This is a genomic window from Alkalimonas sp. (genome assembly GCF_020831925.1).
GTDB lineage: Bacteria > Pseudomonadota > Gammaproteobacteria > Enterobacterales > Alteromonadaceae > Alkalimonas.
Genome location: NZ_JAFIFQ010000022.1, coordinates 1 through 54,551, shown reverse-complemented (window position 1 = coordinate 54,551; position 54,551 = coordinate 1). Strand labels below are relative to the sequence as shown.

The following is a 54,551-nucleotide window of genomic DNA, read 5'->3' as shown; positions in this document are numbered from 1 at the left end:
AGCCAATAGCCAAGCCTTGCTGCTGATGCCAGCTTAGCCGCCAGATCCAGATGTTTGGCTCGCCTATGGGGACAGCTTCTGACCAGTGCAGGCCATCGTCGGAAACCCAGGCATAGCTTTGGTGGCTTTGCTGACTGCGGTCATGCAAAGCGCCGGCACCATAAAGCATTAGCCGGCCATCTGGCAAAATACTAAATTTGGCATCGCGCAAATCGGCATCCGGCAGCTGAATAACCGCTGTGCTAAGCCAGTGCACCCCATCCAGTGAGCGCAGGATACGGAATTGCCCGTCCGGCGAGATATGGGCACTGCCTTCCCGAAACACGCACCAGAAGGTACGGTGAAAGTGGATCAGATCGGTAAAGGCATTGTGCGCTGCCTGCTGCCAAATACACTGATGCTGGATGCCCATACATTTTTCCAGAAAAGATCGAATGTCACAATCTTATCAGGTTTTGTACCGCGATATCAGTTGATCCAGCTCGGTCGCCAGTGCTGCCAACTGCTCACTGATCGTTACCGCCTGACTGGTCCCTTCAGCCGTTTCCTGCGCAATCGCAACAATGGCATGCACATTCTGGTTGATGGTTTCCGAGACGGTGGTTTGCTCTTCGGCGGCACTGGCGATTTGGTTGTTCATATCATTGATGGTACTGACCGCCCCCTGGATTTCGCGCAGGGCTTCATCCACCTTGGATGCTTCAGTCACGGTATGCTGACTGCCTTCTTTGATCTGATCGATGGCCGATACCGCTTCTTTAGCGCCTTGCTGCAGCCGGCCAATCATATCGTTGATTTCCTGCGTGCTGGTCGAGGTTCTGGCTGCAAGAGTCCGTACTTCATCGGCAACCACGGCAAAACCACGACCCTGCTCACCGGCCCGGGCTGCTTCAATGGCCGCATTCAGAGCCAGCAGGTTGGTTTGTTCCGCGATGCCGCGGATGACTTCGACCACACCACCAATGCCTTGAGACTCAGTACCAACCCGGCTGATCACCTCCACACCAGTCTGTACTTGCTTTTCAAGGCCATGAATGACTTCAATGGCATTTTGCAAGGTGACAGCGGCCTTACGCACCTGGCTATCAGCATCGTTGGCTGCATGAGCTGCATTGCTGGCACTGCTGGCAACATCCTGAGCCGTGGTCGCCATTTCATGCATAGCAGTGGCTACCTGGTCACTTTCACTGTGCTGTCGTTGTACCCCTTGCTCGGCCTGATGCATTAGCCCGGATAGTGACTCGCCGGATTCGCTCAGGCTATTGACCGAGCTGCGGATATTGGTGACCAGCTCAGCCACCTGAGCGGCAAACTCATTAAAAGCGTGCGAAAGCTCACCGAGTTCATGCCCTTGGTCATCCAGCCGCTGTGTTAAATCTCCATCACCTTGCGCAATCTCTTTCATTGCCTGGACTGCCTGAGCAAGTGGTCCAAGAATACTACGTGCCAGCGTCAGGCCGAGTGCAATCATGGCCGCCAGCAGCAGGAGTGCAATCAGGCTAAGTTGAAAAGTGCCCGCTTGCACCTGTCGGTTGGTTTGCTGTTGCAGGGTTGCCAGCTGTTCATTGAGATCGTCAATGTAAAAACCTGTAGCCAACACCCAATTGGTACCAGGAACCAGCATAGCTTTCGCCAGCTTAGGGGCTGGGACTGAGCTACCAACTCTGGGCCAGTTGTATTCGACATAATCACCACCACGCTGTGCTGCCTGAATGTATTCTCTGACCAAATGGCGGCCATCCGGTGTGGTGCTGTTGTAGAAGTTTTGCCCTTCCCGTGCAGGGTTGTCGGCACTGACTACCTGAACGCCTTGCGTATCGTAAACGAAAAAGTAGTTTTCCCCTTGCTCGTAACGCAATTGCCGCAGGATCCGTTTGCGGCTTGCTTCATCAGGAGCCGTGGCACTGGCGGTGATGGCCAGCTCTAAAAAGGCATCAAGTTGCGCCCGTCGCTCGGCAAACAGGGACGCTTGCATTTGGGTAATGCTCATGTCGGCAATAGCTCTGGCCTGACGAATGGATTGCCAGGTCAGAATCAGAGCCAACAGCAACACTGGCAGAATAGCCAGTACCATGATCTTTTGTTTGATGGATAAAGCTTGCATAAGAGACCTCAAGTTGGCTAAAAGTGCCACTTCACCAGCAGGTTGACATTGTTTTCATGACTTCTGAAAGCAGGACTGTCGGCAATACCAAATTTATTGCGCCAGAAGACATACTCGATACCAAGCCACAACTGACTTTCCATGCCAAAAGACGGGCTGGCAAGCCATTTTAATTGGGGGGTAAGATTTAAATTGGCACGTTGATCGGCACTGGTACTGGCCCAGTCCATAAAGCCATCCAGTAAGAATTGCTGCTTACCGAAGGTAAAAGGGTAGGCCCAGACCAGTGTTAACTGCCAGTTGTTGGCAACCTTATCATTGTTGCGCCGATAGACATTGGCCTGCACGAAGCGAAAACCGGGCACGGCTAAGTCCACGCCGGCACCATACAGATAATTGGTGGCCAGGCTACTCATTTCAATATGGGCTGCCAGCAGCACATCTTTGACCGGACCAAACTGGTAGTTGCCGCTGGTGTTTTTCCCCAGGCTAAAGCGCGGTTGTAGTTCGGCATAGTTGGTGCGAGTGCCATCCTTAAAGCGCATATGGTCCAGGAAAAAGAAATTATCACCCCAGCTGGTATTAGCGGCGTGTTCAATGGTGAACACATGCCGTGTTGGGTCGCCAATGCGGTAGTTTTCGCCATACAAATACGTTAAGCGAAAGTCCTGCCATAATACCTTAGCTTGGGCCGGCAATAGAAACAAACTCAGACATATCAGAAAGATACGCATAATAATAACCAGCAGAATATCGATAGATTGAGTTAAGACCTGAATCGGCGTTCTGGCAAGTTATTTTGATGGCATGGCGTTAATCCGTTTGCAGCGCGGTGATTGGGTCCAGTTCAGCAGCACGCATGGCTGGATAGACACCAAAACCCAGCCCAATCAGAGCGCAGATGCTAAAAGAGATTAAGATAGCCGGTAGTGACCAGCTGACCGCCCAGCCAGAATAAAACGCAATCAGCTCGGACAAGACAATGCCAAACACAATGCCAAGCACACCGCCCGCCACAGCGATGGCGAAGCTTTCGGCGATAAACTGTACCTTGATGTCTTTACGGGTGGCGCCAATGGCTCTGAGCAAGCCAATTTCTTTGGTGCGTTCCAGTACCGTCGCCAGCATGATGTTCATGATGCCAATGCCGCCAACCAGCAGGGAAATTCCTGCCACGCAGGACATCACAATATTAAAAATCTGCTGGGTTTGTTTTTGCTGTGCCAGCAAAGCGGCTGGTACTATCAGGGTGTAATCATCAATGCCGTTGTGGCGGTATTGCAACAGGTGTTGCAGCGCCCGGGCTGTGGCGGCGGTATCTGCATCATCGGCCAGTTGCAGGCGAAAGGCATCCAGTTCGGCTGCTAAGTGGCCGCTGCTAAAACGACTTTGTGCGGTATTCAGTGGCATAAACAACTGATTTTGCTCACCACCAAGCTCTACCCCCTGAAAGTCCTGACTACCCTGAAAGGGTTCGTCCAGTACGCCAATAACCTGCAGCCAGACATGATTCACTTTGACGTAGTTGCCAAGTGCGTTGCCGGCGGGAAAGAGCTGCCTGGCCATGGCAGAGCCGAGCACGGCGACGGGCGCAGCCAAGCGATCTTGTTGCTCGGTAAAGGGCTTACCCTGGGTAAACGGCAGACTGCTCAGTTCAAAGTGGCTTGGGCTAACCCCGGATGCTTCGCCATCACTCTTACCAAAGTGACTGATAATCGCATAACGTTCAATGGTGCGCTCTGCACTGAAGGCGGTGACATCAGGCAGGGTGGCCATGGCAGCCTGCACATCGCCAAGGGTTAAACCAAGCGAATGCTTGCGGTGTTCCAGCAAGGTGGTTTCATCAAAGTTGCGTCCTTCCACAATCAGGTTGCGCAGTCCCATGGTTTCGATGGTTTTCAGTGCTTCGCGCTCGGCTCCTTCACCGATATTCAACATGGCAATGACGGCGCCGACCCCAAAAATCATGCCCAGCAGTGTTAAAAAGGTGCGCAGTTTGTGCTGGGCCAGCTCGGCCAGGGTATCACGAATTAAAATAGTGCCGTTCATGGTGCAGCCTCCGGCTCTGTTAAGGCGATCCGATCGCCGCTCTGAACCCCGGATACAATTTCTGCATGCGTCAGGCTCTTCTGGCCAATCTCCACCGGCTGTCGTAAAAAGCGTTTGCCTTTACGTTTCCAGACATAGAGCTGATTTTCTTCGCTGAACAACGATTGCAGTGGTACCAACAAGAGTGCATCGGCACTGGCCAGCTGGATCTCACCCAGAATACGGCTGCCGGGCATAAAGAGTGGCGATTGTTCATCTGGTGCTACCTCTACTTCGATATAACGCCGTGGGTCACGCCGCTGTCTGGACTGTGCCACCTGACCGACTCGTACCACTTCGCCAGTAAATTGCGTGGCTGGGTGTGCAGCCAGGGCAAATTGGACTGGTTGGCCAACGGCAAGGCCGGCCGCTTCGTGCTCAATCACATAAAGTTTCAGGTGCTGTAAACTCAAGTCAGGCAAGCTGCCAATGCGCTGGCCAGGAAACACCATGCTGCCGACTTCAGCTTTTTGTCCGCGCCAGTCACTATCCAGCTGCAAAATGCCGGCATGAGGCGCTCGGACTTCCAGGGCATTGAGGCCGCTTTGTGCGGTATCCAGCAAGGTCTGTTGTTGATTAAGCCGTAACTGCAACAGCTCCTGTTCTCCGGCCGACTTGCTGGTAAAGCTGTCTTGCTGCCAGGTTAGAAACTGCTTTTTTTCTTCCAGATAGTCGCGGTTTTGTAAGGAATCCAGAATTTCCAGTCGGGAGCGGATTTGCACATCGTCAATACTGAATCGATCGGCAAAACCAAACTCCTGGCCCACTAAAGCCTGGCTGAGCGCCAGACTGGAGAGCTCTGATGCTTGCTGGCTTTGTTGCTGCATGCGCTCGGAATCAATGGTAGCAATGCCATGCTGGGCGGTGCGTTCATCGCGTTGCAGCTGGCGAGCATCGAAGCGGACAATCAGATCGCCAGGTTGTAACTCGGTAAATTCAGCTTGGATCTCCGCGATTAGCCGTGGTCCCTGTGCTTGCGGCGCATTGATGCTGGTGGAGTTGACCGCAATCAGCTCCCCTTCGGCCTGCACCTGATGAAGGAAAGGCTGGGGTTTGAGTTGCAGTACTGGGGTGGTATCGCTGTCTGTCTGACAAGCGGTCAGGCACAGTAGCAGGGCGAGCACACCTGTGGTTCTTGGTATCATGATGCCTCCCTGCGGCTGAGCTGGATGGTCAGACGCGCCGTCATGCCTGGGCGCATAATGCTGGTATCCAAGTCATCAAAGCGGATGGTGGCGTCCACCACCCGGTTCAGTTGCTGATTGGATTTATTGCGCACTGACGGGGATAGCTCTTCTACCAGGCCAGAAAAGCTGCGATCGGGATAAGCATCCAGCGTGATTTGTACCCGTAGGCCAGGGCGAACAAAGCGGATATCGACCTCATCGAGTTCGGCACGGATTTTAAGGGTATCCAGCTGGCTGACCGCTGCCACCGGGTGACCAAATTGTACGGTGTCACCAACGGCCGATTTCTCACCCTGGAAATTGGGCAGGTAAATGACCATGCCATCAAAAGGAGCTCTAACCTGCATGCTGGCAAGCTCTTGCTGCAACTGATTAATTTCTGATTGCAGCCGGTTGATACGGGACTGCAGCAACTGGGCCTCAACCTGGCGTTGTTGTTGATGAAACTCGAGCCTAGACTGTGCCAGGGTATGCTGATTGGCCGCTATGGTGTAATCAATGCGGGCTTTTTCACGCTCATTGGCAGAGCGCGAGTGATCGACGATTTCAGCCCGGCGCTGGAAACGCTGATAGTCCATCAGGCGTTCGGCCAACTCCAGCTTCAGTTCCTCATGCCGTTCTTCATCTTGCTGCAACTGGTTGCTTTGTTCCTGACGTAAGCTGCTCAGCTCCATTTGTTTGTTGCGCAACTGCTCCGCCAGTGTTTGGCCATCAAAGGCCACCACCATATCGCCAGCCGCTACCAAACTGGACTCCGGAGCCATCCGCTGAATATTGTATTGCCACATCCGACTGACACTGGGGGGCGAAATTTGCTGGCTGCTGGCTGCAAACAACTGACCAGTGGCGCGGATGGTCTGGCGCTGTACCTCAGGTTGAGAGGGCGTATCGGCTTGGCAAGCCAGCAGCGACCAACAGAGCGTTATGCTCAGTAGCAGTCTATGGGGAAGTCTCATGGCTGCACCTTAATTAATAGGCCAAGCCCCAAACGCGCATCTGCAACGGGCAGCTGTTCGGCATGAAACTCTGCACGGAAATACAGCCCCTGACCAAGTTGCCGTCGACGCTCACCTTGTTGAGCGAGTGCCTGCAGCTCTACCTTGAACTCGGTGTCTGGAGCACTATCGAACTGAGCGGTGAATTGACTGGCTTGTTGCAACGCTTGCAAGTCGACCTCATGCACCCAGGCTTCAATCAGCAATTGATCTTTTGCATGCACCTGAGCAATGAGCCAGCCCGGTTGCGCGGTCATGCCGGAAAACACCGGCGTACCATACCAGGGGTGCATGCCATAGCTAATAGCTCCATCCACTTCGGCAGTGACGCTCATAGCCGACAACTGCTGCTCGGCATCTTGCAGCTCCCCCAGTTGCTGTTCAATTTGCAGCCGCTGTTTGGTCAGCTCGGTATCACGGGCAACCTCAACCAGCTGCAGCGCTTTGAGAGCTTGCTCGGTGGCGGTTTTTGCCCGGCGATAATCCAGTTGGTGCAGCTCGTAATCGTACTCGCTTAAATTGGCACGCGGCACCGAGGCATCAATACCCGCTTTTTGTTGCAGCAAACTGCGACGTTGCCATTCATAGCGCGCTTCCATCACGGTGAGATCATGCTGTAATTGCAGTTTATTCAGTTGGTCGCGGGCCGTGTCTACCTGAGTTTTGAGCCGCTCAATGGTGCTTTGCAGGCTGCCTGCATCAAACACCGCCACCAACTCTCCGGCGCGAACCAACTCATCTTCTGGTTTTAACCACTGCACCTGCACCCGCCAATTATCACTCATCGGCGAGACTACATTTTGCCGCTCCGACGACTGCAAGGTGCCGGTGAGTAGCACAGGTGTTGGCTGGCTGGTTGCGAGTAGTGAGCAGAGCAACAGGCTTATCCCTGACATGAACTATCCTCCAGAATGATGCCGTCACGCATACGGATCACGCGTTTGGCCCAAGCTGCTATTTCATCCTCGTGTGTGACCATCACAATGGTATTACCCTGCTGGTGCAGCTCTTTTAACAGTTGCATAATTTCAATTGAGGTTTTGCTGTCCAGGTTGCCGGTAGGCTCATCGGCAAAGATCACTTTCGGATCATTAATCAGGGCCCGGGCTATGGCCACACGTTGGCGTTGCCCGCCCGACATTTCATGCGGTCTGTGGGTGATCCGATGGCCTAGCCCAACCCGCTGCAAAAGCTTGGCCGCTTTTGCCAGCGCTTCATCTTCCGGGATGGCACTATAGCGCAATGGCAATGCCACATTTTGTTGGGCCGTTAAACGTGGTAACAAATGAAAAGACTGGAAAATAAAACCAATGGAGCGGTTGCGAATGTGGGATAAATCTTCATCAGACAGTTCTGCCACATTTTGGCCAGCGAGCAGGTAGCGCCCACCGCTTGGGGTATCCAGACAGCCTAGGATATTCATCAGGGTGGATTTGCCTGAACCCGATGTCCCCATAACGGCTACGAACTCGTTCTCTTCAATGCTCAGATCAATGTTGTGCAGAGCCACCACCTGGTTATCGCCCTGGCCAAATACCTTCTGCAGTTGCTGAACTTCAATCATCCATGAGGACTCGTCTAAAAACCCGAGACAAGATTTTGCCACAAAAAAAACAGCGCGGCTGTGAAAGGCCGCACTGAGGGAGAGCTAAAGTGTAACAGAGTGTTGCTTTGTTGTTTAATCCGGTAGTTGCAGATGCCTTACCAAAGTGAGCAACTGCTGGATGGTAGTCAGGCTATAGCGTTGCAGAATCAATTGCCGTCCCAGGGTAAGAGCAAAGCGCTCGCAGCGAGCGCGCAATGGTTCATTGGCTATGTGTTCTAAATCTGCCACATGGGCCAGCCCGACCGTTCGGCGGATCAATTCGCAGCCGGCATAGCCGATGCTATCCGCCAGCACTTGCTGTAAATAGAAGCTTTGATAACTGCTGTTGGCAAAGCTGCTTTCTTTGGTCTGGGTTTGCATTAACAGGCTAAACTCGCTGGCAAAATCCTGCCAAAGTGCTTCGATTTGTGCAAGCAGATAGCGTTGCTGCTGCTCGCGGACATCGGTATCCTCTTGCAAACCAAACTGACCGGCATAACTGATGAGCAAATTCCCCAGCAGGCTACCTACATCAAAGCCGACGGGGCCGTAAAAGCCAAACTCGGCATCGATCACTTTGCACTGCTCGGCACTGACAAAAATACTGCCACTATGCACATCACCATGCAGCAATGCCTGTGGCTTGGAAAGAAAATCCGCTTTCAATCGTGCAACTTCTGCCTGTAAGGTCTCATCGTGCCAAAGCTCACGTGCCTGGGGCAAAATGGCCTGATGAATACTGTTGCGTTCATGATTGCAGTAGGGATCGGTAAAGAACAAGTCTTCGGTGATCAGGCAAAGCTCCGGGTTTAAAAAGCGGGCCACCTCGGTTTTCTTCTGCAAGCCATTTAACACAAAATCACTGGTATGGAACAAGGTGCGAGCCAGATACTGCGCCATCTGACTGGCCAGCTTGGGGAACTGTTTGCCGGCAACCAGAGCACTGCGCAATATTTCCAACTGGCCCAGGTCTTCCATCACAATGGCGGCTTTGGCAGCGTCGTAATGCAAAATCTTCACCGTGTGCTCTGGGCAAATGCGGCCATGACGCAGCAGCACCTCGGCCTCAATACGGGCACGATCGATAGTCAGTGGCCAGCTTTCACCGACACAGCGGGCATAGGGCAGGGCTTGTTTTACAATCAGGCTGCGGCCATGCTGGTTTTTAACCCGGAACACCAGGTTTAGATTGCCGTCACCAAACTCTTCGGCTTCCAGTTTGTCGCTGTCACGAAAGGTGTCACCATGAGTTAATGCAAACTGTCTGGCATCGTCGGCGGTAAAGATTTGGTAGTCGGTCATAGGGCATCCGGACTTGTCAGGGCAATAGAAGAGCTGCATAATCGCAAACATTCTAGACGTCTGCAAGGCTAAAAAAGGCATAAGGCATGAAAAATATGACGGGTCTTAGCATCAAGACCGAGCAAGGCCAACTGTATATTCTGGATCAGACGTTGTTGCCGCATCAGCAACGCTGGCTGCATTGCACCGACGTGGATCAGATGGTGGCTATGATTCAGCAATTGCAAGTTAGGGGAGCTCCGGCCATTGGTATCGCTGCATCCTTGTTGCTGGCTTACCGGGCTGGGCAGGGTGATAGCCGTGCCGAACTGCTGCACAGTGCTGAAGTACTCAGAGCGTCGCGGCCTACCGCGGTCAATCTGATGAATAACCTCGATTCCATGCTGGCCGCCTTGCAACAGCCAGATTATGCCAGCGCTGCGGTGGCCTGCGCCGAGCAGCTGTTTGCCGAGGACGTGCAACTGTGTCTGCAGATGGCAGAGCACGGTGCGGCCCTGGTGCAGCCGGGCGAGCGTTTGCTGACACACTGCAACACCGGTGGTTTGGCTACGGCTGGGGTAGGCACTGCGCTGGGTGTGGTGCGGCTGGCGCATCAGCAAGGCAAACAGATCCAGCTGTGGGTCGATGAAACCAGGCCCCTGCTGCAAGGCGGGCGGTTAACTGCCTGGGAGTGCCAGCAGCTAAATATTCCCTATCAACTGATTTGTGACAATATGGCGGCCATGCTGATGGCACGAGGTGAGGTTGATCGCATCTTTGTTGGCTCGGATCGCATTGCGGCTAATGGGGATTTTGCCAACAAAGTTGGGACCTACAACCTGGCGGTGCTGGCGCACTATCACCAGATCCCGTTCTACGTCGTGGCCCCCCATACCACGGTCGACCCCAGCTGCAGCGATGGCCGTCAGATCCCGATCGAGCAGCGCCCGGCAGAAGAAGTGCGCGGTGTTGCCGGCAGTTTTGGCAGCGTTTGCTGGGCCCCGGAGCAGGCCGCGGTGTTTAATCCGGCCTTTGATGTGACCCCCGCTAAACTGGTCACCGGCTGGGTATTGGATAGCGGGGTGCTTGATCAGGCAGCTGTTGCCACTGGAGCCTTACAGCGGTTGGTGGCAGGATAAAAAAGCCCGGAGCAAGCTCCGGGCGAAAGACAAGGATAGACAGGGTGGAACCGCCTTTTCGGGGCGACAAAAACAGCTTAAGTTGTTTCTGCTTTGCTGACAAAGGAGATAAATCCATGCATCGGGTGAAAAAAATTCAACCATGCAGGGATCTGCTCAATGGGTGCGCAGCAGTCCAAAAATTGGCTTTTTAAGCAACCCTGTAATGGGTGCCAGAGCGGCTATCCAGGCCATCAGCAGCAACAAGATCGCCGCGAAGGCAAAAATCATTGGGTTAAACTGCAGTGCAAAAGCCGACAACCAGCCGCTGGAGTGCAGCAGCCAGGCCAGTGCGGCCAGCGCCAGAGGCAGTGTAAGCAGCAGCGCTAGTAAGGGCTGGCTGGCCGCTCTGGCGAGCAATCGCCCGTCGCTTGCGCCAAGTGCCAACAGCACGCCGTACTCTTGTCGTTCTAACAGAATGCGGTTACGTACCTGGTAGTACAAGCTAAAGAACACGGTAAGTAGCACCAGTAAAATCATACCGCTACTGAACCTGAGTAGTTGACGACTTTCCTGATCTTGTTGCTGCAAGCGTGCAGCAAGTGATTGTACGGGTAAAAACTCAGGCGCTGTCAACTGTTGCTCAAGCCACGCCATGAATGCAGGCTTAAGCCTTGCCTGGTGCTCGGCAGGAAAGTAGAGCTCGAGGCTGCGGCTAAATTGCACCAGCATGGCAGCGGACTGATGATGCAGGTAGGCTGTCGGTTGGGCGCTCTGGCTAAAGCCATGATGAGGGATATCCGCGACGATAGCCACTATCGGGTGGCGGCCGGCAAAGCTGCCTAAGTTCAGCTCACTGCCAAGCAGTGGCTGATCAGTGCCCGCAGCAAGCTGCTGGGCCAGTGTTTGGTTGATAACCACACCCCCATGCCAGTCGTCATCCCCCTGCAAGAGCGGTACCTGCAGGCGGGAAAAATAATTGCCGCTTACGATGCGTTGTTGAATAGCGAGGGGGCCAGCCAGGCGATCGTCGTTTAACTCGTTGCTGTTTTGGCTGTCAAAAGAGCCAACCTCAAAAGCGACCTCCGCAGCCTGCACCTGAGGAACATTGTTCTGTACCAGAGCTGAAAAATCGAACCCGGTGGCACTTTGTTGCACCGGCAAGGCCAGTAAGCCGGTATCCAGAGGATAACTGCGAAACTGCTGCCATTGCTGCCAGCTCAGGCCCAGCATAAAAGCCAGTGCTACCAGAGCAACCCAGAGTTGAGCGGTTAAATTCAGTTGTGCCAGCCACTTTTGGCTGCGGCTGCGGCTTTGCCCGGTTTGTCGGCTAAACAGTGCCTGCTGTGAAAACCGCAGCACCGGCAAACAGGTGCAGCCAAACAACAGGAGGGCGACCAAAGCCAGGGCGGCGAGCCAGCGCGGCCAGTCGAGCGGCAAGCCGGCTTCGCCTACCGTGCTTTGCAGGCTGTCGCTGTGCAGTAGTTGCAGTAAGCCCAGGCTTAGCAATGAAGACAGCACGGCGGTGGCGGCTATCAAGATCACAGCAACCAGCAAGGGGCCGCGCAGCAACTGCAGCATACTGGCGCCTAGCACCTGTTGAATGCGGTAATTTTCTTGCTGCTGGATCAGCCGGCTGGTAAAGACGGTAAAGGTATTTAAACTAAGCACCAGGCCAAAGCCAAGCAGCAGGACCAGCCCCAACTGCCATTGCTGCAACAGTTTCAGCCTGGCCGGTGGGTCCAGGTTAAGCCCGGTGTGCACCATCAGCTCGGAGCCATCGCCACCCATTCGCATACCGGGTACGGTAAGATCTTGCTGGCGTAGATGTTCGGTCAGTGCTTCGGCGTGCAAAGGCTGCGAGGTGGCTAAGATGCCGTAATAAAAAGGGGCGGCCTGTAAAAAGCGATCCAGCATGACTTCTGAATCGACAGAAAAAGGCGTGAGATAGCGGTACCAGTGATCCGACAACCAAATGTCCGGTTGAAAAGCGCCAATACGGTTTAATGAGGCGGGCAATACACCGGCAATCGGCAAGCTGATCGGGAAGCTGTTGTGGCTGAGCAACTGGCCTGCGACGTCTGGGTTGCTGCGTAAACGCTCACGCCAGTAACGCTCACTGAGCCAAACCCCAGGGGTTTCGTTCACCGCAAGCTCTTCAACGCCTAATACCCTGGAAAAGCTGTCGGAGTAAAACAAGGTGCGCAGGTCTTGCTGTGGCTCGGAACCCAATCGGACGTTAGTAGTGTGCAGGCTAAACCAGGCAGCAGCCTGTATGCCTGGCATGTCGGCAGCAGTATCGATGGCCTGGCGATGCAGCGGGGCCAGGCGGCCATCGCCATGCTGTCTGGCCAGAGTGTAGAGATAACCAGTGGGCTTGGTCCAGGTCGGAGGGGCAGAAAACAACTGGTGCCCCAGTTGCAAAATCAGCGTAAGCAAGGCGCAAAGCAGGGCAAAACAGGTGAGGATAAACAGCAGCTTGAGGCGTTGCCCTTGCCAGGAACGCCACTCCATGACCAGTTGAAAGCTCAGGTTATTACTTTGCATGGCTAAGTCGCCCATCAACCAGGTGAACGGAGCGTTGGCACTGGCTGGCAATGGTTGGATCATGGGTCACCATCACCAGCGCAGAGCCTTCGGTGGCCAGTTGCAGTAGCAGGTCCATAATGCTTTGGCCGGTAGCCGAGTCCAGATTTCCGGTGGGTTCGTCGGCTAAAATCAACCCGGGTTTGTTCACCAGGGCTCTGGCAATGGCAACCCTTTGCTGTTGCCCACCTGAAAGCTCAGATGGCCTGGCGTGCAGTTTATCGGCCAGGCCCACCTGGCCCAATACATCGGCGGCACGTTGCCGGTACGCATTGTTAGGAACCTCCGGGTTAAAGCGCAGTGGCAGCGCTACATTTTCCAGCGCCGTCATATCGGCTATCAGATTGAAGTTTTGGAAGATCCAACCTATATGGCGGTTGCGTACCTGACTTTTCTGTTGCCGGCTCAGTTGGCCAACCGGCTGGTTACGCAGCAGATACTGGCCTGCGGTTGCAGTATCCAGCAAGCCAAGAATGGACAATAAAGTGGATTTGCCACTTCCCGAGGGACCGGTAATGGCAACGCTCTCGCCATCCTGGATGCTGAGCGAAATGCCATGCAGCACTTGGTGCTTCACTTGGCCTTGTCCGAAGCTGTGTTGCAACTCCTGCAGTTGTATCAGTTCAGCCACGTGTTAACTCCTTGCTTAGAATACTCTCTTGTTGTTGCAGCCGGGCTGGCGGGTCCAGTAAAATTTGCTCGCCTGCGCGAAGGCCACCGATAATTTCCATGTGATCCCGCCCTAAAATACCAACCTGAATCTGGCGTCGAACAAAGCGATCACCCTGCTGTACAAACACATCAGCGGCGCGGTTGCCATCACGCAGGCCAAGAATAGGCGCCACCCGCAATACGCTATCCGCCTGAGCGGTGATAATGCGGGCGCTGATATCCAGGTTGGCTCTGGCGTTGTCTGGAAGTTGACCAGGCAAGCCGACCTCAACCCGAATCTGATTGTGCTGCACACTGGGATGCACCCGCAGTACCGTACCCTGCAGTTGATGCTGCCTTACCTGCACCTGCACGTTTTGGCCCGGTAAAATCCTGCTGGCATCGGATGCAGCAATTAAAATATCGGCATACAAGGAACTTGGTTCGGTAATTTGGGCGACAATATCGCCCCGCCGCACCGGCTTACCAACTTCAACGTGCTCACTTAGCTCGTTGAGCAGGCCATGGCTTTCGGCACGTATCACCAGATGCGCTAAATCTTGCTGGATCATCGCCAGTTGCTCTTTTGCTTCTTGCAGGCGGTACTGGTGAGCTCGTTCATCGGCCTGGCGTGCCTGTTGAAATGCCTGCACATTGCGCTCACTTAAACTGTGGCGTAAACGCGATTGTTCCAGCTTGGTTTGGGCGCGCAAATAATCCAGCCGGGCCAGAATTTGTTGCTCCAGCAAGGTGTGCAAAGTATCCATTTCCTGCTCAGCAAAGCGAATTTCCGCTTCCAGCATGGCCACTTCGTTCTCCAGCGCAATGCTTTCCCGCTCCAGCCGGGCGGTGGCGGCTTCCAAAGCTGCGCTGGCTTCCAAGACCGCCAGCCGGGCACGCTCTTCCTCCCGTTGCAGCAATGGGTTACGCATCCGTATCAACACATCGCCGGGTTGTGCTTCGGTGCCTGGGTACAGCTCAAGCGACTGGATCACCCCATCCACTTCGGCCATCACGCTATGGCTTTGGCGCGGTAATAACCGGCCTTGCCCCGTGACAACGGCCACCACCTCGCCGGTATCCACCTGCGCAAGGTTAATTGGGCGCTCATTGCCCTGAGTTAATTGCTGCCACGAGTGCAGCAGCAGCCAGGCAAGCAAGATGATTGCTACAACAAGCAAGGCAGGCCAGCGTAGACGCTGGCTTAGTGAAGCTTTATCAGGGATATGTAAGGTCACGGTAAATGTCCAAATCGCTTTTTGAGTGATTAGTTAAGCCTATATCCTGTTAGGGGGGTGGTCACTTTATACTGAGGTATATCCTCAAGCTGTTGCAGTAGTGCCATATGGTGTGAGTAGCGTTCAATATATCTACGGGCAAAAGTATCCGTTTCCATCATCCCTTGTAAGGGAGCGATATAGAGCAATAAGAGACCTTCTTGCTCTGGCAAGCTAATGTTAAAGGTTGCTGCCAATTCTACAGGTGAGCTTTGCACTGCGCAATCTTGGGTAAATAATTCGGCGACTTCAGGTAATGCCTGCCTAGCCTCACTAGAGCTTAGCCAATGTCCGGATTTGCTGTTGTAAAGATATCCTGTAAGGAAGATGAATTGACAGTCTGCTTGTACGAAAAAGTTTGCCACCGTTGGGAAGTCATGGGGGATGGCTTGTTGTTGAGTCGGTGTTGCGGCATAAAGTGGTTGGTAGGTATCAAATATTGTAAACAGGGCTATACATGTTAACCACAACCTGGCGGCTATACTCATGGTTAGTACTCCTCAATTGTCATTTGAACTATGTTTTTGTTTACCCTCAATGCAGCGGCAATAATGCCGCTGCATTCGTGTTCATGTATAGCAGCATACTAATTACAGTTCACACTACAGGTGTTACCCGGGAAACAGATTCTAGGACCTTCAGGTGTTTGTACGGCGCAAACAAGAGTTTCACCAACTAGAGCGCAGTCGCTAGACCCACAAGAAGCCCAAACGCCAAAAGCAGTTGCTGCCAGTAAGATGGCGGCTGCAGAGCCTGCAACTAATTTATTCAATTTCATCCTAACCTTCCTTCTAAAAATAAACAAGTTATCGCCATGCCATTTGCATAGCGGTGTTCTTTGTATCTTTTTTGATACGGGGGGGGTAGCGGAAAGCAATGATTTTTTCTTGATAATTTTATGATAAATGGCTGATCTGGTGATGGACTGGGGCGGTCGGATTCGTTTTGTGCCGATGGATGATGGGCTCTCGTCTTGGGGTAGGTATTTACCGTGCAGGGACGGTTAGGTAGCATTGGATGGGATGGGGGCACAGACTGGTGCCGGTTGGGCCATTTGCGGCGATGGCCCCGGCAACTGGTTGTTAAGTATTAAGCCAGCAGCGGAAAACGCGAGGCGATATCGCTGCCGGTAAAGTTGGCCACCCAGCCCTCCGGGTTATTGAACAAGCGAATGGCGGTAAAGTTAGGCTCGCTGCCCATATCAAACCAGTGCGGGGTATTGGCCGGTACACTGATTAAATCGTTTTGCTGGCACAGCACCTGGTAGATGTGATCGCCTAAGTGCAGACAGAACAAGCCTTCACCACGGACAAAAAAGCGCACTTCATCTTCGCTGTGGGTATGTTCAGCCAGAAATTTTTGCCGCAGTGCCTTTTTATCCGGGTGATCGCTACTGAGCGAAATCACATCCACCGTGACATAACCGCCTTGCTGTTTTAAGCGGTCGATATCATCGCTATAGGCTGCCAGAATGGAGGCATTATCGGTATTGGCATCGATCGGTTGATTGGCCTGCCATTGCTCAAAGCGTATGCCCACCTGCTGCAGTTTGTCCGCAATGTCAGCTGCGCTCTTGGTCTGGTACTGCACTTCTTCGGGTGCTGAGGTGGAAAACACGGTTAATGTGGACATAGTGAAACCTCGAATAGCTATAGGTTGACCTGGTAGAAGTCTTCTGCCGTTGGATGGCTGCCCGCTGGCTGGCCTTCACGGATCAACTGGCAGGTGGCAATACCTAACTGGCGGGCGGCATCCAGTTCGGCCACCACATCGGATAAAAACAACACCTGGCCAGGTGGGAGCTGCAAATGCTGCAGGATGGCGGCGTAGGATGAAATTTCTTTCTTGCCCCCCACCCGGGTATCAAAGTAGCCGCTGAAAAGTGGGGTTAAATCGCCAAAGTCGCTGTAACGAAACAGCAGTTGCTGTGCTTCTACCGAGCCGGAGCTGTAGATAAAGAGTTGCAAGCCCTGTGCATGCCACTGCTTTAGTTGCTCGGCAGCATCCGGGTACAAGTGGCCGGTGAAATGACCCTGCTGATAGCCCAGCCGCCATACCATGCCTTGCAAGGTCTTCAACGGTGTGATTTTTTCATCAGCGGCAATCCAGGCCTGCAATTGGGCAATGACGGTTTCGATATCAGCGTTCGGCTGTTGCATCTTTTGCCGAACGGCCTTCAGCTCAAGCGCTACTTCGGCCTGTTCGCTGCGTTGGCGGATAAAATCTGGCAAGTGGTTGGCAGCATAAGGAAACAGCACTTCGGTAACAAAAGCAATGCGGCTGGTGGTGCCTTCAATATCGGTGATCAGGGCGCGATAGTTCATAAGGTTCCTGTGAGTCGAATACGTTCCAGTTCACAGTGTATAAGAAATTCCCAGCCCTCTAAATGCCTTTTTGCTTCTTCCAGGCTTTGTCCCCAGACATAAAGGCCATGGCCACGTACCAGCAAGGCCGAAGCGGTCTGTACCTCAGGCCAGCGTTCGGCAACTTGCGCCGCCAGTGCTGGTATATCCTGGGTATTGTCGAAGATGGTTAGCGGGCAAGACTGATCGTGGCTGAGTTGGCCGCGAATGGCTTTTTGCATTTCATAGCCGCTAAATAGGTGTTGTTCAGCCTGAATTAGCCGTGAAAATACGGTGGCCTGCACCGAATGGGTATGCAATACCGCTTTGATTGAATCATCCAGCTGGTAAAGGCGGACATGCAATGCCGTTTCAGCCGAAGGTTTGCCAGGGCAGAGCAGCTCGCCCTCTGGCCAGCTGACTGGCAGTAAGTCCTGTGGGCTTAACTCACCTTTGTCTTTGCCTGATGCGGTCACCAGGGCACTGTGCTGCCCGCTGCGGATAGAAAAGTTGCCGCCTGTGGCCGGCACCCAGTGGCGGCTGGCAATCCAGCGGCCGGCGGCACACAGGGCAATGGCGTAGGGGTTGAGCTGATGCCCATGTTGCGTGGCATGATTCATAAAATTACACTCCTGAACGCCCTGACGTTTAGATGTCTATACATAAAAAGGTCTGAAATGATACCATGCCAGACTAATTTGGCAACTGCTCTGGCTTTCCATTTGGCTATTGATGGTTGCAGAATGGCAGCAGCAGGCGCTAAGGTAAAGGTCGTTCATGTTCAGGGCAACTTATGCACAGCACTTTTCATTCCAAACTGCCTGAGGTAGGCAGTTCGATTTTTAGCCAGATGTCACAACTGGCCAGCGAGCAGCAGGCGATCAACTTGTCGCAAGGCTTTCCGGATTTTGGCTGCGACCTTTTTTTATTGCAGCAACTGGCAGCTTTTAGTCAGCAGGGGCTGAATCAGTATGCGCCAATGGCCGGAATTTTGCCTTTGCGCCAGCAAATTGCCGCCTTGATTGCACGTTGTTACCGCCAGCAGGTGTGCCCGGAGCAGCAAATTACCGTCACCTCCGGTGCCACCGAAGCCTTGTTTTGTGCCATTCAGGCGCTGGTTCGCCCGGGCGATGAGGTGATCTTGTTCGATCCCGCCTACGACAGCTATGCCCCAGCGGTGCAACTGGCCGGTGGCCATTGTGTCCACATTGCCCTGACAGCACCGGATTTTAAGGTGGACTGGCAGCAAGTAGCGGACAGCATCAACCGCAACACCCGGCTGATTATCGTCAATAGCCCGCATAACCCGAGCAGTCAGGTTTTTTCGACGGATGATTGGCAACAATTGCAACGCTTAGTGTGCCAGCATGGTTTGTACTGCCTGAGCGATGAAGTGTACGAGCACATGGTGTTTGATGGCCGGCCACAACTGAGTGCCTTGTGTTTTGCAGACTTGGCGGCGCGCAGCCTGGTGGTCTCATCCTTTGGCAAAACCTTTCATGTCACCGGTTGGAAGCTGGGTTATTGTGTAGCGCCTGTGGCGCTGATGGCTGAGTTTCGTAAAGTGCATCAGTACGTGACTTTTTCCAGCTTTACCCCGGCGCAATTCGCGGTGGCGGCTATGCTGGAGCAGCATCCGGAGCAGGTCAGTGGCTTAGCTGCTTTTTACCAGCAAAAGCGCGATTGCTTTGTTGTTGCGCTTGCAGCCAGTCGTTTCAAGTTATTACCAGCCCAAGGCACCTATTTTCAGCTGGCCGATTACAGTGCCATCAGCGAGCAGCCGGATGTGGAGTTTTGTCGCTGGCTCACCATCGAGCACAAGGTGGCTGCCATTCCACTGAGTGTGTTTTACCGCCAGCCGCCGGCTCAGCGCTTGGTTCGATTTTGCTTTGCCAAAGACGGGCAGACGCTGCTGCAAGCTGCGGAGGTGTTATGTCGGTTGTAAAGGTGGCAGTGCTACAGACCGAGCTGTATTGGCAGGATCCAGAGGCCAACCGACAGCAGTTGGCCGGGCAGATTGCAGCACTGGGCGGTCAGGATCTAATCGTGTTGCCGGAAATGCTGACCACCGGCTTTTCGATGGACAGTGCCGCCGTTGCCGAGCCTGCGGGTGGTGAAACCCTCCGTTGGTTAAAGCAGCAGGCCGCCAGCAGTGGCGCCGCTGTGTGTGGCTCCGTAGCAGTCAAAGAGCAAGGCCAGTACTACAACCGGTTGTACTTTGTCACCCCCAAGGGTGAGAGCTTTCAGTACGATAAAAAGCATCTGTTTCGGATGGCAGGCGAGCACCATGCCTACCAGGCCGGCACGGAGCGGGTAGTCGTGCCCTGGCGCGGGCTGCGTTTCTGCCTGCAAATTTGCTACGACCTACGTTTCCCAGTGTTTAGCCGCAACCGCAATGATTACGATGTGCTGATTTATGTCGCCAACTGGCCAGCGCCGCGCCGCCTTGCCTGGCGTACCTTGCTGGCGGCCCGTGCCATTGAAAACCAGGCCTATGTCATTGGCTGCAACCGCATTGGCAGCGATGGCAATGGCGTTGACTACAGCGGCGACAGTTTGGTCATCGATTATCTGGGTCAGCCGCTGGCCGATGGTGTTGAGCGGGCAACGGTGCTCCAGGCAGAGCTGGATGGAGCAGCGCTGCAGCAGTTTAAAGATAAATTCCCGGCTTATTTGGATGCCGACACCTTTGAGTTCACGACAACAAGGAAACACGAATGAACTGGATTGGGATAGCAATAGCGCTGCTGGTGCTGCTTGCTTGCGGTGATACCGGGGCCCTGAACAACACTGAAAAAGGCGGTCTGGATGCGGGTTTTTGGCGTTATGCCACCGACCCCCATGGCAGCCGTGCCGACTATAGCGGTGATCTGGTGCAGGAAGGCATTGCCCGTATTGTATTTCACCGTGTGCCCAGAGTGGATGCCAAAAACAATTCCTGGGTGGAACTGATCTACGATCTGCCCGCCGGCAGCCTGCCACAGCAAGCCGTGATTGGACTAACCTATCAAAGCAGCACCGATCTGGTGGTGAAGCTCGCCCAGCTGGAGTATGGCGAGCAGGGTGATCAGAGTTACGCCCATTACCAGGCGGTGCTGCCAGCTACCAACGGCTGGCAAAGCGAAGCGCTGAGCTTGGTTGATTTCCAGCGGCCAGACTGGACCCCCGCCAGCTCGGTGGACAAGGGCATAGTGCCCGACCATGTCAGTGCCATTTATCTGGTGCCGGATTTGACCGATGAGCAGGGTGGTCAGGCAGTGTTGCAAGTGCGGGCATTGCAGTTTGAGTGATCACAATAGTTCCACCTTTCCCTTGATCTGAGGCCGGTTTGCCGTCATAACTGTCGATCCGGGCGCTTTTGCGCCAGTTTGGATGAGAACAACCAATGACAGCACTCACTGCGGAACTTGAACCCTTGTATCAGGCCGCCAAAGCGGCCGCTGCCCAGGCTTATGCGCCCTACAGTCACTTTCCGGTGGGGGTGGCGGTGCGCGCCCTGGATGGCAGCATTTTCACCGGTTGTAATGTGGAAAATGCCTCTTATGGCGCTACCGTATGCGCGGAGCGCAATGCTATTGCCGCTGGTGTGGTGGCTGGCAAGCGTCAGTTTGATGCTTTAATGGTGTACACGCCGCAACAGCAACTCACTCCGCCCTGTGGTTTGTGCCGTCAGGTAATAGCGGAGTTCTTTTTGCCGGAAACCATCATCTATAGCAGCAATCATCAAGCGCAGCTGCAAGGCTGGACGCTGCAGCAACTTCTGCCAGATGCCTTCACCCCTTTGTATTTAGCCAACAGCACCAAGGTGCCGACGGAGTAAGCCATGCCGATCCCTCAGGAAATTATCAAACTTAAACGTGATGGCAAAACCCTTAGCCAAGCCGATATTCAACAATTCGCCAAAGGTTTAACCGATGGCAGTTTCAGCGATAGCCAGGCAGCTGCACTGGCCATGGCGATTTATCTGAATGGCATGTCGGTGGATGAAAAAGTGGCACTGACGCTGGCGATGCGCGACTCTGGCACCAGTCTGAACTGGCAGGGCCAGTTGAATGGCCCTGTGGTGGATAAACACAGCACAGGTGGCGTGGGCGATAAAGTAACACTGATGCTGGCGCCTATGGTAGCGGCCTGTGGCGCTTTTATGCCAAGTATTGCGGGCCGTGGTTTAGGCCATACCGGGGGTACCGTAGATAAACTGGAAAGCATCCCGGGTTACAGCTGCAATCAGACGTTAAGCCGCATTCGTCAGTTGTTGCCGGAGTTGGGTTGTTTAATCGTCGGTCAGACCGATGAGCTGGCGCCGGCCGATCGACGCTTGTATGGCATCCGCGATGTGACCGCGACGGTGGAATCCATTCCGCTGATTACCGCCTCGATTTTATCGAAAAAGCTATCCGAAGGACTGGATGCATTGGTGATGGATGTCAAAGTGGGCAATGGCGCCATTATGGCCACGGCTGAAGATGCACGTGAACTGGCTTGCAGCATTGTCGATACCGCTTGCGGCGCGGGTGTGCCCACTGCTGCGCTGATTACCGATATGAATCAGATCCTGGGGCTTACCGCCGGCAATGCGCTGGAAGTGCTGGAAACGCTGGACTATCTAACAGGCAAGCAGCGCGAGCCGCGTTTGCACCAGTTGACGCTGGCACTGGGCGCTGAGATGCTGATGCTATCCGGTCTGGCAATGGATAAAGACAGCGCCATCAGCGCATTGGAGCACAGCCTGAGCAGCGGTAAAGCCGCTGAGTACTTTGCGAAAATGGTGGCCTCCCTGGGTGGCCCAACCGATTTGTTGGAAAAGCCAACGCAGCATTTAGCCGAGGCGCCAGTGAAATTGGATGTACTGGCCCCAGCCAGTGGTTACCTGCACATTAAAGACACTGTTGCGCTGGGTATGGCGGTGGTACGTTTAGGCGGTGGCCGCTCGCATCCGGAGCAGAAAATCAATCCGGCAGTTGGCTTTAGCGCTATCTGCCCGGCTGGCAGTCCGATCAGCCAGGGCCAGCCGCTGTTAACTGTGCATGCCGCCAATCAGCAGGATGCAGAACATGCGGTGCAGGAAGTACTGGCCGCCTGCGCTGTGGCGCCAGAGCAAGTTAACCTCAGTCCTTTAGTGCATCAACGTTTGGCATAAAGGGGTTTTGCAGTAACAAATACTCTGCCAGTTTGGCAATGGCAACGGCGTCTGGATGCAGGCCAGACAGGTTGGATAGGATCAAAATCGCCTGCCGCCGATCCGGTGCCAGCAGCAGGGCGGCGCTATAGCCGCCGGTGGCGCCGGTTTGCTCCAGCCAGCGGCGGGTACCTGCCCGACGCCTTTGCCAGCCCAGCCCTGCTGCCGGGTGATGCGCAGCCTGCATGCTGCGAATAGCGGGATGATTGGCGGTCAGTTGCTGTGCCAGCCAGATCCCGAGCTCATGGCTGCTGCTGTACAAGCCCCCGGAGCCGGTAAAGGCGGCAAAATCCCAATCCGGCGTGATGCTGCCATCCGGGTTTTGCCCGGCTACCAATGGAGCAGGTGGCTTAGGCCGCTCGGTGCTGCTGTGTTGCAACCCCAGTGGCTGCAACATGGCGGCTTGCAGCAGGGCTTCATAATCCAACCCGGTCATTGCTTGCATGCCAAGCGCCAGATAAGCGTAACCCAGATTGGAGTAGTGATAGCGACCTTGCCGTTGCTGGATGGCAGAGTTTGCCGGGCAATGCTGCTGCAGTCTGTGGCCATCGTAGTCGGCAAATGGATTGCTGTTGATTAGCGGCATATCGCCGATATCGTCTGGCAAAAAGGGCAAACCAGTACTATGGGTCAGTAAAGCTCCCAGTTCCAGCTGTGCCAGGGCCGGGCACAGCTCTGGTAGCAAGGAGCTCATGGGCTGTTCGGGCTGCAGGCTACCATCGGCAAAGCGAAGTGCAAACCAGTGCGCAGTGAGCAGCTTGGTAATGGAGCCGGTACCAAACAAGGCGTGTTGGTTGTGCTGGCGTTGCCACTGCCCCTGCTGGTAACGCAAGCCAAGGCTCTGGCTGGCAGAGTCAGACAACCAAAGGATGCTCAGCTCGGTCTGCTCCGGCACCTGGTGCAGCTGACGTGCCACGTGCTCTGTTGGTGACAGACTGCTGCAGGCCGTCAGAAGCAGAGCGACTGTGAGAGCAAAAATGCGCATAGCGGCTTCCGCAGTGATCGGGTAGTGCTAAGCTTAGCGAACTTTGTGCGGCTTGCAGAGACAAAAAAGCCAGCCTGGTAGGCTGGCTTGCTCAAGCACAGTGCCGACGCTTAACTGCGCTGGCGCTTCATCGAATCAAAGAACTCATCGTTGGTTTTGGTCATGCTGAGTTTATCAATCAGGAATTCCATCGCATCGGATTCATCCATTGGATGCAGGATTTTGCGCAGAATCCACATCTTCTGCAATTCCTCCTGCGACACCATCAGTTCTTCGCGGCGGGTGCCGGAGCGGTTAAAGTCGATGGCCGGGAAAATGCGTTTTTCGGCAATTTTGCGCGCTAAATGCAGTTCCAGGTTACCGGTACCTTTAAATTCTTCGTAGATGACTTCGTCCATCTTCGAGCCGGTATCGACCAGGGCGGTGGCGATGATGGTTAAGCTGCCACCTTCTTCGACATTCCGCGCCGCACCAAAGAAACGCTTTGGTTTGTGCAGGGCATTGGCATCAACACCACCGGTCAGTACCTTGCCGGAGCTTGGGATCACGGTGTTGTAAGCACGGGCTAAGCGGGTGATGGAGTCGAGCAGAATAATGACGTCTTTTTTGTGCTCGACCAGCCGCTTGGCTTTTTCAATCACCATCTCAGCTACCTGAACATGGCGACTGGCCGGTTCATCGAAGGTCGAGGCAATCACTTCGCCTTTCACCAGTCGCTGCATCTCGGTCACTTCTTCCGGCCGCTCATCAATCAGCAGCACCATCAGCACGCACTCAGGGTGGTTGGCGGCAATCGACTGAGCAATGTTTTGCAGCAGCAGGGTTTTACCGGCTTTCGGCGGGGCCACAATCAGGCCGCGCTGGCCACGGCCAATCGGCGAGGCCAAATCCAGTACCCGGGCCGTGATGTCTTCGGTACTGCCGTTGCCACGTTCCATCCGCAGGCGGTCATTGGCATGCAGCGGTGTTAAGTTTTCAAACAGGATCTTATTGCGGGCGTGCTCTGGCTTGCCAAAGTTGACTTCGCTTACTTTTAGTAGCGCAAAGTAACGCTCGCCTTCTTTCGGTGGCCGGATCAGGCCATCGATGGTGTCACCGGTACGTAAGTTAAAACGGCGGATCTGGCTGGGGGAGACGTATATATCGTCCGGACCTGCCAGGTACGAGCTGTCGCCAGAGCGCAAGAAGCCGAAGCCATCCTGCAGAATCTCCAGTACGCCACCGCCATAAATCTCTTCACCTTTTTTGGCGTGGGATTTTAAAATAGCGAAGATGATGTCCTGCTTGCGCAGACGAGCCATGCTGTCTAAGCCCATGGACTCGGCTAATTCCACCAGTTCATTGATTGGCTTACTTTTTAATTCTGTTAAATGCATAGTTGATGGGTTCTAGTTGATCTAAATAAGGGTTGTTAGCTTATCAGCGGGTTTGAAAAGGTTTGGAGTTGGTCTACTCGACAGACAAGCGTGGTCATGGGTGTTGTACTGCCAACAACAATAGCAGGTGATGGCGCAGTCGTCTATATGTTATCAACAAAAAACTGTGTAAAAAGTCAGCAGCATGGCAGAGCCGGGTGCACTCTGCCATGTGCTCACAGTGATTTAGATATTGCTGTCGAGGAATTCTTTCAGTTGCGTTTTGGACAAGGCGCCCACTTTGGTGGCTGCAACCTGGCCATTTTTAAACAACAACAGCGTAGGAATACCACGAATGCCGTATTTAGGGGACGTATTCGGGTTTTGATCGATATTCAGCTTAGCAATGGTGACTTTTCCTTGATATTCACCTGCTACATCGTCCAGAATGGGCGCGATCATTTTACAAGGGCCACACCATTCAGCCCAAAAATCGACTAAAACAGGTTGTTCAGCGTTCAGTACATCGGTTTCAAAACTATCGTCTGAAACATGTAAAATCAGGTCACTCATTGATTGTCTCCGTTATTGAACTGGGCAGATCGACTGCAAAAAATGTCATCAATTTAAACGCGGCTGTTTCCTAATGCAAGGCGAACAGTTATGCTAGGCTGGTATGAATAAAACACACTTAACATCGCACAAATTCGCTGATTTCGCATTGGCACCACAGATCCTGGACGCACTGAACAGTCTGGGTTTTAGCTATTGTACTCCAATCCAGGCACAGTGTCTGCCCCTGGCGCTAAAGGGCAAAGACATTGCTGGCCAGGCACAGACTGGAACCGGTAAAACCCTGGCGTTTTTAACCGCTACCTTTCACTACTTATTAAATAATGAGCCCAGAGGCTCGGGTCAGCCACGCGCAATCATCATGGCTCCTACGCGTGAACTGGCGGTTCAGATCCATCAGGATGCAATTGCATTGGCAAAAAGCTCCGGTTTTCGCCTTGGCTTGATTTATGGGGGCGAAGGCTATGATTCTCAACGGCAGTTGCTGGAACAAGGCGTTGATATTCTGATTGGCACCACAGGCCGCTTGATTGATTACCAGAAACAAGGCCTGTTTCAGCTGGATCAAATTCAGGTGGTGGTGCTGGATGAAGCCGATCGTATGTTCGATCTGGGTTTTATTAAAGACATCCGCTTTTTATTCCGTCAGATGCCGCCGGCCAACGAACGCCTTAGCTTGTTATTCTCGGCTACCTTATCCTACAAGGTGCAGGAGCTGGCCTTTGAGCAAATGAACGAGCCGGTGCATATCCATATTGAACCGGATCAGATGACCGCCAGCCGGATCAGCGAAGAGCTGTTCTACCCGTCCGATCCAGACAAAATGAAGCTGTTGCTGACCTTAATGGAAGAAGAGTGGCCGGATAAAGCCATTGTCTTTGCTAACACCAAGCACAGCTGCGAAAACGTACACGCCTGGTTGGAAGCCGATGGCCATCGCGTTGGCTTGTTAACCGGTGATGTGGTGCAGAAAAAGCGCCTGAAAATCCTGGATGATTTCACCCAGGGCCGGCTGGACATTCTGGTCGCAACCGACGTTGCTGCTCGTGGGTTGCATATTCCAATGGTTAGCCATGTGTTTAACTTCGACTTGCCGGACGATTGTGAAGACTATGTGCACCGTATTGGTCGTACCGGCCGGGCTGGCGAAAGCGGCAAGGCTATCAGTTTTGCCTGTGAACGCTATGCGCTTAACCTGACGGCGATTGAAGACTACATTCGGCATCCACTGACAGTCACGCAGTACGATGCGGATGCGTTGTTAACCGATTTAACCACGCCAAAACCACGGGCTCGCCGTCGTACCACCACAGCGCGCAGCGGTGGCGGTGGCCGTGGCCGTAGCGGATCCAGCCCAAATGCCAGCCGACGTCCACGCAGTCGCTGAGCCTGTTCGCTCAGATCAGCAGGATATCTACGCCGTCATCGATCTTGGCTCCAACAGCTTTCATATGTTGATGGTCAAGGTGGTTGGCGGCAGTGTACAGGTGATAGGCCGGGTCAAACGCAAAGTGCGGTTGGCTGCTGGGCTGAATGAAAACCTGGTGCTGAGTCGCCGGGCCATGAAGCGGGGCTGGGAGTGTCTGGCCCTTTTTGCCGAACGTTTGCAAGATATCCCGCCGCAAAACGTACGGATTGTCGGCACGGCAACTCTGCGACTGGCACGCAATGTTAAAACCTTCCTGCACGATGCTGAGCACATTTTGGGCCATCCGATCCGGGTGATCAGCGGGGAAGAAGAAGCCCGCATTATCTATCTTGGCGTGGCTCATACCTCCAACTGCGAACAAAACCGCCTAGTGATTGATATCGGCGGTGCCAGCACCGAAATTGTGATTGGTAAAGGCTTTGACCCCCTGAAACTCAGCAGCTTGCATATGGGCTGTGTCACCTTCCTTGACGCCTACTTTGCCGATGGCCTGCTGACTGAAGACAATTTTAACGCCGCGATTGCGGCCGCGGAGCAGACACTGGCGCCAATTTTGCCGGAGTTTACCGGACTGGGCTGGCAGGTGGCTGTGGGCGCTTCCGGAACCGTGCAGGCGATGCAGGAAATTCTGATTGCCCAGGGCATGGATGAGACCATTACGCTGGAACGACTGGAAGCCATTATGCAACAGGCGGTGGTCTGTGGCCGGCAAGATCAGCTTAGCCTGGTGGGGCTGGCGCAAGAGCGCCGGCAGGTGTTTCCATCCGGCTTGGCCATTCTGATAGCTTTGTTCCGTGCTTTAGGCATCAAAGGTATGACCTTATCGGGTGGCGCCTTGCGTGAGGGCGTGTTGTACAGCATGTTGCCAGAGCTGCAAGAAAGCGATGTCCGTCACCGCACCATTGCCAGTTTGATGGTGCGCTATCACATCGATCAGCAACACGCCAACCGGGTAGCCGATATGGCCCAGTCACTGGCGCAGCAGCTCAGTCCACGCTGGTCGCTGACGGCCTTCGATGGTTTGAGCTTGCTGCATGGCGCGGCTTTATTGCATGAGCTTGGTTTATTGATTGAATACAAAAACCACCATCACCATGGTGGCTACATCATCAGCCACTCCGATTTGCCAGGCTTTACCCGGGCGCAACAACAGCTGGTGATGGCGCTGGTTCACAACCACAGAGCCGATATCAATCGTGAGCTAATTGCCAAACAAACCATGACCTCGGTACTGCTGACAGTACGACTGACCCGGATACTGCGATTGGCTGTGGTGCTGTCGATGCGCCGGCGGCATGAAGCCCTGCCCAATGTGGTATTGGCCGGCAAAGGCGAGCAGTTGGTCCTGCAGATGCCCGCTGGCTGGCTGGATCAACACCCGCTGATGCGAGCCGAGCTGGAGCAGGAAGTGCAGTACCAGCAGGCCGCTGGCTGGGAGCTGGAGCTGCAGTGATGGTTTTACTGCAGCCTTGTTCTGAGCCGATCTCTGATAAGGTCAAGCAGCTCAAGGTTGCCCCAGACCAACAAGACTTTGTGTTGCCCATAGGCATCATTATTGCTGAGCAGCAGCCGACCGAGCACTTTCAGTTGGTGCATCACCAGCAGCAACTGGCAGGCTTTTTTCTGCTGGATACCGGCTACAGCCAGCAGCATGCGTTTGCAGAGCCATCCGATCTTGGTCTGCGCAGTTTCTTTATTGACCAGCAGGCTCAGGGGCGGGGCATCGCCAGCGCTGTATTGCGTCAGCTGCCTGCCTATTGCCGGCAGCAATTCCCCGGTTTCAAGCGGCTGGTACTGACCGTCAATTGCCGTAATCAGCCAGCTGCTCGCTTGTACCAAAAACATGGTTTTGCAGACAGTGGCCAGTTGTATCTGGGTGGTTCAGCCGGGCCACAGCATATTTTGTGGCAATCTCTGAGGAATGAACATGCGCTACGCCATTGAGCACCAACCCGAGTTGCAGCGCTTTCGCATTGTGCAGCAAGGCGAAGAAGCTCTTTTGGAATACCAGCTACTGGGCGATAGCGTCGATTTCTGGCGTACTTTCGTACCGGATGCACTGCGCGGCCAGGGCATGGCCGAGCAACTGGTACGGCATGGTCTGGCCTGGGCAGAGCAGAAGCAACTGGCCGTACAGGCCAGCTGCTGGTATGTGCAGAAGTTTTTGTAACCACACCCTATCACAAGGATAGATGCATGCATGGATTGCTGCTTGCTATTGGTTACCTGAGCCTGTTAGGCCTGCCGTTTTTTGCCTTTTTTACCAGTGCTGCTGTGACGAAGTGGAAGCCATTGGTGCTGGGTAGCTTGGCCGTGATGGCACTGATTTCGCTGGCCATGACGCTCGATATCCGTTTTAGCTGGCAACCACTCAATACTTTAGCTTGTGGTATTTGGTATCTTGGCTACTGCATGCTGGTGTTTGTGCTGTTACGAGTAAAACCACGTAGGCTGGGTCGTCTGCTGACCTTCGTGGGCGTATTGCCGATGATAGCATTGTCGATTGTTAGCATACTGGGCATGATGGTGGTGGTTTTTGTGGTTGGCGACTTAGTGCCACAACATCGGCAGGCGCAGAATGGCCTGATCTGCACGGTCTATACCAGTGGCAATGCCACCACTCGCTACAACTACCACCATGTGCATTTAACCAGACCTTGGTCGCTGCTGCCAATAGTAGAGCGCAGGCTGGAAGTAATCCGCATCCTCGATGAAGGTCAATCGCTGCAGCAATCGTGCGAGCAGGTTCATGGAAACAATGCTGCAATCACTGATTAGTTTTACTTTTCCTGCAACCAAAGCGCGACTTTTTTGGCAAAGTAGGTCAGGATGCCATCGGCGCCGGCGCGTTTAAAGGCCAGCAGGGACTCCATAATCACCGGTTTTTCCGCCAGCCAACCGTTTTGAATGGCGGCCATATGCATGGCATACTCGCCGCTGACCTGATAGGCGAAGGTGGGTACGCCAAACTCGTCTTTGACCCGCCGTACAATGTCTAGATACGGCATACCGGGTTTTACCATCACCATATCGGCACCTTCGGTTAAATCCAGCGCCACTTCACGCAGTGCTTCGTCGCTGTTGGCCGGGTCCATCTGATAGGTCTTTTTATCGCCGCCTTTTAAGTTGGCAGCTGAGCCGACCGCGTCACGGAAGGGGCCATAGTAGCTGGAGGCGTATTTGGCCGAATAGGCCAGAATGCGGGTATTGACGAAACCAGCTTCTTCCAGCGCCTCGCGGATAGCACCAATGCGACCATCCATCATATCGGAGGGTGCCACCACATCGGCACCGGCTTCAGCGTGCGAAAGTGCCTGTTTTACCAGAGCGGTGGTAGTAACATCATTCACCACATAGCCACTGTCATCAATGATGCCATCCTGGCCATGGGTGGTAAAAGGGTCCAGCGCCACATCGGTAATCACGCCCAGCTCAGGCACTGCAGCTTTCAGTGCCCGCACAGCCCGTTGAGCCAACCCATCCGGGTTCCAGGCTTCTTCGGCTTGCAAGGACTTTTTCTCGGCCGGGGTCACCGGAAAGAGGGCGATGGCAGGGATCCCCAGAGCAGCCAGCTGTTTGGCTTCTTCAACCAGCAAATCCACACTTAGTCGCTCGATGCCTGGCATCGAAGCAATGGCTTCGCGTTGTTGCTCGCCTTCCAGCACAAACACCGGGTAAATCAGGTCATCGACCGTCAGCGTGTGTTCGGCCATCAAGCGGCGGCTGAAGTCGGCCTGACGCATACGGCGCATTCGAGTCCAGGGGAAGTCGTTAGGGTGTGGCATGCTTGGATTCCTTTGTCTCGTCGTGCTGCAACCTGTCTTGATGCAGCGGGGGCTGAGTGAGCACCTGGTTGCGACCAGAGCTTTTGGCCTGGTAGAGAGCTTTATCGGCATGATGCACATAGAACTCGATGCTGCTCTCGGCATTGGCTACAGCCGCGTAGCAACCGGCACTGATGGTAATGCTTAGCTGGTGTTGTTGTACTGGTAAAGGCTTCTCTGCCAGCAGTGAACGAATTCGTTCAGCTACTTGATAAGCACCTGCACTATCGGTATTGGGCAGGATTAACGCAAACTCTTCCCCGCCGTAGCGGCAGACCAGGTCACTGCAACGCTTGAGCTGGCTTTGGATAAAACCGGCAACCTGCCGAATGACCTGATCACCTGCCAGGTGGCCAAACTCATCGTTCACCTGTTTAAATAAGTCGATATCCAGCAGTACCAGTGCCAAGGGACGTTGTTCGCGGCGACTGCGATTGATTTCTGCCAGCATTTTACGATCAAAATAAGCACGGTTCTTCACGCCGGATAGCGCATCGGTAGTGCTTTGGGTCTCCAGCAACTGATTTTTTTCAGCCAGCTCCTGCAGGGTGATTTGCAGTTCCAACGTACGCTCAGAGATGGTATTTTCCAGCTCAGCCTCCAGTTGCTGCAGATGTTTGCGATGCAGCCAAAGCAGCCAGGGGGTGATTAGCAAGCAACCAAGCAAGAAGCCAGCACCAAGCGCCAGCAAGATATAAGGGTGTTGCCAGAATTCGACCATCAGAGGCTGACTCCTGTGCGGTTTAGTAACTGCAGGCTGTTCAGCCAGCACTGCTTTTGTACCTGCTGCAATGGAAGACCTTTCAGCACTGCCAGCTGTTCTGCAATGGCAGGTAAGTAAGCTGGCTCATTGCGTCGACTTTTGGGTTTTGGCGACAGGTTGCGTGGCAGCAGGTAAGGTGCATCGGTTTCAAGGCAGATCCGATCCAGGGGTAGGTAATGCAAAGCAGCAACCAGCTCCTGATTACGACGCTCGTCACAGAGCCAGCCAGTGATGCCAATGTAGAGCCCTAAATCAAGATAGGCCTTGAGCTGCTCGGTGTTGCCGGTAAAGCAATGGGCAATGCCATGCTGGATCTGGTGTTCTTGCAGCAGAGCATATTGGTGGGTAAAAGCATCGCGTTCATGCAAGTAAACCGGTAATTGCAGTTGCTTAGCCAGCGCTAATTGTTCGGCGAAGACCAGCAGTTGTCCTGCTTCGGACGAAAAATTGCGGTTAAAATCCAGGCCGCACTCGCCAATGGCCACGACTGATGGTGCCGTTGCCAGCTGACGTAGCTGTTGCTGCCAGCCTTCACTGACCAGGTCGGCCTGATGGGGGTGCACGCCGGCGGTGGTGAAACAGCTGGGCTGTTGTTGACACCAAGCCAGGTTGCTATGGGTTTCTGTCAGATCGGAGGAAATCAGCAACCAGTGTCCTACCCCGGCGGCCTGAGCACGCTCTAGCAGTTTAGTGTGATCATTATCAAACTGTGAGCTAAACAGATTAACGCCCAGATCAAACCAAGCCATTGGCTACTCAATCCTTCGCACACGCGTCGAGCGGTTGCTCTGATCATTGCTGAGGATGAAGGAACCTAGCATGGCTCGACGGATATAGTGGGTTTGACCTACCTCGACCGGATAATATTCAGCCGAACTTTGGCGCCAAACCTGGCCATTGTCGAAATGCACAATAAGGTGTTGGCGAGCATCTTTGTCTACCTTGGTTACGGTAGCGTAAATACGGTCCAGCTGTTCGGCTGGTCGCTGGGCGGCTTTACCAAAGCCAGCTTCAGCCGCCTCAGCGACTGCTGGTGGCTCAGGTTGGCGCTCAGAACGGCGCTCTGCAGCTGGGGCCGCTTGACGCTCCGCACGTTGTTCGGTTGCTCGCTGTTTGCCGACAGCTTCTTTACTGCTTGCTGCGGCCAGTTGATCATAACAGTGCAGCCGCTCGGTAGCATTTTGCTGTTGTAGGCACTGTTGCAATGCAGCACCTAGTGTTGACTCCGCCCCCTGCAGCGGCAGCGTCAATAGCAAAGGCAGCGCAAGGCTCAGCCAGCGAAGAGACTTAACTTTCATCCTTGACCTCCGGGTCAGTATCGGTTTGCGGTTGGTCTTTGGGCTGGTAAAAACGACCCAGCAATAAACCACATTCAAACAGGATCCACATTGGGATCGCCAGCAAAGTTTGGGAAATGACATCCGGTGGTGTCAGCAGCATGCCAGCAATAAAGGCACCAACTACAATGTAAGGCCGCTTTGCAGCCAGAGCTTGCGGGGTGGTGGTACCTGACCAAATCAGCAGTAAGATCACCACCGGGATTTCAAAGGCAATACCAAAAGCGAAGAACAACTTCAGCACAAAGTTCAGATAACTGCTGATATCGGTGGCAATGGTGATGCTTTCCGGCGCGTAGCTACTAAAGAAAGCGAACACAATCGGAAAAACCACATAATAGGCAAACGCAATGCCAGCGTAAAACAACAGGGTACTGGAGATGACTAAAGGTGCAACCAGGCGACGCTCTCGTTGGTATAACGCCGGGGCAATAAACTGCCAGAACTGGAACAGAATATAGGGAATGGCGAGTGCGATGGCTACCATAAAGGTCAGCTTGAAAGGCGCGAAAAAAGGCGACGCAACATCGGTGGCAATCATGCTGCTGCCTTCTGGCATGGTGGCAATCAATGGCATGGCCAGTAGCTCATACAAGTCGGTGGCAAAGTAAGCCAGGCAGGCAAAAACCACCAATACAGCAATAATGCAGCGTAATAGTCGGTTACGCAGCTCGACCAAATGCCCTAACAAGCTGTCAGGTTCCGCTTGAATCGTCATGATGCTTGGTTGTGTTCTCTGTTGGGGCAGTGCTGGCTTTATTGACATCTTCGGCGGCTTTCTTGAGTTCAGCGACCGCTGCTTTTTCATCATCCGTCAAATCAAGAAAGCCCTTTTGCTCTGCCTGTTTTAGTTTTTGGTGCAGTTCATGCACCCGCAGGTTGTCGCTTAGTTCAGCCTGCATCTGCTGACCAAACTGTTTGACCGAGTTGACAGTGCGCATGACTGAGCGAATGGCTCCGGGCAGCCGCTCGGGGCCCAGCACCAGCAAGGCAACCACTCCTATGACAAGTAGCTCCCAGAAACCCATTTAGCTTTTTTCGCGTTCTTTGGCTTTTTCAGTTTCCGTCTGTTCACGCTCCGACGGCTTATTGAGCTGTTCCGGCTCTTCCTTGTTCGTTTCATCATCTTTCACAGAGTTACGAAAGCCTTTGATGGCTGAACCAAGATCGGAGCCAATGCCACGTAATTTTTTGGTACCAAACAGCAATACGATGATTGCCAGCACAATCAATAATTGCCAGATACTAATGCCACCAAATCCCATATCAATGTCCTTTTACACCGAGAAACAGTTCAGGTTACGACCATACTGCTTTCGCAGCAAAAAATAAAGCGCCAGTTGCTGCCAATGCGGTAGTGAGCAGGCTGCCAGTGCTTAGCAGTATACAGCTGGCTATCAGCAGAGAGCCGGCCGCTATGGTGGCCAGCAAGCGACTTTGATGCTGCTGTCGTTGTTGCAGTTGTTGTGCCATCAGTTCGGTCATAGCTTGCTGCTGTTTTGGCAGTTGCTCTAAGGCACGATGCAGCAGAGTAGGCATCTGTGGCAACTTTTCTGCCCAGAAAGGCGCATTCTCTTTCAGTTGTCGCCAAAGCGCAGGTAAGCCGATTTGCTGTTGCAACCAGTTTTCCAGGAAAGGCTTGGCAGTTTTCCACAGATCGAGCTGCGGGTAGAGCTGCCGGCCCAGGCCTTCAATGTACAGCAGGGTTTTTTGCAGTAGCACTAACTGTGGTTGCACCTGCATATTAAAGCGGCGGGCGGTACTAAACAGATTCAGCAATACATGGCCAAAAGAGATCTCGGCCAGTGGCTTTTGAAAGATGGGTTCACAAACGGTGCGTATAGCACTTTCGAATTCTTCCACATTGGTATCAGCAGGTACCCAACCTGAGTCCAGGTGCAGCTGGGCAACTTTGCGGTAATCGCGATTAAAAAAGGCGACAAAGTTTTCCGCCAGGTAGCGCTTGTCTTCACTATTGAGCGTACCGACGATGCCACAATCGATGCCAATGTATTTGGGGTTTTCCGGATGCTCGCGTGAGACAAAAATATTGCCTGGGTGCATATCAGCATGAAAAAAACTGTCGCGAAACACCTGGGTAAAAAATACCTCAACACCGCGTTTCGCCAACAGCTCCATATCGGTGCCTTGAGCTTGAAGTGCCGCAATATCTGAAACCGGAATACCATAGATACGCTCCATCACCATCACATTGCTACGGCAATCATCACTGTAGACATAGGGAATGTACAAGGAGTCGGAGTCCATAAAGTTGCGGCGCAGTTGAATGGCATTGGCGGCTTCGCGCTGTAAATCCAGCTCATCCAGAATGGTTTTACGGTACTCAGCGACCACCTCGCGTGGCCGTAAGCGCTTACCATCCGGCAAAAAGCGGGTAGCGGCTTCGGCTGCAGTTTCCATTAACGATAAATCGGCCAGGATTTGTTTGCGAATACCTGGACGAATGACTTTCACTACCACATCCGCATCCTGGCCATCGGTTTGCTTCATTTTGGCAGCATGCACCTGAGCAATGGAAGCAGAGGCGAGTGGCTGCAATGTGAAGTCACTGAATTTATCGTGTATGTGCTGCAGGCCCATGGCCTTTTCTATCAAAGCCTGGGCTTGGTCGCCTGGAAAGGGTTCTACCTTGTCCTGTAATTTGGCCAGCTCATCCGCCCACTCTGAGGGCAGCAGGTCACGGCGGGTAGACAGCATTTGGCCCAGCTTAACCCAGACCGGACCAAGGCTTTGTAAGGCCAGCCGTAGTCGGACTCCCTGAGGGGCATGAGGATGCTGATTACGCAGCCAAAAAGCACTTTTTCTTAGCAGCCGAACATACCAGGGGCGGTGTTTAATGGGAACCAGCTCATCCAGCCCGTATTGCAATAAGGTTTTTTGAATCTGATAAAACCGACCGATACGCATCGGTTACTCCTGCCATGGTTTTAGTTGATGCTGCAATCGCTCCAGCCGGGCATGCAGCTGGCTAACTTCTGCACTGAACTGCTCCACTTCCAAACGATTTGGCGTCAGCTGCAGTTCATCCTGTGCCAACTCCAGACTCATATGCTGCAGAGCTTGCTGCTTTTGCTGGATCAGTTTTGTTAGCTGGTGCAGCAGTCGATTTAATTTATGCGTCAGACCATCACCAAGATACTGAGCAGTTCTCACTTGCCAATCTGGCTGCAGTTGTTGAAAGAAACTGCTGAATTGCTGCGCTACCTGAATATCACCATCAATCTGCACTGCATCTTTTTTAATCAAGTGGGTCAGCTGATTGGGATCGCGTAACTGCTTCAGGCTGGCCAGATCGGAACGGATGGCACAATCTACAGCTTCATGATGCAGGTTGAGCAGCAGGCTATTTGGTGTGGCGGTTAACACCAGCCGCCAGTCGAACTCGCTCAGCTGAAACGCCAATTGTCGACCTGCCAGCCGCTGCAATCTGGCCGCAGCAGCTGGATCCATTGCAATGATTTCAGCCAAAGCTTTTTCAGCTAAACCACAAAGCAATTGGGGGGCCAGCTGCAGCATCAGAATTTGTAGCCCCGATGGAGGGCGACGATGCCGCCTGTCAGATTATGGTAACTGACTTCGGCAAAACCGACCTGCTCCATCATCTGTTGCAGGGTTTCCTGATCCGGATGCATCCGGATGGACTCTGCCAGGTACTGATAGCTGTCGGCATCACCGGCGACCAACTGGCCCATTTTCGGCAGTAGATTGAACGAGTAAAAATCGTAGGCTTTGTTTAGCAATTCGGATTGAGGTTTTGAAAATTCCAGCACCAGCAAGCGGCCACCGGGCTTCAGTACCCGGAACATCGAAGCCAGGGCAGCATCTTTGTTGGTGACATTGCGCAGGCCAAAGGCGATGGTGATGATATCAAAGCTATTATCAGCAAATGGCAGAGCTTCTGCGTTGGCTTGCACATACTCAATGTTATCTACCAGACCTTGATCGCGGAGTTTATCGCGCCCAACGGCCAGCATGGAAGCATTGATATCAGCCAGAACCACTTTGCCGGTTGGGCCAACCCGCCTGGAGAACAAGGCGGTTAGATCGCCCGTACCACCAGCCAGATCCAGTACCTTTTGCCCAGGACGAACCGCACTGCAGTCGATGGTGAAACGCTTCCAAAGACGGTGAATGCCAAAAGACATCAAATCGTTCATTACATCGTACTTGGCGGCAACGGAATGAAATACGTTGGCTACCAGCGAGACTTTGTCGTCTTCTGCCACGGTTTTATAGCCAAAGTGCGTGGTTTTCGGGTTGCTGTCGGACATGTCAGAGCCTTGCAGATAAATTCAGCCGCTAGTGTAAAAGATCTGGCGGCAAGACGCCAACGGATCCGCGCCCCTTGCCGACAACCATGAAGTTACAACATGGCTTCGGTAGCGACCTGATTACGGCCACGGTGCTTGGCAATTTGCAGGATTTGGCTGGTTCTGGCTAAAAACTGTTGCCAGTTTTCTTTGGCCTGATACAAGGATACCCCGAGCGAAATGGTTACTTTAGGCAGGGTTTTTTTGCTGCGTGATGATACAAAACGTAACTTCTCCACGCCTTTACGCACTTGTTCAGCTATTTCACCTGCGGTGCGTAAGTCGACATCCGGCAGCAAGATCAAAAACTCTTCACCACCAGCACGAACTGGCAGGCCGCTGTCTTGTACATAGCTGCGTACTTTGCGGGCAACTTTGCTTAAAATCACGTCGCCAATGGTATCGCCATAGTCCTGATTGAATTGACGGAAGTGATCCAAATTGACGGCAATTGCTGCAATTTGTCGCTCTGGTTGTTCGGTAAGCCAGAGTTCCAGATGCTCCTGCATTGCCAATCGATTGTACAGGCCGGTCAGCGGATCCAAGAGCCGCAGTTGTTTCATTTCTTTTAGTTCGGTACGAAGTTGATGGCTTTGTTGATTGGCCAAATCCAGTTGTTGGTTCAATTGCAGGTGGCAGCGTCGAACTTTCTCGGTCGCCTCAATCAGCTGCATCATATTAAGTTTCAATGCCGGGTCGCTGTTACTAAGCTCGGGCAATTGATGATCCAGCAGTTCCAGGTAATCATTGGTGGCTTCATGGGCTAGATCGGTGCAGCCAGATAAACGGGTGACCATGGTACTGACCCGTTGGACCAATTGTTCGTTTTGTTGATGGGACTTTTCGATCCAGTGGCTGTAGAGTTCTGCCATAATGAAGTCATCGAATGGCAGCTTAGCGGAAACACGTTGCTCAATCGCCTGACACAGGCCCGCATTTTGGCCACTGCTGTACTCATAGCTGACGGTATAATTGACCGGGTGAGGCGCTAGATTGTGCCTTAACAGGAAAGCCGCCGCCTGAGACGATTTTTCTCGTGCCAGTGCAACCGGGTCATTATACATCATGACAAGGTAAACTCCGTTTGATACTACGTGAAATCGAGCGCAGCAATGATACAGCGATGACTACGCGACTTGTTGTTTTGCTTGGCAAAGCAATCGTATCGCTTGTAATTTCCCATAACATAACGACTTCCAGAGCGTTAGCCAAGTGTTTTTTAACATTTCATCGCATTCTCGCTGGCAAAGTGAACTTTGTACAGGAAACCTTGGCTTAAATGCGTTTAACGGTCCGTTGCAAGCGTCGGCAGAGACTGGATTTGAGATGAGATCTGGGTAAAATTCATTTACAAACAAGAAACAGAGGGTACACCATGCGAGTAATGCTTTTAGCGGCCTCAATGGCGTTGATGCTTGGCTGCGCCAGCCAGTCAACGGCACCGGCCATGACAGATCAAGCCTTTAGCTCCTTTGCAACCGACTTATGGCAAGCCGAACAAGAGCGTAGCCGTCAGCAGCCAGGCCAATTGGCGGATTTATCGGCAGAGCGATTGGCTGAACTGGCCGCCGAGCGCCGTAACTGGTTGCAGCAGTTGGACGCAATGGATCTCTCTGCACTTTCCGAGCAGAATCAAATTAACCACGCGATTTTGCGTTATCGCCTGGCCAACAGTTATGATCAGTACCGTTTTGGTGCTCAGCGGATGCCGTTAACGGCAGAGTCTGGCTTTCATAACAGCCTGGCATTTATGGCGCAGCGGGGGGGCTTCAGGCAGCAGAGTGATTTTGACAATTACCTGAGTCAGCTGGCACAAATGCCGCGTTATTTCGAGCAGCAGATTCAGTGGATGCGTCAGGGCCTGGCCGATGGCATGACTCAGCCTCAGGCTGTGCTGGCAGGCTTTGAGCAAAGTATCAGTGCCTATGTGACCCAACAGCCTGAGCAAAATGTGTTTTATACCCCTTTCCGTCGTAAGCCCGACAGCATTTCGGATGCCGATTGGCAGCAGCTAACGGCCCGAGCTAAAACTCTGATAAACGAAGCGGTCAACCCAAGCTATCAGGCGTTTTATGACTTTTTTGTCAGCGAGTATTATCCCAATGCCCGTCAAAGCATTGGTGCCAGCGAGTTACCCGATGGCCGCGCTTACTATCAGAACCGATTGGAGTATTACACCACCCTGCAAATGACACCGGCGGAAATTCATCAGATTGGTTTGGATGAGGTTGCCCGCATCCGGGCTGAAATGCAGCAGGTGATAGATGACTTGGGTTTTGAAGGTAGCTTTGCTGATTTCGTTGATTACTTGCGCACCGACCCGAAGTTTTATGCCGAAACGCCGGAGCAGCTGATGCGCTATGCAGCCTACTTGTCAAAAAAAGCCGATGCTGCCTTACCCCGCTTTTTCTTACGTGAAACCTTACCAAGAACGCCTTACGGTGTGGCACCAGTTCCAGATGAAATTGCGCCTAAATACACCACGGGCCGTTATTTAAGCGCCAATACCGATCGGGATGCCGGTTATTACTGGGTCAATACCTATGCGCTCAATCGCCGGCCTTTGTATGAGATGGAAGCTCTGACGTTGCATGAAGCAGTACCGGGTCACCATTTACAAATTGCATTGTCGCAGGAGATGGCGCAATTGCCGGACTACCGTCGCAGCTTCTACACGTCGGCTTTTGGTGAAGGCTGGGGCTTGTACGCTGAGTACCTTGGGTTGGAGATGGGCTTTTATCAAAGCCCATACGACAATTTTGGCCGGCTTTCTTTTGAAATGTGGCGGGCGGTAAGGCTGGTGGTAGATACCGGTCTGCATGCCAAAGGCTGGAGCCGGCAAGAGGCTATCGATTTTCTGGCCAGCAACAGTGCGTTATCCATGCATAACGTCGTGACTGAAATCGATCGTTACATCAGCTGGCCAGGGCAGGCGCTATCGTACAAGCTGGGTGAGCTGACCATTCGCCGGCTACGTCAGGAAGCAGAGCAAGCTCTGGGTGAGGACTTCGATGTGCGTGAGTTTCACCACCAGGTGCTAAAAAACGGCAGTGTACCGCTGCAGGTCCTGGAACAACAAATTCGCCAGTATATTGCGGAAAAAAGTAATTCCTAGTAGTGCTTTTTCGCACCTGCTAAAAAAAACAGCAGTCACGGCTGCTGTTTTTTGTATCGACGGTATTGATTAATGCCGGACGGTGATTTTCGGCTCTGTGTCGATTTCACCATCCTGATCGATGGCTGCGACCCGGGTTCCTGCTAATAAGATGGCAAGATTGCCCGTGGTAGAATGCCGGACAAAGGCAAGTTCATAACCATACCGTTGCAATTCGGCTACCGAGAACTTTTGGGCCAGATTCAGCTCATCCCAGATTTGTTGCATCTCCCTGCTCGACTGGCGCCTTTCAATAAGTGCTGCTTGCATGTGTAAACACCCTATCTTCAGTTGCGTCGAAAAAGATTCAGTCCTGATTGGACAATGCTGTCAGGCTGAGAATAGTACACCACTCATCATCTGTCACGGGCATGACCGACAAGCGGTTGCCTTTTCTGACCAATGGCATTTGATTTAGTGTACCTATTTTTTTTAGCTTGTCTAGCGTTAAAAACAAGTCAAATTTTTGTTCAAACCTGACATCGACAGCTATCCAGCGTGGAGCTTCTGGACTGGATTTAGCATCAAAGTAGATGCTGTCCGGTTGAAACTGGGTGGGATCCGGATAAGCTGCTTTACTGATCCGGGCAATACCGGCAATACCTGGCGGTTTACAACTGGAATGATAAATAACGACTTTATCGCCCAGTTGCACCTGATCGCGTAAAAAATTACGTGCCTGGTAATTACGCACACCATCCCAAAGAAAATTACGCTCAGGTTCCGCGGCCAGATCATCAATACTGAGTTCATCCGGTTCGGTTTTAAACAACCAATAGGCCATGGTGGAGGTGCTACCGCTGGTGGATTTGTTGTTATACTAACGCTACCGTCGGGGTAGATAAAGCAAAATGCAGGGTGCTATGAGTCAGGTATTGGAAAAGTTGTTGTCGTTACTGAAGCTGGAGCCGATAGAGCTTGGGCTCTACCGTGGGCAGAGCCAGGACCTGGGTTTTAAAGCTGTGTTTGGTGGCCAGGTGATGGGGCAGGCGTTATCGGCCGCTAAAGCCACCATCGATGAAGATCGCAAGGTGCATTCCTTTCACTCCTATTTTTTACGGCCCGGTGATGCCAGCAAGCCGATAGTGTATGAAGTGGAAAGCATTCGTGATGGTAAAAGCTTCAGCACCCGCCGGGTGCGGGCGATTCAGTTTGGCAAGGCCATTTTTTACATGACGGCCTCTTTTCAGCGTGAAGAAACTGGTTTTGAACACCAGGACAGCATGCCTGAAGTGCCTGGACCGGACGAGCTGGTGTCGGATTTGGATTTTTACCAGCAGCACGCGGATAAGATCCCGGAAGCCTTGCGTAGTAAATTCATCTGTGAGAAACCGATTGAGATGCGTCCGGTCGATTTTCAAAACCCGTTCGAGCCAAAGCAAAGTGAGCCTAAACGTTATGTCTGGTTTAAAGCCAATGGCACCATGCCAGATGATTTACGGGTGCATAAATACCTGCTGGCTTATGCTTCGGATTTTAATTTTCTGCCCACAGCGCTGCAGCCGCATGGCCGATCGTTTTTAGCTCCTAATATGCAGGTGGCTACCATCGATCATGCGATGTGGTTTCATCAGGATTTTCGTTTTGACGATTGGCTGCTCTATGCGGTTGATAGCCCCAGCGCCTCTGGTGGCAGGGGCCTGGTCCGCGGTCAGTTTTATGATCGTGCCGGCCGTCTGGTTGCCTCGACCATCCAGGAAGGGGTTATTCGGCAATACCCGGTGGCCGCGAAACCGGCTTAGCCGGCTTGCTGGCACTGCTCACAGCTATACACCAAACGCTGAATGCTTTGCAGTACATCCGAGTGCAGCATGGCATTTACCGTTTGGGTTAGTTTACTCAGCCTGGCGGTTGCATGCAGGCTGCCATCCTCGGCCACTTGCAGTTGCTGTTGTTGGCGCAGCGCTTTGATTAAAGTAGCAAACAGCTGCTTATCCAGATACTCCGGTGCTGTTATGCCATGCAGCGTCAGCAGTCTGCCGGCCAGCGCCTGACTTTGTTGCTCCAGCTGAGCGCGCTGCCAGCCAAAGCCTTGTTGCAACAAATTCAAGACAATGGCGTAGCGCTGCAAGGTATCGGTGGCGATACCAGCCAGCAGGCCCAGTTGGCGATAACCAGCATCTTGCTGGGGTACTGGTCTTGGGCCTTGCGCCGACTGTTCGATTAAACCAGTTTCAGCCATAAAGTCGAGCAATTGCCCGGATAAGTTGCCGTGCTCTGTTTTCAGGTAGAGCTCGGTCGCGAGCAGGGGATACAGCAGTGCCATGGTCTCGGCCAGTTGCTGCCCACTCAGATCGCGTTGCCGCAACAGCGCCGATGCCAGGATGGCCGGCAAAATAAACAAATGAATGATGTTGTTGCGAAAATAACTGAGCAGGATCGCCTGCTCCGGCTCCAGCGTAATGATGTGGCCAAAGTGATCGCTGCTTTGCTGGATTTTTCCAAGAGCCAGGGCGTGCTCAATCATCTCGGCGGCACTTTGCTCTGGCAGACTGATACGGTGATGGTAGGGCAGGCATTGCTGCAGTTGGATATAAAGTTCCAGTTGTTGTTCCAACTCTGAGCGAGCGAGCGCTTTATGCCGGGTGGCCAACAACACCAGCGCAATCAGATTGATGGCATTAAGGGCTGCAGCCTGGTTGATGTGCACCATAATGTCAGTCGCCAGCTCATCCACCATGTTTCCCAGCCAGGCTGGTTTGGGCACAGTGCTGTATTCACGCAGGCGTTTCCAGTCCGGTACCCGCTCGGTCAAATAGCCATTTAATGAAATCGGCTCGGCAAAGTTGATGTAGCCGTAGCCGTAGTTGCGCAGCTTACGAATGGCTTTAAAGACACCAAACACCGATTCTTTTTGTTTGGCCGAACCTTTTAGTTCGCTCAGGTAGGTATTGACCTCCATCACATGTTCATAACCCAAATAAACTGGTACGAGCGTGATGGGGCGGTCGCTGCCTTGCAGCAGGGTTTGCACTGTCATGGCCAGCATGCCGGTTTTGGGGGGCAGTAGCCGGCCGGTTCGGCTGCGGCCGCCTTCCGGGTAAAATTTCACCGCATAGCCTTTATTAAATAACTGGCTTAGGTACTCGCGAAACACCGTTGAGTAAAGTTTATCGCCGTTAAAACTGCGGCGAATAAAGAAAGCTCCGCCCCGGCGAAAGATAGGGCCCGCTGGCCAAAAGTTCAGATTCACACCGGCGGCAATGTGCGGAGGTACTAAGCCCTGATGATAAATAACATAGCTAAGCAGCAGGTAATCCATATGGCTACGATGGCAAGGTACATAGACAATTTCGTGCCCTTTTTGTGCCAGCTCCTGCAGTTGTTTGCCGTGCTTAATTTTCAGGCCGTGATAGAGCTTGTGCCATAACCAACTCAGTACCCGATCGCCAACCCTCAGGGTCGACTCGCGGTAATCAGCAGCAATTTCTTGCAGCAACTTACGGGCGCGATGCCGGGCTTTTTCAATGGATACTTGCTTTGCTTTGGCTTCGTCGGCAATCACCTTCTTTACCGCCGGACGAGCCAGGATAGCATGCTGCAACTGGCTTCGGCTCATCAGACGAGGACCGGTTGCTGCCAGTCGTTGCCGGTAAAAATGAATGCGTGACATGCGCAGCAGCTTGCGTGCTACCACCGGATTGGCACCAAATTGAGCAGCCATTTGTTGCAGTTGTACTGGTGTACTGAAACGAATCAGGGTATGTCGACCGGATACCAACACAATCAGCAGTTTAGCCAGCCAATTTGGCGAGTGGGCCTCGCCAAGCAGCCATTTGATGCTGTTTTCCTTGCCTGGCGTACGGCCCCATAAAATAGCAGCCGGGATCAACTGCGCCTGCAAGTCAGGGTGTTGCTGATGCGCCTGCAGCAGTGCCAAACCTTGTTGCAGTGCTCTGGTTTTGGGGCGGCCACCGATCAACCGGTGCGGTTTTTCCAGAAACAGGATGCGATCCAGTTGCTCTGATCCCAGTTGCACCGGGCTAAGTGGGTCCGGTAAGCGCAGTTGCAGACAGACCCGGCGTAAGGTAGCCAGATCACTGGCTGATTCGGTATGGCAGATATAAAAAATCGGTCGTGTGGTGTCCAGTTGCAACTCGGCAATAGGCTCTGCAGGCAGTAATTTAAAGCGAACCAAAGGGCGCAGTGGCCATTTCAATAAGGATGCGAACCACTTTAATCGCAGCAACATAGCGCATGTCCGTCATAATAAAACCGTAATTTTAGCATGGCCCAAAGAGCGGTGGCAGTCCAGGCGCGTTTCAACTTGGCATTTTACGAAAGGCTGTATATACTGACAGTATTTACTGTATGGGTAACCAGCACTATGAGACCACTTACTGCACGCCAGGCCGAAATTTTACAGTTGCTGCGCGATTATCAGGCTGAAACCGGTATGCCACCGACCCGGGCAGAAATTGCCCACCAGCTTGGCTTTAAATCGGCCAATGCTGCCGAAGAGCATTTAAAAGCCCTGGCGCGCAAAGGGGTGATTGAAATGCTGCCGGGTACTTCCCGTGGCCTGCGAATTATCGAGGACGAACCGGCTGTACCAGAGCAGCTGGGCTTGCCGCTGGTTGGTAAAGTGGCGGCGGGCCAACCTATCCTCGCAGCTGAGAATATTCAGGATCACTATCAGCTGGATGCTCACCTGTTTAAACCCCATGCCGATTTCTTGCTGCGGGTGCAGGGCATGAGCATGCAGGACATCGGTATTCTGGATGGCGATTTGCTGGCGGTGCACAAGACCAATCGTGCCGAGCAGAGACAGGTGGTGGTAGCACGGGTGGGCGAGAATGTGACCGTTAAACGCTTTGAGCGTCAGGGCAATACAGTGCTACTGCATCCGGAGAATCAAGACTTCGAAGTAATTAAAGTCGACCTTAGCCAGCAGGAGTTTCAGATTGAAGGCCTGGCTGTCGGAGTGATCCGCAATGGCAGTTGGCTCTAGTCGCTTCTAAGCTACTGACGTAAAAAATAGAAAGAGCGCTGGTACGACCACTTGGTTTTGCCAGCGCTTTTGCTATTTAGGGGTTTACACTGAGCGCGATTTGGATAATTCTTAGGCGAGAACTGATGAAAAAATAAGTACCCAAAAAGGGGCAACGTCTGTTCCGCTTTGTGCGACAACAATCATCTAATTAATTGTGCGCTAGCATTGCGAAAATAATTACAACAATTTCAAATCAGCAATTGCGAAATGTTGCCATGGATTAGGGTGTACTATGTGCTTCGTTTCGACAGTTTGCTTTTGCAAAATGTCAGAGGAGAAGTAAACGTGGCGAAAACGAGAAGTTGGCGTTGGTCGCTACCGGCCTTGTTGTTGGCAGGCCAGGCTCATGCAACTGGGATCCAGTTTAACATGACCCCTGGAGTAACCGATATCAGTCAGCAGGTGTATGACCTGCATATGACGATTTTTTGGATCTGCTGCGCTATTGGTCTGGTGGTATTCACCGCGATGTTTGTGTCCATTATCCTGCATCGGAAATCCCGTGGCGTCACACCTGCCACGTTCCATGAGAGCACCAAGGTTGAGATTATCTGGACCGCGATTCCAGTGCTGATCCTGATTGTGATGGCTATCCCTGCGACCAGGGTACTGATTGCGATGGAGGACACCAGCGACTCGGATGTGACGGTACTGATTACCGGCTCTCAGTGGCGTTGGCATTACGAGTACCTGGATTACGACATCAACTATTTCTCCATTTTGGCTACGCCACGCGGCCAGATTGAAGGACGTTTGCCCAAAGGTGACAATTACCTGCTCGAGGTAGACCGGCCTTTGGTTATTCCTACCGGCAAGAAAGTCCGTTTCCTGATGACCTCCGATGATGTGATTCATTCCTGGTGGGTACCCGCATTTGCTATTAAAAAAGACACCAACCCAGGCTTTATCAACGAAGCATGGACTCAGGTCAATGAACCTGGCATTTACCGTGGTCAGTGTGCTGAGCTGTGCGGTATGGACCATGGGTTTATGCCAATCGTGGTGATTGCCAAAGAACCAGACGATTTTGCCAAGTGGGTCGAGCAGGAAGAAGCCCGTATAGCGGCTATTCGTGAAGAAGAGCAGCGCTTGCTGGCACTGCGGATGAACATCGAAGAGCAAATGGAACTGGGTGAGCGGGTGTATTTAGCGCACTGTGCTGCTTGTCACCAGCCGAATGGTACAGGCTTACCACCGATGTTCCCGGCACTGAAAGACAACTATGTCACTACTCAGGACCGTGCCGAGCACATCAAGGTGATGGTCGATGGCCGGCCTGGTACTTCGATGGCATCTTTTGCCCGTCAGCTCAGTTTGCGCGAGCTGACCTCTGTGATCACCTATACCCGTAACGCCTGGGGCAATGATACCGGCGACGTGGTACAGGCGGTTGAAGTCTATGAGTACATGCAGGGCAAAGGGGAGTAAGGCATGAGCACAGTAACCACTGCAGATCATCATGATGAGCATCATGATCACAAACCAACCGGCATCAAGCGCTGGTTGTTTACTACCAACCATAAAGATATCGGCAGCCTCTATCTGATTTTTGCCCTGGCGATGTTTTTCTTGGGCGGTGCCATGGCAATGGTGATCCGGTTGGAGTTGTTCCAGCCTGGTCTGCAATTTGTCGACCCGCAATTCTTTAATCAAATGACCACCATGCATGGTTTGATCATGGTGTTTGGCGCCGTGATGCCAGCTTTCACCGGCCTGGCCAACTGGATGATCCCCATGATGATTGGGGCGCCGGATATGGCGCTACCGCGGATGAACAACTGGAGTTTCTGGATCCTGCCGTTTGCGTTTTTGATCCTGATTATCTCGATGTTTCTGCCAGGCGGCGGCCCGGACTTTGGTTGGACGTTCTACGCACCTTTGTCTACCACCTACAGCAATGACAGCACCGCTTTGTTTGTATTCGCGGTCCATATTATGGGTATTTCCTCCATTATGGGTGCCATCAACGTCATTGTCACCATCGTCAATATGCGAGCACCGGGCATGACCTGGATGAAGCTGCCATTGTTCGTCTGGACCTGGCTCATCACCGCCTTCCTGCTGATTATGGTGATGCCAGTACTGGCTGGTGTGGTCACCATGGTGCTGACCGATAAATATTTTGCCACCAGTTTCTTTGATGCCGCCGGTGGTGGTGACCCTGTGTTGTTCCAGCATATTTTCTGGTTCTTCGGTCACCCGGAAGTGTACATTATGATTTTACCGGCTTTTGGTATCGTCTCTGCCATAGTGCCCACCTTTGCCCGCAAGAAGCTGTTTGGCTATGCCTCTATGGTGTATGCCACCGCCAGTATCGCCATCTTGTCGTTTTTGGTCTGGGCACACCATATGTTTACTACTGGTATGCCGGTGTTTGCCACGCTGTTCTTCATGTACACCACCATGCTGATCGCTGTACCCACCGGGGTGAAGGTGTTCAACTGGGTGGCGACCATGTGGCGCGGTGCTATGACCTTTGAAGTGCCAATGATGTTTGCGCTGGCCTTTATCGTACTCTTTACCATAGGCGGCTTGTCTGGCGTGATGCTGGCGATTACTCCGGCCGATTTCCAGTACCATGACACCTACTTTGTGGTCGCACACTTCCACTATGTACTGGTTTCAGGTGCTGTATTCTCCATTGTGGCTGCGGTCTATTACTGGCTGCCGAAATGGACCGGTCATATGTACGATGAGAAGCTGGGGCAGTTGCATTTCTGGTGCTCGTTGATTTCGGTCAACCTGCTGTTCTTCCCAATGCACTTTGTTGGCCTGGCAGGTATGCCGCGTCGTATTCCAGACTATGCGCTGCAGTTTGCCGATTTCAATGCCTTTGTCAGCGTCGGTGGTTTCTTATTTGGCCTGTCGCAATTGATCTTCCTTTGGGTGGTGATCAAGTGCGCGCGTGGTGGTGTTAAAGCACCTGCTAAGCCATGGGATGGGGCTGAAGGACTGGAGTGGGAAGTACCGTCACCGGCACCTTACCATACCTTTGATACCCCACCACAGGTGAAGTAGGAGACTTTTATGAATGCGAAGCACAGCACCCTGATTGGCAAGCTTAGCTTGTTGGTGGTCGCCATGTTTGCGTTCGGTTATGCCTTGGTGCCGTTGTACGATGTATTTTGTGACATCACCGGCATCAATGGTAAAACGGCGTCCGAGCCGGTATCGGCTGAAGCGGCGATTATTGATACCAGCCGGGAGATCACCATTGAGTTTATCGCCCGGCCCAATCAACAAATGCCGTGGATCTTCAAGCCTGAAGTTCGCCGGATGCGGGTGCATCCCGGCGAGATCCATATTATGAACTATTTGGCTGAGAATCCGACCGGCCGGGCTATTGTCGGTCAGGCCGTGCCATCGGTATCGCCAGGCCAGGCAGCACTTTTCTTTCATAAAATAGAGTGCTTCTGCTTTACCCAGCAGTATCTGGCCGGCGGCAACGACATGCTGATGCCGTTGCAGTTCTATGTGGACCCGGCATTGCCAGCTCAGTTCAGTACCATTACTTTGTCTTATACCCTGTACGACGTCACCAGCCAGTGGCAGGACAGCGGCCAGGACACTGAATCAGAATTTGGGGAATAACAATGAATAACGAAGGCTACCAAAAGTATTATGTGCCTGATCAAAGTCCCTGGCCGCTGGTTGGCGCCATAGCTTTGTTCTTTATTGCCTTAGGCGCAGGTTTTTTTGTCATTGATATGAGCAAGGACCAGAGCGGTTGGGGTGGCTATATGTTCCTGCTCGGCGTCGCAATTTTGTTTGTGATGCTGTACGGCTGGTTTAAGAACGTGGTGGATGAATCCATGGCTGGGCTATACAGCCCACAAATGGATCGCTCCTTTAAGCAGGGCATGAGCTGGTTTATCGTGTCTGAGATTATGTTCTTTGCAGCTTTAATCGGTGCTTTGTTTTACGCCCGCTTTATTGCCGTACCATGGCTGGGTGGTGCCAGTAACAACGAAATGACCGGCGCTATTTTATGGCCGAATTTCGAAGCGGTCTGGCCCTTGCTTACTACACCAGGTGGCACCGAAACCCAGGCGATGGGTTGGGGCTTGCCATTGATCAATACCATGATTCTGGTGACTTCGTCTGTGACACTGCATTTTGCTCATACCGGCTTGGAGCAAAATAAACGCAGCCAGTTGACCGGTATGTTGCTGCTTACCTTGATTCTGGGGGTTATTTTCCTTGGCTTGCAAGGCTATGAATACGTACTGGCTTACCGGGACCTGGGGCTGCGTCTGGATTCGGGAATTTATGGCAACACCTTTTTTATCCTGACAGGTTTTCACGGCATGCACGTGTTCTTAGGAGCGCTGATCCTGTTCTTTGTGCTGCTGCGTGTGCTGAAAGGGCACTTTACCCCAGAGAAGCATTTTGCCTTTCAGGCGGGCGCCTGGTACTGGCACTTTGTTGATGTGGTGTGGATCATCGTGTTCTGTTTGGTCTACGTGTTCTGACTGGCCGGGGCATCAGCCCCGGCGCACAGCCATCTTGCCTTACTTAATAAGGGCGAGGGTTGGGTGTCAGCACTCCGGTGGCAAGGGCCACCAGTATCAGCAGTAAAGCCAGCGCGGAAAACAGCACCCGCTTCCCTAAAAACTGGCTCATGCGAACAGTGCCCTGTTCGCTACGTAACATGGTAAAGAGCGCACGGAACAAATTAAATACAATAAAGAGCAGTAGTGCGATGATGACAAGCTTTAACCACATAGTGTCAGATCTCCTGGATTGGTGTGATGCAATTTAGGGTTGCGGGTACATCCGTATCGGTGCATCCGGTCTGGTTACTAATCACTTTGACGGTATTTGCCGTTTTAATCAAGCTTGGTTGGTGGCAGCTAAGCCGTGCCAGTGAGAAAGCCAGTCAAATGCAGCAGTTGGCCAGCTGGCAAGCTGAAGGCCCGCTTAGCTGGCAACAGTTGCGACAGCTACCTTTGCAGGATGCGGACTTGGTGCAATTTGCCGATGAAGGTCGTTGGCTATCCCCAATGGTCTGGTTGCAAGACAACAAGATTGTGCAAGGGCGCATTGGCTACGATGTGATCATTCCGGTCCAGTTTAGCCGCTTTGATCCTCCGGTGCTGGTGAATCTGGGCTGGGTAGAAGCTGCCCAGAATCGTACTGAGTTGCCTGAGCTGACTATTCCGGAACAATTACCGATCCGCGGTGTGCTCCGAACTTCGTTTGGTAGTTTTCGGTTGGGTCAGAACCTGGAGGCTCGGGAAAGCTGGCCAATGCGGATCCAGCAAGTGGAGCTGGACAGTTTAAATCCATATCTGCCACAGCCGGCATTGGCTGCCGTAATTTACCAAATGGAAACAAGCCCTTTTCAGCCCCACTATCAACCGGTGGTGATGCCACCGGAAAAGCATCGGGGTTATGCCGTACAATGGTTCTTGCTGGCCGTTGCAGTGCTTGGCGTGGCCCTGGCTGCCAGTTTGCGTAAAGAGGAAACCAATGAATAAAACGAAATTCCTGAGCATTTTTCTGCCACTTTGTTTGCTGCCATTGCTACTGGCAAAATTGGCGCTGCATTTTGGCTGGTTTGAAGGTGGCACAGTCAGTAAAGGGGAGTGGATGCCGGAAGAAGTTTTTGCACTGCCAGCCCTGGCTGCCCATGAAAAAGTCTGGCGTTTGGCGGTAGTACCAGCCGAAGATTGCGAGCAGCGTTGTGAGCAGGGCCTGCATACGGTGCAGCAGCTGTTCATTGGCTTGGGCCGCAAGCAAGTGCAGGTACAGCCGGTGTTGCTGGCCGCGAGTAAAGACACAGCAGTATTGCAGCAGTTCCCAGTGTTTCAGCACCAACATCCAATCCAGGCTGACACTGCTGCCATTGGTAATTACATTGTGATTGTCGATGTACAGGGCCTGGTATTGCTGCGTTACCCACTGCCAGATGCGGATCATTTACCGGCGGACATTGCCCGGGACATTCGCACCGACTTATTAAAACTGATGAACTACGATCGGATCCGGGTATGAACAAGACACTGCTGCAAAAACTGTCCACGTGGACCATTCTGCTCACCATGGTGGTAATTATTCTGGGCGCCTATACCAGGCTCACCGATGCCGGTCTCGGGTGTCCGGATTGGCCTGGCTGCTATGGTTTTATCAAGGTGCCGATGACCGAAAGTCGCATAGCGCAGGCCGAAATGGCGTTTCCGGAGCGCCCGCTGGAGCCTTTTAAAGCCTGGAATGAAATGATCCACCGTTATTTTGCCGGTACTTTGGGCTTGATGATTGCTGCCATTTTCTTTATGAGCTGGTTTGGTAAAGTCAGTACCCCACGATTATTACCCAGTGTACTGGCTGTGCTGGTTATTTTTCAGGCTGCCTTGGGTGCCTGGACGGTGACGCTCAGCTTGTTGCCCATTGTGGTGATGGCTCATTTGATGGGTGGCTTTACTTTACTTTGCTTGTTGGGACTTTATTGGTTGCAGCTGAGGCCAGAATTATTGCAAGGCATGGAACCACAGTTGCAAAAATTAAAACCGCTGGCGGTGCTGACTACTGTGGTGGTGGCGCTGCAAATTGCTTTAGGTGGCTGGACAGCGGCCAACTATGCGGCGCTGGCTTGTCTGGAGCTACCGATTTGCGAGCCGGGCTGGGCCAGTCGCTTGGCGCTGGGTGAAGCATTCAGCCTGCACCTGGGCTATGACGATTACGAGTTTGGTGTAATGTCCCAAGATGCCAGACAAACAATCCATGTTTTTCATCGCATTGGCGCTGGTATTACGTTACTGGTGACGGGTTTGTTCAGCTGGTTGTTGTGGCAACAGGCCAAAACGGACGTGATGAAAAAACTGGCGCTGGCGCTGGCAGCAATTTTACTGCTACAGTTTGTATTGGGTGTGTTGAATATTGTGCTGCACCTACCACTGTTCAACGCAGTGGCGCATAATTTTGTCGGAGCCAACTTATTGCTCTGCATGGTGGTGATTCTGTATCAACTCAGACGCCGCACCAGGGAACAGGAGATATGATCATGGCCATTGCCAAACAACTGAACCGGCATGCGCTTGGCAGCTGGCGTGATTATCTGGAGCTGACCAAACCTAAGGTGGTGGCTTTGCTGGTGCTCACGGCCTGGGTTGGCATGATGCTGGCGGTACCCGGCTTGCCTGATTTGACCGTGATGGTGCTGGCGACATTGGGCATCGGTTTGTTGTCGGCTGCCGCTGCCGCTTTAAATCACGTGGTCGATCAGAAGATAGATGCCAAGATGGCTCGTACCCACAGTCGGCCGGTGGCCAAAGGCCGAATCAGCTCCAGCCAGGCCATTGCTTTTGCGCTGCTGCTGGCCAGCAGTGGCTTTGCCATGCTGTATCTGGGGGTGAATGCACTCACCGCTTGGCTAACTTTGCTCAGTCTGTTTGGTTATGCTGTGGTTTACACCATGTTTTTAAAGCGCGCCACACCACAGAATATCGTTATTGGTGGCTTAGCCGGTGCCATGCCGCCCCTGCTGGGCTGGACTGCGGTTACCGGCGAGCTGCACGGTTATGCGCTCTTGCTGGTGATGATTATTTTTACCTGGACGCCTCCGCATTTCTGGGCGCTGGCCATCCATCGCCGCGATGATTACGCCAAAGTGAACATGCCAATGCTGCCGGTTACCCATGGTATAGCCTTCACAAAGAGCGCAATTTTGCTGTACACCATCATGCTGTTTATTGTCTGCTTGTTGCCCTATGTGGTGGGTATGACCGGGCTGATTTATCTGGTTGGGGCCTGCCTGCTGAACCTGCGTTTTATGCAGCACGCCTGGCGCCTCAAGTTTGCCGACACCCCAGGTCAGGCGATGGCCATGTTTCGTTTTTCCATTGTTCATTTGATGGTACTTTTTCTGGTACTCTTACTGGACCACTATCTGAAAATAGCACCGATTTATGGCCAATAAGATTCTCTATCCACTGATTGCTGTGCTGGCACTGGTTGCCGGCTTTGTCGGCTACCACTTCTTGCAGCCCAGCCATACGCCTGAACATACCTTGTTGTATCCTCAGCCGCGGGTGTTGGCCGATTTTCAGCTTACCAGTCATACCGGCTCTGTGGTGAGCCGCGACCAACTCTATGGCCAGTGGACCCTGGCTTTTGTTGGCTACACCTATTGTCCGGATATTTGCCCGCTGACACTGGCACAACTGGCAGGTTTGCATGATGATCTCCAAAAGCATGTGCCGGAGCCGTTGAATATCTGGTTTGTCTCGGTCGATCCGAATCGGGATACGCCAGCACAATTGGCCAGTTATGTGCAGTATTTTCAACAAACTGCCATCACCGGTGTCACCGCAGGCCATGATCAGCTGTTTCCTTTTGTGCGTCAGCTTGGGCTGATGTATGCGATGTCCAGCACCACCGATGAGCACTATCTGGTCGATCACAGCGCCTCCATAGTGCTGATCAATCCCAAAGGCCAGTTGGTGGCCATGTTTAAACCAGAGCTGGTGGAAGGGCGGGTACCAACAGTGCGTAGTGAAGACTTGCTGGCCGATTTCCCCTGGGTGATTCGTCAGTTGGCAAGAAGCTAGTGCTGTTTGAAAACAGCCTTTCTTAGTGATGTGCGCGGGAGACTACACCGCGCTTTTGGCTGAAAGCAAACTAATCGCTGGAGTGGCCAAACAGCCAGGGCTGAGAATACCAGTAGAAATAGCCGCGTTTGCTGATGGAAGGGGCTGTGCAGTTGTAACGACTACGGCCGCGGTTCACCGGCTTGCTGGCCCTGGCTACGAAAGTTTGGCCATCTTCCAGCCAGTCCGGCTCTATCACTTCCATCCCGGCAAAACAACGTAGCTGGGATGGCCGGAAATCCTCCACCTGCAGACGCAGTGACAGCGTTGGTGGGTTGTGTTCACTAGCTACCATGGGATCTGCTTGCACATGCTCTAAGATGGTAAAAGGCAGGGTACGCAGTTTTTGTGCTAAATCTGACATCTCAGCAAAACGCCCGGCGGCTGGATAACGCGGCACCCGGGTGAGCTTGGTGCTGGGGCCAACGGCACCCGATTGCTGGCCAATGCCGATAAAGCCAAGCTCCTTGACCAAAGCTTCCAGTTTTGGGCTAAACTCGCCATAAGGGTAAGCAAGAAAACGATGACTTTGGCCGGTTTCTTCTTTGATGCGGCGCTCTGCATCCAGAATGGTTTGGCGCATCCGTTTTAGCCAGTCGGCTTCGGATTCACCCGGCTTTGGCTGAGCCATTTTTTCGTGATGCATGGCATGGTTGGCAACCAGCACACCATCGTCGCTCATGCGGCGGATTTGCTCCCAGCTCATCACCGGGCCGGTACGGTTATCAATATCGCCTGGGCTGATAAAGATGGTGTAGGGCATGCCAAACTCCATCAGAATCGGGTGCGCTGCGGTGTAGTTGTTGGCATAACCATCATCAAAGGT

57 protein-coding genes and 1 pseudogene are annotated in these 54,551 nt (G+C 53.0%); 23 read left to right on the top strand and 35 right to left on the bottom strand.

Features of this window, described 5'->3' with window-relative positions; translation table 11 throughout:
- The 9 genes and pseudogenes from JJU14_RS08890 to mtnK all read right to left on the bottom strand — a co-directional run.
- Positions 1 to 412: pseudogene (locus tag JJU14_RS08890) on the bottom strand (exo-alpha-sialidase); the annotation flags it as partial.
- A 36-nt stretch (positions 413 to 448) separates the two neighbouring features.
- The gene (locus JJU14_RS08885; RefSeq protein WP_228612682.1) at positions 449 to 2,104 is read right to left on the bottom strand and encodes a methyl-accepting chemotaxis protein; all 1,656 of its coding nucleotides are present in this window, start codon (positions 2,102 to 2,104) and stop codon (positions 449 to 451) included.
- 17 nt (positions 2,105 to 2,121) lie between these two features.
- Entirely contained in the window at positions 2,122 to 2,838 is a 717-nt protein-coding gene (locus JJU14_RS08880; protein WP_228612680.1) for a DUF5020 family protein, read from the bottom strand.
- A gap of 79 nt (positions 2,839 to 2,917) precedes the next feature.
- A complete protein-coding gene (locus JJU14_RS08875) occupies positions 2,918 to 4,153 on the bottom strand; it encodes an ABC transporter permease (protein ID WP_228612678.1) in 1,236 nt (411 codons plus the stop codon).
- Complete coding sequence (locus tag JJU14_RS08870; protein ID WP_228612676.1) at positions 4,150 to 5,337, bottom strand: efflux RND transporter periplasmic adaptor subunit; 1,188 nt, start codon at positions 5,335 to 5,337, stop codon at positions 4,150 to 4,152. The genes JJU14_RS08875 and JJU14_RS08870 overlap by 4 nt, the downstream gene beginning before the upstream one ends.
- A complete protein-coding gene (locus JJU14_RS08865) occupies positions 5,334 to 6,335 on the bottom strand; it encodes an efflux RND transporter periplasmic adaptor subunit (RefSeq protein WP_228612674.1) in 1,002 nt (333 codons plus the stop codon). The genes JJU14_RS08870 and JJU14_RS08865 overlap by 4 nt, the downstream gene beginning before the upstream one ends.
- Entirely contained in the window at positions 6,332 to 7,270 is a 939-nt protein-coding gene (locus tag JJU14_RS08860; RefSeq protein WP_228612672.1) for an HlyD family efflux transporter periplasmic adaptor subunit, read from the bottom strand. The genes JJU14_RS08865 and JJU14_RS08860 overlap by 4 nt, the downstream gene beginning before the upstream one ends.
- On the bottom strand, positions 7,258 to 7,938 hold the full coding sequence (locus tag JJU14_RS08855) for an ABC transporter ATP-binding protein (protein WP_228612670.1): 681 nt from the start codon (positions 7,936 to 7,938) through the stop codon (positions 7,258 to 7,260). Before JJU14_RS08855 ends, JJU14_RS08860 begins: the two co-directional genes overlap by 13 nt.
- Before the next feature lie 114 nt (positions 7,939 to 8,052).
- A complete protein-coding gene (mtnK, locus tag JJU14_RS08850; protein ID WP_228612668.1) occupies positions 8,053 to 9,261 on the bottom strand; it encodes an S-methyl-5-thioribose kinase in 1,209 nt (402 codons plus the stop codon).
- Positions 9,262 to 9,347: 86 nt separating this feature from the next.
- Between mtnK and mtnA the strand changes: the two genes are divergently transcribed.
- Positions 9,348 to 10,379: an S-methyl-5-thioribose-1-phosphate isomerase gene (gene mtnA, locus JJU14_RS08845; RefSeq protein WP_228612666.1), complete on the top strand. Its 1,032-nt coding sequence runs from the start codon at positions 9,348 to 9,350 to the stop codon at positions 10,377 to 10,379.
- Between the two features lie 156 nt (positions 10,380 to 10,535).
- On the opposite strand, the gene JJU14_RS08840 is transcribed toward mtnA, so the two are convergent.
- From JJU14_RS08840 to JJU14_RS08810, 7 genes are all read right to left on the bottom strand, one after another.
- On the bottom strand, positions 10,536 to 12,968 hold the full coding sequence (locus JJU14_RS08840) for an FtsX-like permease family protein (RefSeq protein ID WP_228612664.1): 2,433 nt from the start codon (positions 12,966 to 12,968) through the stop codon (positions 10,536 to 10,538).
- Positions 12,895 to 13,575 carry an ATP-binding cassette domain-containing protein gene (locus JJU14_RS08835; protein ID WP_228612662.1) on the bottom strand — a complete coding sequence of 227 codons (681 nt, stop codon included), beginning with the start codon at positions 13,573 to 13,575 and terminating at the stop codon, positions 12,895 to 12,897. Before JJU14_RS08835 ends, JJU14_RS08840 begins: the two co-directional genes overlap by 74 nt.
- Positions 13,568 to 14,833, bottom strand: a complete 1,266-nt coding sequence (locus tag JJU14_RS16715) for an HlyD family efflux transporter periplasmic adaptor subunit (RefSeq protein ID WP_228612660.1) — start codon at positions 14,831 to 14,833, stop codon at positions 13,568 to 13,570. Before JJU14_RS16715 ends, JJU14_RS08835 begins: the two co-directional genes overlap by 8 nt.
- Before the next feature lie 29 nt (positions 14,834 to 14,862).
- Positions 14,863 to 15,360 (bottom strand): hypothetical protein, encoded by a 498-nt coding sequence (locus tag JJU14_RS08825; RefSeq protein WP_228612658.1) that lies wholly within the window; start codon positions 15,358 to 15,360, stop codon positions 14,863 to 14,865.
- A gap of 601 nt (positions 15,361 to 15,961) precedes the next feature.
- Positions 15,962 to 16,504, bottom strand: coding sequence for an acireductone dioxygenase (locus JJU14_RS08820; protein ID WP_228612656.1), 543 nt, complete (start codon positions 16,502 to 16,504; stop codon positions 15,962 to 15,964).
- 17 nt (positions 16,505 to 16,521) lie between these two features.
- Positions 16,522 to 17,196 carry an acireductone synthase gene (mtnC, locus tag JJU14_RS08815; RefSeq protein ID WP_228612655.1) on the bottom strand — a complete coding sequence of 225 codons (675 nt, stop codon included), beginning with the start codon at positions 17,194 to 17,196 and terminating at the stop codon, positions 16,522 to 16,524.
- Complete coding sequence (locus JJU14_RS08810) at positions 17,193 to 17,834, bottom strand: methylthioribulose 1-phosphate dehydratase (protein WP_228612653.1); 642 nt, start codon at positions 17,832 to 17,834, stop codon at positions 17,193 to 17,195. Before JJU14_RS08810 ends, mtnC begins: the two co-directional genes overlap by 4 nt.
- Before the next feature lie 173 nt (positions 17,835 to 18,007).
- Between JJU14_RS08810 and JJU14_RS08805 the strand changes: the two genes are divergently transcribed.
- From JJU14_RS08805 to deoA, 5 genes are all read left to right on the top strand, one after another.
- Positions 18,008 to 19,159 carry a methionine aminotransferase gene (locus tag JJU14_RS08805; protein ID WP_228612651.1) on the top strand — a complete coding sequence of 384 codons (1,152 nt, stop codon included), beginning with the start codon at positions 18,008 to 18,010 and terminating at the stop codon, positions 19,157 to 19,159.
- Complete coding sequence (locus JJU14_RS08800; RefSeq protein WP_228612649.1) at positions 19,147 to 19,935, top strand: amidohydrolase; 789 nt, start codon at positions 19,147 to 19,149, stop codon at positions 19,933 to 19,935. Before JJU14_RS08805 ends, JJU14_RS08800 begins: the two co-directional genes overlap by 13 nt.
- A complete protein-coding gene (locus tag JJU14_RS08795) occupies positions 19,932 to 20,504 on the top strand; it encodes a hypothetical protein (RefSeq protein WP_228612647.1) in 573 nt (190 codons plus the stop codon). Before JJU14_RS08800 ends, JJU14_RS08795 begins: the two co-directional genes overlap by 4 nt.
- A gap of 95 nt (positions 20,505 to 20,599) precedes the next feature.
- Positions 20,600 to 21,034 (top strand): cytidine deaminase, encoded by a 435-nt coding sequence (locus tag JJU14_RS08790; protein ID WP_228612645.1) that lies wholly within the window; start codon positions 20,600 to 20,602, stop codon positions 21,032 to 21,034.
- 3 nt (positions 21,035 to 21,037) lie between these two features.
- A complete protein-coding gene (deoA, locus tag JJU14_RS08785; RefSeq protein WP_228612643.1) occupies positions 21,038 to 22,354 on the top strand; it encodes a thymidine phosphorylase in 1,317 nt (438 codons plus the stop codon).
- Here the strand turns inward: deoA and JJU14_RS08780 are convergent.
- The 3 genes from JJU14_RS08780 to trxA form a co-directional block, all read right to left on the bottom strand.
- A complete protein-coding gene (locus JJU14_RS08780; protein ID WP_228612641.1) occupies positions 22,323 to 23,378 on the bottom strand; it encodes a serine hydrolase in 1,056 nt (351 codons plus the stop codon). The genes deoA and JJU14_RS08780 overlap by 32 nt on opposite strands.
- Positions 23,379 to 23,488: 110 nt before the next feature.
- Positions 23,489 to 24,754 carry a transcription termination factor Rho gene (rho, locus tag JJU14_RS08775; protein ID WP_228612639.1) on the bottom strand — a complete coding sequence of 422 codons (1,266 nt, stop codon included), beginning with the start codon at positions 24,752 to 24,754 and terminating at the stop codon, positions 23,489 to 23,491.
- Positions 24,755 to 24,979: 225 nt separating this feature from the next.
- Complete coding sequence (gene trxA, locus JJU14_RS08770) at positions 24,980 to 25,306, bottom strand: thioredoxin TrxA (protein WP_091343963.1); 327 nt, start codon at positions 25,304 to 25,306, stop codon at positions 24,980 to 24,982.
- Positions 25,307 to 25,409: 103 nt separating this feature from the next.
- On the opposite strand from trxA, the gene rhlB reads away from it, so the two are divergent.
- From rhlB to JJU14_RS08745, 5 genes are read left to right on the top strand one after another with little or no spacing between them, the layout of a single operon-like run.
- Complete coding sequence (rhlB, locus tag JJU14_RS08765) at positions 25,410 to 26,693, top strand: ATP-dependent RNA helicase RhlB (protein WP_228612637.1); 1,284 nt, start codon at positions 25,410 to 25,412, stop codon at positions 26,691 to 26,693.
- Positions 26,665 to 28,188: a guanosine-5'-triphosphate,3'-diphosphate diphosphatase gene (gene gppA / locus JJU14_RS08760; protein WP_228612635.1), complete on the top strand. Its 1,524-nt coding sequence runs from the start codon at positions 26,665 to 26,667 to the stop codon at positions 28,186 to 28,188. The genes rhlB and gppA overlap by 29 nt, the downstream gene beginning before the upstream one ends.
- Positions 28,188 to 28,679, top strand: a complete 492-nt coding sequence (locus JJU14_RS08755) for a GNAT family N-acetyltransferase (RefSeq protein WP_228612686.1) — start codon at positions 28,188 to 28,190, stop codon at positions 28,677 to 28,679. Before gppA ends, JJU14_RS08755 begins: the two co-directional genes overlap by 1 nt.
- Positions 28,657 to 28,905, top strand: a complete 249-nt coding sequence (locus JJU14_RS08750) for a GNAT family N-acetyltransferase (RefSeq protein ID WP_228612633.1) — start codon at positions 28,657 to 28,659, stop codon at positions 28,903 to 28,905. Before JJU14_RS08755 ends, JJU14_RS08750 begins: the two co-directional genes overlap by 23 nt.
- A 26-nt stretch (positions 28,906 to 28,931) precedes the next feature.
- Positions 28,932 to 29,513 carry a hypothetical protein gene (locus tag JJU14_RS08745; protein ID WP_228612631.1) on the top strand — a complete coding sequence of 194 codons (582 nt, stop codon included), beginning with the start codon at positions 28,932 to 28,934 and terminating at the stop codon, positions 29,511 to 29,513.
- A gap of 2 nt (positions 29,514 to 29,515) precedes the next feature.
- Here JJU14_RS08745 and hemB read toward each other — a convergent pair whose 3' ends face one another.
- The 11 genes from hemB to JJU14_RS08690 form a co-directional block, all read right to left on the bottom strand.
- Positions 29,516 to 30,520: a porphobilinogen synthase gene (hemB, locus tag JJU14_RS08740; RefSeq protein WP_228612629.1), complete on the bottom strand. Its 1,005-nt coding sequence runs from the start codon at positions 30,518 to 30,520 to the stop codon at positions 29,516 to 29,518.
- Positions 30,507 to 31,280, bottom strand: coding sequence for a GGDEF domain-containing protein (locus tag JJU14_RS08735; protein ID WP_228612627.1), 774 nt, complete (start codon positions 31,278 to 31,280; stop codon positions 30,507 to 30,509). Before JJU14_RS08735 ends, hemB begins: the two co-directional genes overlap by 14 nt.
- On the bottom strand, positions 31,280 to 32,071 hold the full coding sequence (locus JJU14_RS08730) for a TatD family hydrolase (protein ID WP_228612625.1): 792 nt from the start codon (positions 32,069 to 32,071) through the stop codon (positions 31,280 to 31,282). Before JJU14_RS08730 ends, JJU14_RS08735 begins: the two co-directional genes overlap by 1 nt.
- A 3-nt stretch (positions 32,072 to 32,074) precedes the next feature.
- The gene (locus tag JJU14_RS08725) at positions 32,075 to 32,620 is read right to left on the bottom strand and encodes a hypothetical protein (RefSeq protein WP_228612622.1); all 546 of its coding nucleotides are present in this window, start codon (positions 32,618 to 32,620) and stop codon (positions 32,075 to 32,077) included.
- Positions 32,610 to 33,377: a twin-arginine translocase subunit TatC gene (tatC, locus tag JJU14_RS08720; protein ID WP_228612621.1), complete on the bottom strand. Its 768-nt coding sequence runs from the start codon at positions 33,375 to 33,377 to the stop codon at positions 32,610 to 32,612. Before tatC ends, JJU14_RS08725 begins: the two co-directional genes overlap by 11 nt.
- Positions 33,355 to 33,687 (bottom strand): Sec-independent protein translocase protein TatB, encoded by a 333-nt coding sequence (gene tatB, locus JJU14_RS08715; RefSeq protein WP_228612618.1) that lies wholly within the window; start codon positions 33,685 to 33,687, stop codon positions 33,355 to 33,357. The genes tatC and tatB overlap by 23 nt, the downstream gene beginning before the upstream one ends.
- Positions 33,688 to 33,924 carry a Sec-independent protein translocase subunit TatA gene (gene tatA / locus JJU14_RS08710; protein WP_228612616.1) on the bottom strand — a complete coding sequence of 79 codons (237 nt, stop codon included), beginning with the start codon at positions 33,922 to 33,924 and terminating at the stop codon, positions 33,688 to 33,690. It lies immediately after the preceding gene.
- A gap of 34 nt (positions 33,925 to 33,958) precedes the next feature.
- A complete protein-coding gene (gene ubiB, locus JJU14_RS08705; RefSeq protein WP_228612614.1) occupies positions 33,959 to 35,587 on the bottom strand; it encodes a ubiquinone biosynthesis regulatory protein kinase UbiB in 1,629 nt (542 codons plus the stop codon).
- A gap of 3 nt (positions 35,588 to 35,590) precedes the next feature.
- Positions 35,591 to 36,196 carry an SCP2 sterol-binding domain-containing protein gene (locus JJU14_RS08700; protein WP_228612612.1) on the bottom strand — a complete coding sequence of 202 codons (606 nt, stop codon included), beginning with the start codon at positions 36,194 to 36,196 and terminating at the stop codon, positions 35,591 to 35,593.
- A complete protein-coding gene (ubiE, locus tag JJU14_RS08695; protein WP_228612610.1) occupies positions 36,196 to 36,951 on the bottom strand; it encodes a bifunctional demethylmenaquinone methyltransferase/2-methoxy-6-polyprenyl-1,4-benzoquinol methylase UbiE in 756 nt (251 codons plus the stop codon). Before ubiE ends, JJU14_RS08700 begins: the two co-directional genes overlap by 1 nt.
- A gap of 92 nt (positions 36,952 to 37,043) precedes the next feature.
- The gene (locus tag JJU14_RS08690) at positions 37,044 to 38,057 is read right to left on the bottom strand and encodes a GGDEF domain-containing protein (protein WP_228612608.1); all 1,014 of its coding nucleotides are present in this window, start codon (positions 38,055 to 38,057) and stop codon (positions 37,044 to 37,046) included.
- Positions 38,058 to 38,365: 308 nt separating this feature from the next.
- Between JJU14_RS08690 and JJU14_RS08685 the strand changes: the two genes are divergently transcribed.
- On the top strand, positions 38,366 to 40,105 hold the full coding sequence (locus JJU14_RS08685; RefSeq protein ID WP_228612606.1) for a DUF885 family protein: 1,740 nt from the start codon (positions 38,366 to 38,368) through the stop codon (positions 40,103 to 40,105).
- A 69-nt stretch (positions 40,106 to 40,174) separates the two neighbouring features.
- Here the strand turns inward: JJU14_RS08685 and JJU14_RS08680 are convergent, their stop codons facing one another.
- Together JJU14_RS08680 and JJU14_RS08675 are read right to left on the bottom strand one after the other, a co-directional pair.
- Positions 40,175 to 40,414: a hypothetical protein gene (locus JJU14_RS08680; protein WP_091343997.1), complete on the bottom strand. Its 240-nt coding sequence runs from the start codon at positions 40,412 to 40,414 to the stop codon at positions 40,175 to 40,177.
- 37 nt (positions 40,415 to 40,451) lie between these two features.
- A complete protein-coding gene (locus JJU14_RS08675) occupies positions 40,452 to 40,928 on the bottom strand; it encodes an EVE domain-containing protein (protein WP_228612604.1) in 477 nt (158 codons plus the stop codon).
- Between the two features lie 79 nt (positions 40,929 to 41,007).
- On the opposite strand from JJU14_RS08675, the gene tesB reads away from it, so the two are divergent.
- On the top strand, positions 41,008 to 41,886 hold the full coding sequence (gene tesB / locus JJU14_RS08670) for an acyl-CoA thioesterase II (RefSeq protein WP_228612602.1): 879 nt from the start codon (positions 41,008 to 41,010) through the stop codon (positions 41,884 to 41,886).
- On the opposite strand, the gene plsB is transcribed toward tesB, so the two are convergent.
- Positions 41,883 to 44,336 carry a glycerol-3-phosphate 1-O-acyltransferase PlsB gene (plsB, locus tag JJU14_RS08665; protein ID WP_228612600.1) on the bottom strand — a complete coding sequence of 818 codons (2,454 nt, stop codon included), beginning with the start codon at positions 44,334 to 44,336 and terminating at the stop codon, positions 41,883 to 41,885. The two genes, tesB and plsB, sit on opposite strands and share 4 nt — an antisense overlap.
- Before the next feature lie 135 nt (positions 44,337 to 44,471).
- Here plsB and lexA point away from each other — a divergent pair, with 135 nt between their 5' ends.
- From lexA to JJU14_RS08640, 5 genes are all read left to right on the top strand, one after another.
- Positions 44,472 to 45,095, top strand: a complete 624-nt coding sequence (gene lexA / locus JJU14_RS08660; protein WP_228612598.1) for a transcriptional repressor LexA — start codon at positions 44,472 to 44,474, stop codon at positions 45,093 to 45,095.
- A gap of 399 nt (positions 45,096 to 45,494) precedes the next feature.
- Positions 45,495 to 46,565, top strand: coding sequence for a cytochrome c oxidase subunit II (gene coxB, locus JJU14_RS08655; RefSeq protein ID WP_228612684.1), 1,071 nt, complete (start codon positions 45,495 to 45,497; stop codon positions 46,563 to 46,565).
- Between the two features lie 3 nt (positions 46,566 to 46,568).
- Positions 46,569 to 48,155 carry a cytochrome c oxidase subunit I gene (ctaD, locus tag JJU14_RS08650; protein WP_228612596.1) on the top strand — a complete coding sequence of 529 codons (1,587 nt, stop codon included), beginning with the start codon at positions 46,569 to 46,571 and terminating at the stop codon, positions 48,153 to 48,155.
- A gap of 9 nt (positions 48,156 to 48,164) precedes the next feature.
- Positions 48,165 to 48,728, top strand: coding sequence for a cytochrome c oxidase assembly protein (locus JJU14_RS08645; protein WP_228612595.1), 564 nt, complete (start codon positions 48,165 to 48,167; stop codon positions 48,726 to 48,728).
- Between the two features lie 2 nt (positions 48,729 to 48,730).
- Positions 48,731 to 49,609: a cytochrome c oxidase subunit 3 gene (locus JJU14_RS08640; RefSeq protein WP_228612593.1), complete on the top strand. Its 879-nt coding sequence runs from the start codon at positions 48,731 to 48,733 to the stop codon at positions 49,607 to 49,609.
- 43 nt (positions 49,610 to 49,652) lie between these two features.
- Here JJU14_RS08640 and JJU14_RS08635 read toward each other — a convergent pair whose 3' ends face one another.
- Positions 49,653 to 49,862, bottom strand: a complete 210-nt coding sequence (locus JJU14_RS08635; RefSeq protein WP_091344010.1) for a DUF2909 domain-containing protein — start codon at positions 49,860 to 49,862, stop codon at positions 49,653 to 49,655.
- Positions 49,863 to 49,888: 26 nt separating this feature from the next.
- Here JJU14_RS08635 and JJU14_RS08630 point away from each other — a divergent pair, with 26 nt between their 5' ends.
- From JJU14_RS08630 to JJU14_RS08610, 5 genes are read left to right on the top strand one after another with little or no spacing between them, the layout of a single operon-like run.
- Positions 49,889 to 50,617 carry an SURF1 family protein gene (locus JJU14_RS08630; RefSeq protein ID WP_228612591.1) on the top strand — a complete coding sequence of 243 codons (729 nt, stop codon included), beginning with the start codon at positions 49,889 to 49,891 and terminating at the stop codon, positions 50,615 to 50,617.
- Positions 50,610 to 51,134, top strand: a complete 525-nt coding sequence (locus JJU14_RS08625; RefSeq protein WP_228612589.1) for a hypothetical protein — start codon at positions 50,610 to 50,612, stop codon at positions 51,132 to 51,134. Before JJU14_RS08630 ends, JJU14_RS08625 begins: the two co-directional genes overlap by 8 nt.
- The gene (locus JJU14_RS08620) at positions 51,131 to 52,138 is read left to right on the top strand and encodes a heme A synthase (RefSeq protein WP_228612587.1); all 1,008 of its coding nucleotides are present in this window, start codon (positions 51,131 to 51,133) and stop codon (positions 52,136 to 52,138) included. The genes JJU14_RS08625 and JJU14_RS08620 overlap by 4 nt, the downstream gene beginning before the upstream one ends.
- Before the next feature lie 2 nt (positions 52,139 to 52,140).
- Complete coding sequence (gene cyoE, locus JJU14_RS08615; RefSeq protein WP_228612585.1) at positions 52,141 to 53,055, top strand: heme o synthase; 915 nt, start codon at positions 52,141 to 52,143, stop codon at positions 53,053 to 53,055.
- Entirely contained in the window at positions 53,045 to 53,686 is a 642-nt protein-coding gene (locus JJU14_RS08610; protein ID WP_228612583.1) for an SCO family protein, read from the top strand. The genes cyoE and JJU14_RS08610 overlap by 11 nt, the downstream gene beginning before the upstream one ends.
- A gap of 70 nt (positions 53,687 to 53,756) precedes the next feature.
- Here the strand turns inward: JJU14_RS08610 and JJU14_RS08605 are convergent.
- Positions 53,757 to 54,551, bottom strand: a 795-nt coding sequence (locus JJU14_RS08605) for a polysaccharide deacetylase family protein (RefSeq protein WP_228612581.1), incomplete at its 5' end; no start/stop codon positions are given.

What these genes read in the sequence shown, in the direction of transcription:
- JJU14_RS08885 (WP_228612682.1), bottom strand. Translation starts at nt 2,104, where the DNA reads ATGCAAGCTTTATCCATCAAACAAAAGATCATGGTACTGGCTATTCTG.
- JJU14_RS08880 (WP_228612680.1), bottom strand. Translation starts at nt 2,838, where the DNA reads ATGCGTATCTTTCTGATATGTCTGAGTTTGTTTCTATTGCCGGCCCAA.
- JJU14_RS08875 (WP_228612678.1), bottom strand. Translation starts at nt 4,153, where the DNA reads ATGAACGGCACTATTTTAATTCGTGATACCCTGGCCGAGCTGGCCCAG.
- JJU14_RS08870 (WP_228612676.1), bottom strand. Translation starts at nt 5,337, where the DNA reads ATGATACCAAGAACCACAGGTGTGCTCGCCCTGCTACTGTGCCTGACC.
- JJU14_RS08865 (WP_228612674.1), bottom strand. Translation starts at nt 6,335, where the DNA reads ATGAGACTTCCCCATAGACTGCTACTGAGCATAACGCTCTGTTGGTCG.
- JJU14_RS08860 (WP_228612672.1), bottom strand. Translation starts at nt 7,270, where the DNA reads ATGTCAGGGATAAGCCTGTTGCTCTGCTCACTACTCGCAACCAGCCAG.
- JJU14_RS08855 (WP_228612670.1), bottom strand. Translation starts at nt 7,938, where the DNA reads ATGATTGAAGTTCAGCAACTGCAGAAGGTATTTGGCCAGGGCGATAAC.
- mtnK (WP_228612668.1), bottom strand. Translation starts at nt 9,261, where the DNA reads ATGACCGACTACCAAATCTTTACCGCCGACGATGCCAGACAGTTTGCA.
- mtnA (WP_228612666.1), top strand. Translation starts at nt 9,348, where the DNA reads ATGAAAAATATGACGGGTCTTAGCATCAAGACCGAGCAAGGCCAACTG.
- JJU14_RS08840 (WP_228612664.1), bottom strand. Translation starts at nt 12,968, where the DNA reads ATGATCCAACCATTGCCAGCCAGTGCCAACGCTCCGTTCACCTGGTTG.
- JJU14_RS08825 (WP_228612658.1), bottom strand. Translation starts at nt 15,360, where the DNA reads ATGAGTATAGCCGCCAGGTTGTGGTTAACATGTATAGCCCTGTTTACA.
- JJU14_RS08820 (WP_228612656.1), bottom strand. Translation starts at nt 16,504, where the DNA reads ATGTCCACATTAACCGTGTTTTCCACCTCAGCACCCGAAGAAGTGCAG.
- mtnC (WP_228612655.1), bottom strand. Translation starts at nt 17,196, where the DNA reads ATGAACTATCGCGCCCTGATCACCGATATTGAAGGCACCACCAGCCGC.
- JJU14_RS08810 (WP_228612653.1), bottom strand. Translation starts at nt 17,834, where the DNA reads ATGAATCATGCCACGCAACATGGGCATCAGCTCAACCCCTACGCCATT.
- JJU14_RS08805 (WP_228612651.1), top strand. Translation starts at nt 18,008, where the DNA reads ATGCACAGCACTTTTCATTCCAAACTGCCTGAGGTAGGCAGTTCGATT.
- JJU14_RS08800 (WP_228612649.1), top strand. Translation starts at nt 19,147, where the DNA reads ATGTCGGTTGTAAAGGTGGCAGTGCTACAGACCGAGCTGTATTGGCAG.
- JJU14_RS08795 (WP_228612647.1), top strand. Translation starts at nt 19,932, where the DNA reads ATGAACTGGATTGGGATAGCAATAGCGCTGCTGGTGCTGCTTGCTTGC.
- JJU14_RS08790 (WP_228612645.1), top strand. Translation starts at nt 20,600, where the DNA reads ATGACAGCACTCACTGCGGAACTTGAACCCTTGTATCAGGCCGCCAAA.
- deoA (WP_228612643.1), top strand. Translation starts at nt 21,038, where the DNA reads ATGCCGATCCCTCAGGAAATTATCAAACTTAAACGTGATGGCAAAACC.
- JJU14_RS08780 (WP_228612641.1), bottom strand. Translation starts at nt 23,378, where the DNA reads ATGCGCATTTTTGCTCTCACAGTCGCTCTGCTTCTGACGGCCTGCAGC.
- rho (WP_228612639.1), bottom strand. Translation starts at nt 24,754, where the DNA reads ATGCATTTAACAGAATTAAAAAGTAAGCCAATCAATGAACTGGTGGAA.
- trxA (WP_091343963.1), bottom strand. Translation starts at nt 25,306, where the DNA reads ATGAGTGACCTGATTTTACATGTTTCAGACGATAGTTTTGAAACCGAT.
- rhlB (WP_228612637.1), top strand. Translation starts at nt 25,410, where the DNA reads ATGAATAAAACACACTTAACATCGCACAAATTCGCTGATTTCGCATTG.
- gppA (WP_228612635.1), top strand. Translation starts at nt 26,665, where the DNA reads ATGCCAGCCGACGTCCACGCAGTCGCTGAGCCTGTTCGCTCAGATCAG.
- JJU14_RS08755 (WP_228612686.1), top strand. Translation starts at nt 28,188, where the DNA reads ATGGTTTTACTGCAGCCTTGTTCTGAGCCGATCTCTGATAAGGTCAAG.
- JJU14_RS08750 (WP_228612633.1), top strand. Translation starts at nt 28,657, where the DNA reads ATGAACATGCGCTACGCCATTGAGCACCAACCCGAGTTGCAGCGCTTT.
- JJU14_RS08745 (WP_228612631.1), top strand. Translation starts at nt 28,932, where the DNA reads ATGCATGGATTGCTGCTTGCTATTGGTTACCTGAGCCTGTTAGGCCTG.
- hemB (WP_228612629.1), bottom strand. Translation starts at nt 30,520, where the DNA reads ATGCCACACCCTAACGACTTCCCCTGGACTCGAATGCGCCGTATGCGT.
- JJU14_RS08735 (WP_228612627.1), bottom strand. Translation starts at nt 31,280, where the DNA reads ATGGTCGAATTCTGGCAACACCCTTATATCTTGCTGGCGCTTGGTGCT.
- JJU14_RS08730 (WP_228612625.1), bottom strand. Translation starts at nt 32,071, where the DNA reads ATGGCTTGGTTTGATCTGGGCGTTAATCTGTTTAGCTCACAGTTTGAT.
- JJU14_RS08725 (WP_228612622.1), bottom strand. Translation starts at nt 32,620, where the DNA reads ATGAAAGTTAAGTCTCTTCGCTGGCTGAGCCTTGCGCTGCCTTTGCTA.
- tatC (WP_228612621.1), bottom strand. Translation starts at nt 33,377, where the DNA reads ATGACGATTCAAGCGGAACCTGACAGCTTGTTAGGGCATTTGGTCGAG.
- tatB (WP_228612618.1), bottom strand. Translation starts at nt 33,687, where the DNA reads ATGGGTTTCTGGGAGCTACTTGTCATAGGAGTGGTTGCCTTGCTGGTG.
- tatA (WP_228612616.1), bottom strand. Translation starts at nt 33,924, where the DNA reads ATGGGATTTGGTGGCATTAGTATCTGGCAATTATTGATTGTGCTGGCA.
- ubiB (WP_228612614.1), bottom strand. Translation starts at nt 35,587, where the DNA reads ATGCGTATCGGTCGGTTTTATCAGATTCAAAAAACCTTATTGCAATAC.
- JJU14_RS08700 (WP_228612612.1), bottom strand. Translation starts at nt 36,196, where the DNA reads ATGCTGCAGCTGGCCCCCCAATTGCTTTGTGGTTTAGCTGAAAAAGCT.
- ubiE (WP_228612610.1), bottom strand. Translation starts at nt 36,951, where the DNA reads ATGTCCGACAGCAACCCGAAAACCACGCACTTTGGCTATAAAACCGTG.
- JJU14_RS08690 (WP_228612608.1), bottom strand. Translation starts at nt 38,057, where the DNA reads ATGATGTATAATGACCCGGTTGCACTGGCACGAGAAAAATCGTCTCAG.
- JJU14_RS08685 (WP_228612606.1), top strand. Translation starts at nt 38,366, where the DNA reads ATGCGAGTAATGCTTTTAGCGGCCTCAATGGCGTTGATGCTTGGCTGC.
- JJU14_RS08680 (WP_091343997.1), bottom strand. Translation starts at nt 40,414, where the DNA reads ATGCAAGCAGCACTTATTGAAAGGCGCCAGTCGAGCAGGGAGATGCAA.
- JJU14_RS08675 (WP_228612604.1), bottom strand. Translation starts at nt 40,928, where the DNA reads ATGGCCTATTGGTTGTTTAAAACCGAACCGGATGAACTCAGTATTGAT.
- tesB (WP_228612602.1), top strand. Translation starts at nt 41,008, where the DNA reads ATGAGTCAGGTATTGGAAAAGTTGTTGTCGTTACTGAAGCTGGAGCCG.
- plsB (WP_228612600.1), bottom strand. Translation starts at nt 44,336, where the DNA reads ATGTTGCTGCGATTAAAGTGGTTCGCATCCTTATTGAAATGGCCACTG.
- lexA (WP_228612598.1), top strand. Translation starts at nt 44,472, where the DNA reads ATGAGACCACTTACTGCACGCCAGGCCGAAATTTTACAGTTGCTGCGC.
- ctaD (WP_228612596.1), top strand. Translation starts at nt 46,569, where the DNA reads ATGAGCACAGTAACCACTGCAGATCATCATGATGAGCATCATGATCAC.
- JJU14_RS08645 (WP_228612595.1), top strand. Translation starts at nt 48,165, where the DNA reads ATGAATGCGAAGCACAGCACCCTGATTGGCAAGCTTAGCTTGTTGGTG.
- JJU14_RS08640 (WP_228612593.1), top strand. Translation starts at nt 48,731, where the DNA reads ATGAATAACGAAGGCTACCAAAAGTATTATGTGCCTGATCAAAGTCCC.
- JJU14_RS08635 (WP_091344010.1), bottom strand. Translation starts at nt 49,862, where the DNA reads ATGTGGTTAAAGCTTGTCATCATCGCACTACTGCTCTTTATTGTATTT.
- JJU14_RS08630 (WP_228612591.1), top strand. Translation starts at nt 49,889, where the DNA reads ATGCAATTTAGGGTTGCGGGTACATCCGTATCGGTGCATCCGGTCTGG.
- JJU14_RS08625 (WP_228612589.1), top strand. Translation starts at nt 50,610, where the DNA reads ATGAATAAAACGAAATTCCTGAGCATTTTTCTGCCACTTTGTTTGCTG.
- JJU14_RS08620 (WP_228612587.1), top strand. Translation starts at nt 51,131, where the DNA reads ATGAACAAGACACTGCTGCAAAAACTGTCCACGTGGACCATTCTGCTC.
- cyoE (WP_228612585.1), top strand. Translation starts at nt 52,141, where the DNA reads ATGGCCATTGCCAAACAACTGAACCGGCATGCGCTTGGCAGCTGGCGT.
- JJU14_RS08610 (WP_228612583.1), top strand. Translation starts at nt 53,045, where the DNA reads ATGGCCAATAAGATTCTCTATCCACTGATTGCTGTGCTGGCACTGGTT.